46 protein-coding genes are annotated in these 57671 nt (G+C 37.8%); 27 read left to right on the forward strand and 19 right to left on the reverse strand.

Going from position 1 to position 57671, the window contains the following annotated elements; all coding sequences use genetic code 11:
• Positions 1–34: 34 nt before the first annotated feature.
• From ACT29I_RS18715 to ACT29I_RS18730, 4 genes are all read right to left on the reverse strand, one after another.
• The gene (locus tag ACT29I_RS18715; RefSeq protein WP_430931363.1) at positions 35–1318 is read right to left on the reverse strand and encodes an MFS transporter; all 1284 of its coding nucleotides are present in this window, start codon (positions 1316–1318) and stop codon (positions 35–37) included.
• Between the two features lie 199 nt (positions 1319–1517).
• Positions 1518–2540, reverse strand: coding sequence for an aldose epimerase family protein (locus ACT29I_RS18720; protein WP_444794133.1), 1023 nt, complete (start codon positions 2538–2540; stop codon positions 1518–1520).
• Between the two features lie 54 nt (positions 2541–2594).
• Positions 2595–3824, reverse strand: coding sequence for an MFS transporter (locus ACT29I_RS18725; protein WP_430931365.1), 1230 nt, complete (start codon positions 3822–3824; stop codon positions 2595–2597).
• 75 nt (positions 3825–3899) lie between these two features.
• Positions 3900–5177 carry a galactokinase gene (locus ACT29I_RS18730; RefSeq protein WP_430931366.1) on the reverse strand — a complete coding sequence of 426 codons (1278 nt, stop codon included), beginning with the start codon at positions 5175–5177 and terminating at the stop codon, positions 3900–3902.
• 395 nt (positions 5178–5572) lie between these two features.
• Here ACT29I_RS18730 and ACT29I_RS18735 point away from each other — a divergent pair, with 395 nt between their 5' ends.
• The 6 genes from ACT29I_RS18735 to ACT29I_RS18760 all read left to right on the forward strand — a co-directional run bounded on the left by ACT29I_RS18735 (position 5573) and on the right by ACT29I_RS18760 (position 10381).
• On the forward strand, positions 5573–5929 hold the full coding sequence (locus ACT29I_RS18735) for a response regulator (RefSeq protein WP_430931367.1): 357 nt from the start codon (positions 5573–5575) through the stop codon (positions 5927–5929).
• Between the two features lie 263 nt (positions 5930–6192).
• A complete protein-coding gene (locus tag ACT29I_RS18740; RefSeq protein WP_430931368.1) occupies positions 6193–6714 on the forward strand; it encodes a YfiR family protein in 522 nt (173 codons plus the stop codon).
• A gap of 124 nt (positions 6715–6838) precedes the next feature.
• A complete protein-coding gene (locus ACT29I_RS18745) occupies positions 6839–7531 on the forward strand; it encodes an SIMPL domain-containing protein (protein WP_430931369.1) in 693 nt (230 codons plus the stop codon).
• 127 nt (positions 7532–7658) lie between these two features.
• A complete protein-coding gene (locus tag ACT29I_RS18750) occupies positions 7659–8123 on the forward strand; it encodes a MaoC family dehydratase (protein WP_430931370.1) in 465 nt (154 codons plus the stop codon).
• A gap of 191 nt (positions 8124–8314) precedes the next feature.
• A complete protein-coding gene (locus tag ACT29I_RS18755; protein WP_444794134.1) occupies positions 8315–9712 on the forward strand; it encodes a S41 family peptidase in 1398 nt (465 codons plus the stop codon).
• Between the two features lie 186 nt (positions 9713–9898).
• The gene (locus ACT29I_RS18760) at positions 9899–10381 is read left to right on the forward strand and encodes a hypothetical protein (protein ID WP_430931372.1); all 483 of its coding nucleotides are present in this window, start codon (positions 9899–9901) and stop codon (positions 10379–10381) included.
• 51 nt (positions 10382–10432) lie between these two features.
• Here the strand turns inward: ACT29I_RS18760 and rplS are convergent, their stop codons facing one another.
• Entirely contained in the window at positions 10433–10783 is a 351-nt protein-coding gene (rplS, locus tag ACT29I_RS18765) for a 50S ribosomal protein L19 (RefSeq protein ID WP_430931373.1), read from the reverse strand.
• A 314-nt stretch (positions 10784–11097) separates the two neighbouring features.
• Between rplS and ACT29I_RS18770 the strand changes: the two genes are divergently transcribed.
• Positions 11098–11811, forward strand: coding sequence for an energy transducer TonB (locus tag ACT29I_RS18770; protein ID WP_430931374.1), 714 nt, complete (start codon positions 11098–11100; stop codon positions 11809–11811).
• Positions 11812–12091: 280 nt separating this feature from the next.
• On the opposite strand, the gene ACT29I_RS18775 is transcribed toward ACT29I_RS18770, so the two are convergent.
• Positions 12092–12895: a DUF1338 domain-containing protein gene (locus ACT29I_RS18775; protein ID WP_430931375.1), complete on the reverse strand. Its 804-nt coding sequence runs from the start codon at positions 12893–12895 to the stop codon at positions 12092–12094.
• A 191-nt stretch (positions 12896–13086) separates the two neighbouring features.
• On the opposite strand from ACT29I_RS18775, the gene pta reads away from it, so the two are divergent.
• From pta to ACT29I_RS18815, 8 genes are all read left to right on the forward strand, one after another.
• A complete protein-coding gene (pta, locus tag ACT29I_RS18780) occupies positions 13087–14091 on the forward strand; it encodes a phosphate acetyltransferase (protein ID WP_430931376.1) in 1005 nt (334 codons plus the stop codon).
• Between the two features lie 70 nt (positions 14092–14161).
• Positions 14162–15124: a 3-hydroxyacyl-CoA dehydrogenase family protein gene (locus ACT29I_RS18785; RefSeq protein WP_430931377.1), complete on the forward strand. Its 963-nt coding sequence runs from the start codon at positions 14162–14164 to the stop codon at positions 15122–15124.
• A 36-nt stretch (positions 15125–15160) separates the two neighbouring features.
• Complete coding sequence (locus ACT29I_RS18790) at positions 15161–16378, forward strand: acetate/propionate family kinase (RefSeq protein ID WP_430931378.1); 1218 nt, start codon at positions 15161–15163, stop codon at positions 16376–16378.
• A gap of 163 nt (positions 16379–16541) precedes the next feature.
• On the forward strand, positions 16542–17438 hold the full coding sequence (locus ACT29I_RS18795) for a bifunctional enoyl-CoA hydratase/phosphate acetyltransferase (RefSeq protein ID WP_430931379.1): 897 nt from the start codon (positions 16542–16544) through the stop codon (positions 17436–17438).
• A 6-nt stretch (positions 17439–17444) separates the two neighbouring features.
• The gene (locus tag ACT29I_RS18800; protein WP_430931380.1) at positions 17445–18371 is read left to right on the forward strand and encodes a phosphate acyltransferase; all 927 of its coding nucleotides are present in this window, start codon (positions 17445–17447) and stop codon (positions 18369–18371) included.
• A 17-nt stretch (positions 18372–18388) separates the two neighbouring features.
• Positions 18389–19465 (forward strand): butyrate kinase, encoded by a 1077-nt coding sequence (gene buk, locus ACT29I_RS18805; protein WP_430931381.1) that lies wholly within the window; start codon positions 18389–18391, stop codon positions 19463–19465.
• 104 nt (positions 19466–19569) lie between these two features.
• Positions 19570–20865, forward strand: a complete 1296-nt coding sequence (locus ACT29I_RS18810) for a cation:proton antiporter domain-containing protein (protein ID WP_430931382.1) — start codon at positions 19570–19572, stop codon at positions 20863–20865.
• A gap of 61 nt (positions 20866–20926) precedes the next feature.
• Positions 20927–23131, forward strand: coding sequence for a T9SS type A sorting domain-containing protein (locus ACT29I_RS18815; RefSeq protein ID WP_444794135.1), 2205 nt, complete (start codon positions 20927–20929; stop codon positions 23129–23131).
• Positions 23132–23320: 189 nt separating this feature from the next.
• Here ACT29I_RS18815 and ACT29I_RS18820 read toward each other — a convergent pair whose 3' ends face one another.
• The 7 genes from ACT29I_RS18820 to prmA all read right to left on the reverse strand — a co-directional run bounded on the left by ACT29I_RS18820 (position 23321) and on the right by prmA (position 35204).
• Positions 23321–24310 (reverse strand): DUF4465 domain-containing protein, encoded by a 990-nt coding sequence (locus ACT29I_RS18820; protein ID WP_444794136.1) that lies wholly within the window; start codon positions 24308–24310, stop codon positions 23321–23323.
• Positions 24311–24467: 157 nt separating this feature from the next.
• A complete protein-coding gene (locus tag ACT29I_RS18825; protein ID WP_444794137.1) occupies positions 24468–25916 on the reverse strand; it encodes a redoxin domain-containing protein in 1449 nt (482 codons plus the stop codon).
• A 43-nt stretch (positions 25917–25959) separates the two neighbouring features.
• Positions 25960–26850: a glycosyltransferase family 2 protein gene (locus ACT29I_RS18830; protein WP_444794138.1), complete on the reverse strand. Its 891-nt coding sequence runs from the start codon at positions 26848–26850 to the stop codon at positions 25960–25962.
• Between the two features lie 18 nt (positions 26851–26868).
• Entirely contained in the window at positions 26869–28653 is a 1785-nt protein-coding gene (locus tag ACT29I_RS18835) for an aminopeptidase P family protein (RefSeq protein WP_444794139.1), read from the reverse strand.
• Between the two features lie 17 nt (positions 28654–28670).
• On the reverse strand, positions 28671–29723 hold the full coding sequence (locus ACT29I_RS18840) for a hypothetical protein (protein ID WP_430931388.1): 1053 nt from the start codon (positions 29721–29723) through the stop codon (positions 28671–28673).
• Positions 29724–29809: 86 nt separating this feature from the next.
• A complete protein-coding gene (locus ACT29I_RS18845; RefSeq protein ID WP_444794140.1) occupies positions 29810–34300 on the reverse strand; it encodes a hypothetical protein in 4491 nt (1496 codons plus the stop codon).
• A gap of 61 nt (positions 34301–34361) precedes the next feature.
• A complete protein-coding gene (gene prmA, locus ACT29I_RS18850) occupies positions 34362–35204 on the reverse strand; it encodes a 50S ribosomal protein L11 methyltransferase (RefSeq protein WP_430931390.1) in 843 nt (280 codons plus the stop codon).
• Between the two features lie 194 nt (positions 35205–35398).
• Between prmA and ACT29I_RS18855 the strand changes: the two genes are divergently transcribed.
• Entirely contained in the window at positions 35399–36160 is a 762-nt protein-coding gene (locus ACT29I_RS18855) for an MBL fold metallo-hydrolase (protein ID WP_430931391.1), read from the forward strand.
• On the opposite strand, the gene ACT29I_RS18860 is transcribed toward ACT29I_RS18855, so the two are convergent.
• Positions 36150–37268: an MFS transporter gene (locus tag ACT29I_RS18860; RefSeq protein ID WP_444794141.1), complete on the reverse strand. Its 1119-nt coding sequence runs from the start codon at positions 37266–37268 to the stop codon at positions 36150–36152. The two genes, ACT29I_RS18855 and ACT29I_RS18860, sit on opposite strands and share 11 nt — an antisense overlap.
• Positions 37269–37377: 109 nt before the next feature.
• Positions 37378–38145, reverse strand: a complete 768-nt coding sequence (locus tag ACT29I_RS18865) for a hypothetical protein (protein WP_430931392.1) — start codon at positions 38143–38145, stop codon at positions 37378–37380.
• 336 nt (positions 38146–38481) lie between these two features.
• On the opposite strand from ACT29I_RS18865, the gene ACT29I_RS18870 reads away from it, so the two are divergent.
• From ACT29I_RS18870 to ACT29I_RS18900, 7 genes are all read left to right on the forward strand, one after another.
• Entirely contained in the window at positions 38482–39624 is a 1143-nt protein-coding gene (locus tag ACT29I_RS18870; RefSeq protein WP_430931393.1) for a carboxypeptidase-like regulatory domain-containing protein, read from the forward strand.
• Positions 39625–39730: 106 nt separating this feature from the next.
• Positions 39731–40846: a universal stress protein gene (locus ACT29I_RS18875; RefSeq protein WP_430931394.1), complete on the forward strand. Its 1116-nt coding sequence runs from the start codon at positions 39731–39733 to the stop codon at positions 40844–40846.
• 36 nt (positions 40847–40882) lie between these two features.
• Complete coding sequence (locus ACT29I_RS18880) at positions 40883–41773, forward strand: hypothetical protein (protein ID WP_430931395.1); 891 nt, start codon at positions 40883–40885, stop codon at positions 41771–41773.
• 546 nt (positions 41774–42319) lie between these two features.
• Positions 42320–44752 (forward strand): bifunctional aspartate kinase/homoserine dehydrogenase I, encoded by a 2433-nt coding sequence (gene thrA / locus ACT29I_RS18885; protein WP_430931396.1) that lies wholly within the window; start codon positions 42320–42322, stop codon positions 44750–44752.
• Between the two features lie 31 nt (positions 44753–44783).
• Positions 44784–45989, forward strand: coding sequence for a cofactor-independent phosphoglycerate mutase (locus tag ACT29I_RS18890; protein WP_430931397.1), 1206 nt, complete (start codon positions 44784–44786; stop codon positions 45987–45989).
• A gap of 75 nt (positions 45990–46064) precedes the next feature.
• Entirely contained in the window at positions 46065–47360 is a 1296-nt protein-coding gene (gene thrC, locus ACT29I_RS18895) for a threonine synthase (RefSeq protein WP_430931398.1), read from the forward strand.
• A gap of 122 nt (positions 47361–47482) precedes the next feature.
• Positions 47483–48130, forward strand: a complete 648-nt coding sequence (locus tag ACT29I_RS18900; protein WP_430931399.1) for a tetratricopeptide repeat protein — start codon at positions 47483–47485, stop codon at positions 48128–48130.
• Positions 48131–48386: 256 nt separating this feature from the next.
• On the opposite strand, the gene ACT29I_RS18905 is transcribed toward ACT29I_RS18900, so the two are convergent.
• The 3 genes from ACT29I_RS18905 to ACT29I_RS18915 form a co-directional block, all read right to left on the reverse strand.
• Positions 48387–49907 (reverse strand): alpha-L-fucosidase, encoded by a 1521-nt coding sequence (locus ACT29I_RS18905; protein ID WP_430931400.1) that lies wholly within the window; start codon positions 49905–49907, stop codon positions 48387–48389.
• A gap of 45 nt (positions 49908–49952) precedes the next feature.
• On the reverse strand, positions 49953–50978 hold the full coding sequence (locus tag ACT29I_RS18910; RefSeq protein ID WP_430931401.1) for an L-rhamnose/proton symporter RhaT: 1026 nt from the start codon (positions 50976–50978) through the stop codon (positions 49953–49955).
• A gap of 205 nt (positions 50979–51183) precedes the next feature.
• Positions 51184–52215: a uroporphyrinogen decarboxylase family protein gene (locus ACT29I_RS18915; protein ID WP_430931402.1), complete on the reverse strand. Its 1032-nt coding sequence runs from the start codon at positions 52213–52215 to the stop codon at positions 51184–51186.
• 139 nt (positions 52216–52354) lie between these two features.
• Here ACT29I_RS18915 and ACT29I_RS18920 point away from each other — a divergent pair, with 139 nt between their 5' ends.
• The 3 genes from ACT29I_RS18920 (at position 52355) to ACT29I_RS18930 (ending at position 55761) form a co-directional block, all read left to right on the forward strand.
• A complete protein-coding gene (locus tag ACT29I_RS18920; RefSeq protein WP_430931403.1) occupies positions 52355–53221 on the forward strand; it encodes an AraC family transcriptional regulator in 867 nt (288 codons plus the stop codon).
• A 336-nt stretch (positions 53222–53557) separates the two neighbouring features.
• The gene (locus ACT29I_RS18925; protein ID WP_430931404.1) at positions 53558–55204 is read left to right on the forward strand and encodes a diphosphate--fructose-6-phosphate 1-phosphotransferase; all 1647 of its coding nucleotides are present in this window, start codon (positions 53558–53560) and stop codon (positions 55202–55204) included.
• A gap of 158 nt (positions 55205–55362) precedes the next feature.
• Complete coding sequence (locus tag ACT29I_RS18930) at positions 55363–55761, forward strand: RrF2 family transcriptional regulator (protein ID WP_430931405.1); 399 nt, start codon at positions 55363–55365, stop codon at positions 55759–55761.
• Here ACT29I_RS18930 and ACT29I_RS18935 read toward each other — a convergent pair.
• Positions 55758–56462, reverse strand: a complete 705-nt coding sequence (locus ACT29I_RS18935) for a 16S rRNA (uracil(1498)-N(3))-methyltransferase (protein WP_430931406.1) — start codon at positions 56460–56462, stop codon at positions 55758–55760. The genes ACT29I_RS18930 and ACT29I_RS18935 overlap by 4 nt on opposite strands.
• Before the next feature lie 413 nt (positions 56463–56875).
• On the opposite strand from ACT29I_RS18935, the gene ACT29I_RS18940 reads away from it, so the two are divergent.
• Positions 56876–57532, forward strand: a complete 657-nt coding sequence (locus ACT29I_RS18940; RefSeq protein ID WP_430931407.1) for a hypothetical protein — start codon at positions 56876–56878, stop codon at positions 57530–57532.
• Positions 57533–57671 lie beyond the last annotated feature (139 nt).

A 57671-nucleotide genomic window follows, 5' to 3' on the forward strand; every position in this document is an offset into this window, starting at 1 on the left:
TGGGATGGCCTGTTAATTTTTTTATATTATGTACTTATTCCACAGGGATATCCTTATTCACATTTTTACTGCCAACTAATGCGTAAAAAAGCATATATCCTAAACCAATAAATGGCACCCAATACGACATCATATAACCCATTCCATCAGCTACAGCATTCTGAATTAATGGTAAGATTCCTCCACCAACTACCATGGTCATAAAAATTCCTGACGCGGCTGCGGTAAATCTACCCAACCCTTCAACGGCCAGGTTGAAAATTCCTCCCCACATAACAGATGTGCACAGTCCAATTAAAACAAGGAACATGGCATTGATGGGCACATTAGCATTTCCAAAGACAATACCGGTTGAAGTACTTTCAAATACAGGAATTGACACTGCAGTAGATGTCGGAAGTATAATGGCCATAAATGTCAATACCATTCCAACTGCAGCAGCGACAATTAACATGGTTTTACTGGATACCTTAGCCCCGATAGATGCTCCCACAAAACGACCAACCAGCATAAGTGCCCAGTAGGTGGCAGCCACAGAACCTGCAGTAGCAGCACTCACACCTCCTGCATTTGAATCAGAAAGAAAGAAGAACAATGTTCCCGGAACACCCACTTCAACGCCTACATACACACCAATAGCAATAGCGCCTAATACAAAGTGACGGAAAGACCATGGGCTGTATGTTGAATCCTTAACGACTTCGCCCTTAACGATGTGAGGTTCAGGAATATTCACAAAATAAAGTACCAGGCCAATTAGTGCGAATACGCCCATAGCTATAAACAATACCGGGTTTACATCTTTAATAGCTGTATCTTTACTAACAACACCAATTAACGCACCGACAAGGATAGGCACTGTCATTCCACTCAGTGAATTAAAAGTGGCACCAATTTGGATAAGTTGATTTCCTTTTTTTCCGGCTCCACCCAAAGTGTTCAACATTGGGTTTACTACAATATTTAGTAAGCACATAGAAAAACCGGCAACAAAAGCACCCAAAAGGTATACAAAGAAGCTTTCGGCAACACCCGATAGGAATTGAATACCAACTCCAACAAAACCGATGGCAATGGCTAACAAGGCTGTTTTTTTGTAGCCCGCTTTTTCCAGTAATTTCCCCCCGGGTATACCCATAAAGGCATAGGCCAGGAAATTAGCGAAGTTCCCCAGCATCCCCAGAAAGTTTGAAGCGCCGAATTGAGATTTTACAACAACTCCCATAGGTGCTGCCAGGTTTGTAACAAAGGAGATCATGCCAAACAGTAATATCATCATTACTATTGGCAGAAAATTGCTCGTTTTAGTAGTGTTCATTTTTTAATTTTAAAGTAGTTTTTAATAGTTTTTTGAGTATAAAAGTCTATTCTTAGAATAATGGTACCTTTTAAGGCAAGCAAAAAAGTAGAAAAATATTAAGATATACAAGTAATAGCAAGGTTTTCATTTTAATTCTAAATAAAAAAGGCCATCCTGAGTCTCAGGATGGCCTTTTAATTAAAATGATTCGAATATACTATGAGAACTTGTAAACACAAGTATGTTTGTAAACTTCACCCGGCCGAAGCACTGCATTAGGGAAATTTTCCTTATTGGGAGAATCGGGGAAAATTTGCGTTTCTAATGCTACACCAGCCCATTTTTCGATAGGGGCCCCTGATTTTCCCGTTTCAGACCCGTCGAAGTGGCTACCGGTATAAATTTGAACGCCCGGCTGGTCCGTAAATACTTGCATTTCACGTCCGCTTTCCGGGTCGGATAGTCTGGCTGCCAATTTTAAATTGCCGTCGTAACCGTTGATCACGAAATTATGATCGATACCATCCACTAACTTAACCTGAGGACAATCGCTATGGCAGGCATCGCCAATTTTTTTGGCATCCACAAAATCCATAGCCGTACCTTTAACTTCAGCGATTTCTCCGGTAACGGTACCGATTTCCGCCGAAATAGGAGTGTATTTGTCCGCATTTAGCTCCAGTATGTGATTTTCAACCGTTCCTGTTCCAGCTCCCTTTAAATTAAAATAAGCATGGCTTGTAAGGTTGATAATAGTAGGTTTTGTCGTTTCGGCTGTGTAATCAATTACAAGCTCATTATCGTCGGTTAACCCGTAAATAACACTTACGGTAAGCTCTCCGGGGTATTTCTGGTCGCCGTCGGGGCTTACCAATGATAATTTATAGGCCTGGGCATATTTGCTGTCGGCATATGGTTCAACATCCCAAACACGACTATTAAAACCATCATTACCACCATGCAAATGGTTAGGTCCGTTGTTAACGTCTAATTGATATTGTGTTCCGTCTAGTTCGAACTTGCCACCCACAATACGGTTTGCATAACGTCCGCATAACGCACCGAAATATCCGTCTCCGGCCAAAGCGGCATCCACGTTTTCGTAACCGATAACCACATCAGCTATTTCGCCCTTAGCATCTGGTACTTTAATTCCGATTAATTGTCCGCCTCTACCAATAAAGGTAACCTCAATATTATTTCCGTTTTTTAGCGTAAAAACATCTGAAGCTTTTGTCATATCTTTATATTATTAATTTGAAAACCTAATCAAAGATAGGCCCTCTAAAAAAAATTAAGCTAATTTTTTTCTGATTTTCGCTCCCCTTAAAGCAAAAAAGATAATGTATGCGTAAAAGAAGAAGAAAAACAAATAAGCAGAACCATTGTCTCCTTTAGGATACTCTGCAGTTACTGATGATTCAACAAATTTACCCATAATCCACATCCAGAAACCAACAAATACTACACCTGTACAAATAATGCCAGATCCTAATTTTGCAGCGCTGGCAGGGATGTCTTTCATGGAAAGGTCAAATAATACGGACCACATGATTGAAAGGAATAAACCCTGTGCGATAAGCGGCCAAATGGAGAATGCCGAACCTTTAGTTAAAAAGAAGGCTGCCAAAAGTGTAACACAGATTAACGAGTTAACCAACAATACTTTTGATGCCTCATATTTCTTTAGGATCCCGGCTCCCAACAATCTTCCAATAAAGAAACCTGCCGGGTAAAAACCAAGAATCATTGAAGCATAAGCTACATCTTTACCAGCAACGTTAAACTCTACATATTTTAGAAAATAATTGCCGACTCCTACTTCGAGCCCCATATACATACCTATGGCAACAAAACCTAAAATCAGATGGGGGAAACTCCAGGCACTTCTGCCTGCTCCTTCTGTGCCTTCTTCTGCTTCGTCTTCGATAGTTGGTAGGTGCATAAATACCAGTATCACCGCAGTCGCAATAGAAATAACGGCTAAGGCAATAAACATTGTTTTTGCCATGTTTTCATGAACGATCATGGTGCCATCATTTGATTCGATAATGAATTGACCTACAATTGGTGCCAGCACGGCTGCACATGAATTAATTGCCATGGCTAAAGTTAAACGTGACGCAGAAGTTTCCGGCGTACCTAAAGCTATTACGTACGGATTGGCTGCTACCTGAAGAACAACAACGCCAATGGCAGTAACAAATAAACCCGCTAACACCATGTTATAACCGACACTCAAGGCTGGAATAAAAATGGCGCACCCAATACCGGTGATGATAGACCCGATGATTACACTCATTTTGTAACCGATTTTTTTAACTACCCCGCCCACAGGAATAGAGATGATATACGCACTGAAAAATGCAGCACTGACCAGTTGAGACTGACTTGGCGTGATACTGAACTTGGTTTCCATAAACGGAACCAGGATGTTATTGATCCATGTCACAAATCCTAATAGGAAAAGTAAAAAGGACATTATCGCAAAAGGTACCGTGTAGTTTTGTTTTGAACTCCCCATAAGTTTCAAATAATTTAAATAATTAGTTAATAAAAAATGGGTATGAAATTGATACCCATTCCGATGATTTTATGTTTAAAGTTCTACTGCAACAGCACCCTTGGAGCGAATAAACAACTTGTGACAGTTACCTTCTCCAAATACTGACTCCAGCGTAGATATGTACGAATCTAATAAATCGTTAGGAACAAATGCCTGGATAGTGCCGGCAAAACCGCCCCCGTGGACACGCCATGCACCTTTTCCTTTAAGAACAAGATCACTCAATGCTAAGGCAAGTGCGACATTTTGATATTTAGTTTCTCCACCTACAAAAATATTTTGGTTGTAGGTGTATGAGCTAAGTCCTGACTCAATGACCAGTTCAAGGAATTTGTCAAAATGATTGCCTTCAAGTGCTTCAACCTGATCTACTACGCGGGCATTATCTGCCTGGAAGTGGATTGAACGTAATAATGCACGGTCACCCACTTTTTCACGAATGGTAGGAATTCCCTTCACCACATCTTCCATCGAAAGTGGGCGCAGTACTTCTTGCCCAAGCTCTTTAGCCACAGATTTCATTTCACCCGGAAGTGCATTGTACTCTTCGTCAAGCCCGCCGTGACTGCCACCTGTGTTCGTAATCACCAAGGAATATCCTGTTTTGGCGAAATCGAAATCTATAGCTTTTACAATAGGGTTTGCTTTGTCCTCAAAGTCAATAGTGATGAAACCACCCACTGCACAAGCTGTTTGATCCATCAAACCACAGAACTTCTTGCAAGCGTGTTCTGCCTTTTGTCCAATTTTGGCGTTGTCAACCGGATCAAGTTTTCCGTCGTTAAATAAGTTACTGAAAATAGCACCTATTAATACCTCGATAGAAGCGGATGAGCTTAAGCCGGAACCCTCTGGCACGCAACCATGAATAACCGCATCAAAACCTCCGATTTTTAAACCTAACTCTTTTATTCCGGCCGCAATAGCCTTTACCAAGTTTCCGGGAGTAATTTGAAATTCAGTTATTTCCAGATTATCTAAATCAACTTCGAAAGGATCAAAACCAACAGAAGTTATACGCACCTTGTTCGTTCCGTTAGGTGCAACAATGGCAATGTTGTCCAAGTTTACTGCACCGGCTAACACACGGCCTAACTGGTGATCGGTGTGGTTACCGCCAACCTCAGTACGTCCAGGAGAACTTAATAAAGTTACATCATCCGTTCCATAAATGTTTTTAAACTCATTCATGTATTTGATGTAGCGATCTACTTGTTCTTTAAGTACAACTGAATCTGTTCCATATAATTCTTTAAAAAAAGGATTGTCTCCCCCGTTCATTTTCTCGATTAACGAACTTATTTGTGCCATAGCTATAATGTTATATTAGAAAAAATTAATAGTTTATTCGTGTCCATCTCTAACCTTATTAAAGGGTAAAGAAATTGTTAATTTTTATTTGTTTCGTTGCAATTATAATAAAAAAAACCAATAAAATACCTACCAGTCCCTACTAGTTTAGTTTTTTAACATTTCCTGCCTGCCATATGTCTGTATTAAGGTGCGGGGAAAATGGCTAATAGCGATTTAGAATTAATTCACAAAGAATGTAGATAGGTTAAGGGAAAAATGTTTCAAGGTCAATAAATTTGGTCTAAAGAAAACTCATATTGGCATAAGTAAGCACTGATTTAATCAACATCTGAAATCCTTTCTATAAATAAATCGTTAACTTCCCATATATCAAATTAAAATAATTATTAGAAATGAAGAAAGTTTTAATTGTTGATGATGCACAGGATAGCAGAGCAGTGCTAAAAGGAATGCTGAAGAATTATAATATACATATTCTAGAAGCCAACGATGGTTTGGAAGGATGGAAGAAAATCATAAAGGAAAGACCCGATTTGGTATTGCTTGATATACATATGCCGCTAAAGGATGGTTTCGAAATACTTAGAGATCTGGAAGAGGAGTGGATGGGTATACCTGTTGTTGTGGTGTCTGGTGATACCGGGCAAAGTACCATTGATTCATGTTTAACTAATGGGGCTAGTGCTTTTTTAAAGAAACCTGTAGAACTTAATGAATTTAAAGATGCTATTCGGGTTATTTGTGCATAACTCTTCCATATGCATAGATAAAATAAAAAATATTTTTCATAATTCAACCATGTGTCAATAGCTCACTTGAATTTAATTGTGATTTACATATGTGTTAGTTGACTTTATAGATAGTACAGTTCAACTTTCAAGGCACCGGCGGGCTGGTTTGTTGTGATAGGCAGAAAAAAAAGTGAATGAATTTCAAATATTCATGGTCATTCAGTAACTATTTTTGACCAATGGCGTTAAAAGGCTTATAAAATGTTTGAAATTATAAGTCAATGGGAAGAACGAAGGTGATAAAAACGCTAGTAGTACTTGTTTTAGTGTTTGTAGCCAACTCTATGAGTGCTCAGGTACAATTGCAAAAAATCGAGGCTTCTTTTATAGCCAATTTTATGAGGTATATTCAATGGCCCGAACAAGAATCGTTAAAAAGTTTTACAATTGGGGTGTACGGTAAAAATCATGCGATTTTTAGTGCGTTAAATAACACCGTTAATGGCAAAAACGTTGGATTGGCAAGAATATCGGTTGTGGAAGTTGAAACAGCAGATGATATGAAAGGGTGCCAAATAGTATTTATTCCAAGCGGAAGATCGTTAAGGGCTAAAAAGCTGGTTGGAGCATTGGATACTCATTCGGTTATGACAATAACAGAAGAACAGGATTATATGCCAAAGTATGCCATGGTTAATTTTAAAGTTAGAAATAACAAGTTAACGTTTCAGCTAAACCAGGAAATAGCTAGCCAAAAGCAAATACAAGTTAGCTCTAAACTGGCTCAGATGGCTTCCAATTAAAGGATATGGTTTGCGAAATTTAAGTGATAAGTGTTATGTAATTAGCGGTACAATTAAATGTATCGCTTTTTTTGTGGAAAAACGATAACTTCAACATCCCATATGTAAAATAAAATACAGCGTTATGAGAAAAGCAATAATGATATTAATCGTTGGGTTTCACTTTGTGATGATAGGCGCTCAGGGAACCAAAAACTTTATCGATCAACCTTTTGTTGAAGTTACCGGAACCGCGGAAATAGAGGTTGTGCCGGATGAAATTTATATTTCAATTGTTATTAAGGAAGATGATAGTAAAGGAAAACAACAGGTGGAGGAACAGGAAAAGAAAATGTTAAAAACGCTTACCGACATTGGAATTGATGTTAATAAGGATTTGAGTATTCTGGATTTTTCCTCTGATTTTAAGGAATATTGGTATAAAAAGTCGGGCATACGAACCGCGAAAAAATACCAGCTTATTGTTAACAGTGGGGCCACCCTGGGTAAAGTGTTTTTGGAAATGGAAGAAATTGGTATTTCTAATTTGTCCATCATTAAAACAGATCATTCTAAAATAGAGGAGTTGAAACAAGAAGTAAAGGTGGATGCTATTAAAGCGGCAAAAGACAAGGCAACAAAATTGGTGGAGGCAATCCATCAAAAGGTTGGTAAAGCCATTTATATTCAAGAACGTAATGTTAGGCCTTATGGTAACCAGGTTGTTAATTATGCCTTTAGAGCCGAGACGGGCGCTGCACAGATGGAAACTCCTAATTTAGATTTCGGGAAGATAATGCTTGAGTATGAGATATTTGTCAGGTTTATATTAGAATGACTCAATTTAAGGATGAAAAACGGGTTCTTAAAATGAAATAGCGGCCGCGTGGTTATTTGGTGGAGATTGTATTATCTTAAAAAGATTATCTTTGGCACAAAATTGTAGAATAAACTAAAAAGCGTATATGGCTCAAAAGATTATTAAAAGCTTTGAAGAATTAGAAGCGTTAAAAGGACAGGAAATAGGAAAGTCGGAGTATCACACTATTACACAGGAGCAGATAAACCTGTTTGCTGAGGCGACTATTGATCATCAATGGATACATACCGATCCGGAAAAGGCAAAAGCGGAGTCTCCTTTCGGAAATACAATTGCGCATGGATATTTAACGGTTTCGTTATTGGCATATTTATGGGAGCAAATTGTAGAAGTGCAAAATATTAAAATGCAGGTGAACTATGGTATAGAGAGTCTTAAGTTTAATCAGGCCGTACTGGTTAATTCAAAAGTAAGGTTGGTGGCCAAAGTGGTGGATGTTAAAAATCTGAGAGGAACTACAAAAGCCAATATTGGAGTTGTAATGGAAATTGAAGGAAGCAGAAAGCCTGCCTTCGAAGGGGAGATTGTTTTCTTGTACCACTTTAATTAAATAATAAAAAATAAAGCAATTCGAGGCTGTCCTTTTATAACGGACGGCCTTTTTTATGATGTTTTGCACGATAATTGCTGAATAGACTTTATAAGCACTCGGGCCTTATATTAAATATGATTATTGTAATAGAGATTTTTCCGTTTATTTTTTAAATTGCAACATAATTATTAATCATTAAAAATAACCCTATGCGAATTTCTGGATATTCAGTAAAAAATATTCTCCTATTATTGGCTTTTTTATTCGTGATTGTAGCTTGTGAGGATGATGAAAATGAAATAGAAATAGAAATAGAAGAGGAGGAAACTATAGATCCTGGAGTTTTGAAGATAAACAGCTTTGTATATGAAAACATGTCATTGTATTATCTTTGGGAGGATAAAATGCCTACTTTAAACATTAGCGAGGAACCTGATACCTGGGAGTATTTTGACAAGCTATTGTACGATGAAATTGACAGATGGTCGTTTATTACCGACGATGTGGATGAATTGAACAATTATTTTGCAGGAGTACGTAAAGAAGTTGGATATTCATTGCGAGGATATTATTTTGAAGAGGGAAGTGATAGGGTAGTAGCCTTTATCGAATATGTAGAGCCCGGTGGCCCCGCAGACAAAGCCGGATTAAAACGCGGAGACTTAATTGTAGAAATGAATGGAGCCTGGATTACACCGGACAATTATTCAGATTTATTTTATTCTGACCAGTTGAATGTCGGGTTGGGAACGGTTTCGGATGGGGAAATTTATGATTTAACACCGTCTGTTGACGTTACCGCCGAAGAAATACAGATAGATCCGATTTTACGAAATGAGGTTTTTACAATAAGTGGTATAAAAATAGGGTATTTGGCTTATACCAGTTTTATTGATGAATATAATGATGATCTTGAGGCCGTATTTAGCAACTTTAAGGCTGAGGGTGTTTCGGAGTTAATATTAGACTTAAGATATAATGGAGGCGGTGCCGTATCTACAGCCAGGTTGATGGCAAGTATGATTTGTCCTGCCTCAAGTGCGGGTGAGCTTTTTTTAAGAAGTGCCTATAATGACGGTTTGGAAGAAGCAATCAGAAATGAAAACCCAGGTACATACACGGAATGGTTTGAAGATTATTTTGAAACAAATTCGAATAACCTCGATTTAAGTAATCTCTATGTATTAACTACCGGTGGCACAGCTTCTGCCAGTGAGATGGTTATTTATAGCCTCTCTCCGTATATGAATGTTTTTCAAATAGGTGAACAAACGCACGGTAAATATTATGGCTCTATAACAATTGAAGATGAAGATGGAACGCATAATTGGGCCATACAACCTATTATCATGAGGGCCGAAAATGTAGATAATTCTATAGATTATAGTATTGGGCTGATTCCCGATTATGAAATGTACGATGATTTTAGATATGAATTGGGAGATCCTGATGAAGTACTCACGGCTTTTGCGATTAGTAAAATTACAGGATCAAGCACGAAAGCTCAAGAATTATTGAAATCTGCGAAAACCATTGACTTTATACCTTCTAAGGAATTTTTAATGAAGGAAAATCCACTTCGATACGAAATGTATATTGATAAATAAAAAAAACAATAATATAATTAATTAATCCTATTATCGTGCTTTATATGGTAATAGGATTTTTTTTTACGTTAAAATTATAGTAACCTTTATTATGTAGTGTCGTATATTAATTGTAGACATCCTGGATATTAAATTTTTAAGCTTGGTAACCTTACTTTTTATTGTTTAACTTAAAAAAAAAAGAGAATGAAAAATTATGGGTATTTATTTTTGATTGTGATACTATTCGTGAATTGTTGTACGGCAGAGAACGAGGTCGATGATTATGTAGAAGAGGAGTTGATTGCTCCCGGCACCACTGAAATTAAACTAGCAATTGACTTAACAGAGAAGGAAAATTTAGTGCTTAGTGATAACAATGGTTTGAAATCTGCAGCTATTTCTTTTATTTCTTCTGTTAATTCCGGAGATACCGTAAAGTGGTATGTGGATGAAGAAAGTAACATTAATACAATCGAGGAAATTATTATCGTTGATAAAGAGTGCGATGAGCTCTTTGAAAATGGAGTAGTGTTCAATCCAGATAAAACAGAATGTTTTGCTGTGTTAGCCCAAGAAGCAAACGGTGAAGTTAAGTATGATATCAGATATGTTTGTGCTGATGGCACAGAAGTAATCGTTGATCCTTATTTGAAGGTCAAGAAAGTAACTCCTCCACCTAGAGAATAAAAAAAATCCCCGTACAATAGTTTGAACGGGGATTTTTTTATGAAGAGTTTCTTACATTCTTCTTTCTTTGATTCTGGCTTTCTTACCAGTAAGACCGCGCAAGTAGTAAATACGCTTTCTGCGAACTTTACCGTAACGGTTAACCGCAATCGATTCGATGAAAGGTGAATTTAGCGGAAAAATTCTTTCAACCCCCTGGTTTCCTGAAATTTTTCTAATGGTTACCATTTTGGCAGAACCTGCACCTTTGATCTGAATTACTACACCTTTGAAAATCTGGATACGTTCCTTGTTTCCCTCTTTAATCTTATAAGATACAGAGATGGTGTCACCTGCTCCAAAAGAAGGCATTTCTTTTGAATCAGTTTTAAATGCGTCTTCGGCAATTTTAATTAAATCCATTTTTTAAGATATGATTGCATTTAACAAATACATGCAATATTACGTGAACCACCTGTTCAATAAGAGATTACATGCAGATTATTATAATCGGGCGCAAATATAGAGTTTTTATTTTACTTATAAAACAAATTTACCCTTCTTTTTTGTAACCTCAAATCGATTTTTGACGTATAAATACTAAAACGTTACTGCTATGGAGCAAAGTGCTGAAACACCTGTCGGCATCGAAGCTTCTCCATCGTTGTTGCGATGAAATAACTCCGAGACCGCAGGTTTAAAAAAAATATTTTTTAACCGTTTTAAAATTTGGAGTTATGTTACCTCGAAAAACAACACATGCTGATTTAGAGCATAAACGATCCATCTTTTTTGAAATTGGTTTTGTGATTAGCCTGGCCATCGTGTTACTGATGATGGAGTTAAACTTTACGTCGAACAATACAAAGGAATTTCAAGAAGGTTCAGTTTTGGACCAGGAACAAGAAATGGTGCCCATCACGCGGCAGGAACAGAAATTGCCGCCGCCACCACCAAAGATTATAAAAGCAACAGACATTATTAATATTGTTGACAATGATGTAATTATTGAAGAGGAATTGGAATTCTTTGATAGTGAAACAAATGAAGATCAAGTGGTAGAGCTAATGCAGATGCCTGTGTTGGAGCAAGAAGAAGAGGAGGGGGATGCGCCCATATTTATGGTTGTTGAGGAGATGCCTATATTTCGTCCTGATATTTGCAAAACCACTAAGGAAGGTAATGCGGAATTAATGCGATACATCTCAAAAGCAATTCGATATCCCGTAATCGCTGCCGAAAACGGAATTATGGGCAGGGTATATGTGACTTTTGTGGTTTCGCCAGCAGGTGAAGTTACCAATGTTCAAGTGAGTAGGGGAGTACATCCCGAATTGGATAAAGAAGCCATAAGGGTTGTTCAGGATATGCCAGCCTTTTCACCAGGTAAACAAAGAGGAAAGCCGGTGCGGGTTCAGTATTCGGTGCCTATAAACTTTGTTCTACAGTAAAACGGTCAGCAATTAATGCTATGTAGTTGTTGGTTATTAGCTGTTTGCGGTTGTTAAATAATTCTGATATCAAAAAATAATAAACCAATGTCCGCTAAACTATTGACCAATGACTACTGTAGTAATACCTTTTTATCTAACCTATTGTATTTGGTGTGATTGTGATATTATAATTAGAACCTTCAGTAAGTTGAATATTTCATTGCTATTATGCAGTCTCTTATCTTTATATCTAATATCTATGCTACCACTGATCAATAACAGGTCTTTTTGTGACTGTTTATTTGCGAAAGTCTGTGCTTTCGAAAATTTTGTCGGCCGATCCTGTAATAAAACCTTGAAATAGTTTTCCGTCTGGCAGAGGGAATCGTTCGGCAAATTCGTAATAGCAAGCAGGTATTTCAAAGCTACCTTCAACAAAGTTAACCTGAACTTTATCAGCCAAAGTACTCGATTGTTTTAGGTATTGCTCTTTACTACCCTTAATTATCCCTCCCGCTCTGTTTAGCTCAAAGCCGTGGGATATCAGAAATTCGTTCAGTTTCTCTAATGTAGCAAAGTTCTTAAGTAAGTTCACAAATACAGTAAAGTGATTGGCCCTAAAACCGAATACATACATCCAGGCAGCATATTCCGATTCTTCCCTTAGTTTTTGAAAATTTCCGTAACTTAATTTTAACATTGGGTTTTTGGCAAATATTATATCCTCTTCACCGGGTAGGTTTTGTAATATGCACTGATAGTGTTCGTTAATTATTTTTTGACTTGAAAAACTAAGCTTCTCTACTTCCAGTTGACTGATAAAAATTTTAGGAGCATTTGGAATTTTATCATTTTCATAGTGTTTTGCTGTCAGTTTTTTTTCTTTAAATCGATAATTTCCCTTTTCTTTGTATCCTCTAACTTCAAAAGCTTTGGCAAGCACATCAATATTGATTTGTGGTAAATTGTATGTTCTAAATGCAATATGATCGTTTAGAATTTCTTCATCTTCATTTTTTAACAGCGAATGAATTTTACCAACAGAAGGGTTTAATGACGAATAGTCGGTAAACAACTTTGAAAATACGGCTTGCAGATCCATTTTTTTTAATTTTTATCATAAGTTACGGAATTTCTTTTTGGATTTCAAGCAAACATAACGAACACTTGTGTGATCACCTAGGTAAACAACGATTAAATATTTATCTTGCGTTGTGTGATAAAAAGCATAGTGATTCAGATGATTAATAGATAGTTTTGTATTAATAATTTATATATTATAACTTACCTGAAATGGAATTCATTAACAAACTTAAGGCTAAGGCCAAAGAAGACAAAAAGCGAATTGTGCTTCCTGAAGGGCTGGAAGAAAGAACCCTAAAAGCAGCCGACACTATTATTAGTGAAGGATTTGCGGATATTATTTTAATTGGTAATCCCGACGCTATTGCGAAGGAAGCTGCCAAATTTAATTTAAGTAATATTGAAAAGGCTAAAATAGTTGATCCTCAAAATCATGAAAAAAAGGAGGAGTACACCAATTTGTTGATAGAGTTACGCAAGAGCAAGGGGCTTACGCGCGAGCAAGCAGAGGAATTGGTGTTAAACCCACTTTATCTTTCAACGCTAATGATCAAAAGCGGTGATGCGGACGGTGAGGTTGCCGGAGCCGAAAACTCAACAGGAGATGTACTTCGTCCTGCATTTCAAATTGTAAAAACTTTACCGGGCATTAAAGTCGTTTCAGGTGCTTTTATTATGATTTTACCTGATGATGAATTCGGTGAAAAAGGCATGTTAGTGTTTGCTGATGGGGCTGTGCATCCGAATCCGACAGCCAGCGAATTGGCAGAGATTGCAGTAGTAACCGGAAAAACTACCAAGTCCATCGTTGGTATTGAGCCACGCGTGGCCATGTTAAGTTTCTCTACAAAAGGCAGTGCTAAACACGAGATGGTTGATAAAGTTGTTGAGGCTACTCGTTTGGCCAAAGAGATGGATCCTGATTTAAAGATTGATGGCGAATTACAGGCAGATGCAGCTATTGTTGAAGCTATTGGCGCTAAGAAAGCCCCGGGCAGCGAAATTGCAGGTAAAGCGAACGTATTGGTATTTCCTAATTTGGAAACCGGTAATATTTGTTATAAACTGGTGCAAAGAATGGCACATGCCGAGGCTATTGGTCCGGTATTGCAAGGTATGGCTGCCCCTATTAACGATTTGTCCAGAGGCTGTTCAGTTAGCGACATCGTAAACCTGGTGGCAATAACCGCAAATCAAGCTGCAGGAAAAGTTTAATATAGGGAGTGATATGTTATCGGAATTAATATCCGACAGTATTTTAACTGTAAAAACTAAAACAATATAAATGGCTGAAATTTTAGTAGAACCTATTGAAGGTTATGCATTAAGCAAAGACAAGAAAAAAGGCACTACCCTTTTCTCTAAAATTGGTGTTATTGGTTGTGGTAAGGAAGGGCAGAGTATTGCCCGTATTGCAAGCTGGCACGGTATGGAAGTGGTCTTTTTGGAGCTAACCGAAGACAAAATTGACCAAGCAATCTACAATATTGGTAAAGAACTGGACAACAGAATAGAAAACTGGGGACTGACCTCCAGCGAAAAGAAAGCTATTATGAGTCGCATTAAGGGAACGATGGATTATAAAGATCTGGCGGACTGCGATTTCGTGATTGAAGCAATACGTTCCGATTCAAATACCGGTTTTAGAAGCATAGACGAACGCAAAGAGGTGTTCCGAAAGGTAGAAGAAATTGTTCGGGAAGACACCATCATCGCAACAAATTCGACCACGATTATTATTACCGAACTGGCTTCGGAAATGAAAAAGCCGGATAGATGTATCAGTCTTCATTTTTTTGTAGCATCGCCAGAGGCTAAAATTATTGAGGTAGTGAAAGGTTTATATACCTCCGAAGAGGTGTACAATAGGGTATATACTTTTGTAAAGTTAATTAATCGCGACGTTATACCGGTAGAAGAGTCGGCTGGTTTAGTAAGTGTTCGTTTGTACATTACCTTATTAAACGAAGCCTGTCAGGTGTTGATGGAAGGGATTGCAACCAAGTCTGATATCGACAAAACCATGAATGTAGGCCTGGGCATGAGATTCGGACCTTTTAGAACTGCTGATATCATTGGTTTAAATAAAATTTCAAAGTGGATGGATAACTTATATGAAGAGTTTGGAAACTCAAAGTATAAGCCTAGCCCGTTGATTAAAAGGTTGGTGCGAGCCAAACACTTGGGAAAACAAACCGGAGAAGGTTTTTATAAGTACAATGAAAATGGTGATATTATTTTGGAATAAGTAAGCCAGTTTATCAAATCAGTAAGAAAATAACCAATGAAGATATTAGTTTTAAATTGTGGAAGTTCCTCCATTAAATACCAGTTATTCAACATGGATGATGAAGGTCATAATGTGCTGGCCAAAGGTGTTGTTGAAAAAATTGGACTTAAAGGTTCTTTTTTAAAGCACGAAAAAGAAAATGGAGAAAAAGTTCTGTTGGAAGGTGAAATTTTAGATCACCAAACAGGAATCGATTATATTTTAGGTGTATTATCCAGCAAAAAACATGGCTGTATCAAAAACCTCGAAGAGATTGATGCAGTTGGTCATCGTGTGGTTCATGGCGGTGAAACATTTAACTCCAGTGTGTTTATCACCAATGAGGTAATTGATAAAATGAAAGAGTGCATCGATTTGGCACCACTGCATAATCCGCCCAACTTAAGCGGTATATCGGCCATTGAGCAATTATTGCCAAGTGTTCCTCAGGTTGGGGTATTTGATACTGCATTCCATCAAACTATGCCAAAGCATGCATACATGTACGCTATCCCGTATTCTTTATATCAAAAATATGGGATTCGTCGTTATGGATTTCATGGTACCAGCCATAAATATGTGGCGGCAAGGGCTTGTGAAATCCTTGGTGTAGACTATTCTAAAACCAAAGTAATTTCCTGCCACCTTGGTAATGGGGCTTCTGTCGCGGCTGTAAAAAACGGGCAGTCGGTAGATACTTCAATGGGATTTACACCTATCGAAGGGCTTATCATGGGAACACGTGCAGGTGATCTGGATATAGGAGCAGCTACCTATATCATGGACAAGGAAATGATTGGAACCAAGTCGGCCAGCGTACTTTTCAACAAGCAAAGCGGTATGTTGGGAGTTACTGGCGTTTCATCTGATATGCGCGAGATTAGATCGGCAGCTATGGAAGGAAACAAAATGGCTCAGTTAGGACTGGAAATGTACGCATATAGGATTAAAAAATACATTGGCTCATACGCAGCGGCGATGGGTGGCGTTGATGTTATATTGTTTACTGGCGGTATTGGAGAAAACGCAACTTATATCCGTCAAGAAATATGTTCAGAACTTGAGTATATGGGTATTGAAATGGACAATAAGAAAAACGAGGCAATTTTCGGAGAAGAGGCGGTTTTAAGCAAAGAAAACGGTAAAGTTAAGGTAATGGTTGTGCCAACAGATGAAGAGTTGGTTATAGCAAAGGACACAAAACAGATCGTAGAGGACTTGGCTAACAGATAATGCTTTGTTTTTAAGATGGTAAAAAGGTGCGTTATGGTTTCCGTATGAAATTGTAGTTGCACCTTTTTTGCTTATAAAAGTCATATTTATAATGATGTTTCAGCCGTATTTTTAAATCTGAAAAAACGAGAAATTAAAAGGTAACAAAACTAAAAAGTAGGATATGTTTAAAAAGTTGTCGGATCTGGAACGTCTTATTAATAAGAACCATATAATAAAAACATTGGTATTGGCTGTTTCGCAAGATGCCCAATCGTTAAACGCAATTCATAAAGCTTTTCAGGCAGGAATAATTAAACCTGTTTTGATTGGTGACAAAGCTTTAACGAAGGAAATTATAAAAGAAAAAGGCTATGATTTTGAGGGTGCACAATTTATCGATGAACCGGATCATGAAAAATGTGTGGAAATAGCGGTCAGGATGGTTCACGACAACAAGGCTGATATTCTAATGAAAGGAAAAGTGGCCACACCCTACCTTTTAAAAGGTGTACTGAATAAAGAATGGGGTTTGCGAACAGGCAGCTTACTATCACATTTTGCGTTGTTCGAAGTAGATACCTATCATAAATTAATTGCAATTACCGATGTGGCGATGAATATTGCACCTAACCTGAAAGATAAAATAGCTATTTTAAACAACTCGGTAGGGTATTTAAACAAGATGGGTATCGCCAAACCGAAAGTGGCTGTGCTTGGCGCGATAGAAATGGTTAACGAAAGCATGCAGGCAACTCTCGACGCCGCTCTATTGTCGAAGATGAACCAGCGCGACCAAATCAAAAACTGTATTATTGACGGTCCTTTGGCCTTTGACAACGCGGTAAGTTTTGAAAGCGCTAAGGAAAAGAATATAAAAAGTGCAGTGGCCGGAGATACCGATTTGCTTTTGATGCCCGATATTGAGGTGGGTAATGTGCTCTATAAAACGTTGGTTTTTTTCGCCAAAGCCAAGGTCGCTTCTGTTATTTTAGGGGCAAAAACGCCTATCGTATTAACCTCCAGAAGCGACTCCGAAGAATCGAAATATCACAGCATATTATTAGCTGCATTAGCATAGTGCGTCATGGAGAAGAATATCAGTAAACTGGAACAAATTCCCGAATATGTGATTGGCCTTAAACGAAAGTTTAGGGTGGCGGTCGTAGTTGCTGAAGACAGCAATACATTGGATGCGGTTCTGAAAGCTGCCGAAGAAAAATTCGTATTTCCGATATTAATGGGGAACAGTCGCAAAATATCGCAACTTTTGCCCTATGATTTTCTGGAGGAGAAAGAAAAATATGATATCATCGAATGCGTTAACGAAGAAAAAACTTCGGAGCTGGCCGTGGCTATGGTAAAAAGGGGTGAGGCAGATATTTTGATGAAAGGACTGATCAATACCGATTTGTTTTTAAAGGCCGTATTGAACAAGGAAAATGGATTGTTAATGCCGGAAAGTGTTCTTAGCTATGTTTGTGCAATTGAGTTACCTGCCTATAATAAGTTATTGTTTCTAACAGATCCGGCTGTTTTGCCCTTCCCAAATCTTCAACAGAAAGTAACTATGGCCAATTATGCCATAGAAATGGCCCACAATATGGGTATCAAAAAACCAAGGGTAGCTTTAATAGGGGCAACTGAAAAAGTTTCTCCCCATTTCCCAAACTCATTAGAATACCAAACCATGTGCGAGATGGCGGAAAAAGGCCAAATAAAAGGGTGTATCATGGATGGACCATTGGATGTGTTTTTGGCCTGCGATCCGGGAAGTGTCAAAATTAAAGGTATAGATACACCGGTGGAAGGGAATGCGGATATACTGTTGTTCCCTTCACTTGAGGCTTGCAATCCTTTTTACAAGGGATTAATGCTGTTTGGTGGGGGAGAGCTTGCCGGACTTATACGGGGTACAACTCATCCAGTCGTAGTTATGTCGCGAAGTGAGAGTTTTAAATCTAAATACTATTGTTTAGCTTTAGCCTGCTTAATGGCTGAAAATAATTGTTAATCATTGAAAATTATTTTATGGAAATCTTTAGAGTTTTAGTAATCAATCCAGGATCTACCTCAACCAAAATTGCGGTTTACGACAACGAAAAATCTATTTTCTTAAAAAACATCAAGCACTCAACCGATGATTTGGCGCCTTTTAAAACAATAGCCGACCAATATGAGTTTAGGAAAGAGGTCATTCTGAATGAGCTGATTCAGGCCGATATTGACATAGAACGTATCGATGGTGTTGTGGGACGTGGAGGGTTGGTAAAACCGATTCAATCGGGGGTTTATGAAGTTAATGAAGCCCTTAAGCGCGATTTGAAAATTGGGGTATTAGGTGAGCACGCCAGTAACCTGGGAGGTCTGATTGCCGATGATATTGCCAAATCGCTGCCTGATGCAAAAGCGTATATTGCCGACCCTGTAGTAGTTGATGAGCTGGAAGATGTAGCGCGTATAACGGGTTGTCCGAGTATGCCTCGCCGTTCTATTTTTCATGCGTTAAATCAAAAGGCAGTTGGGCGCTTGTTTGCGCGTACCCGTGGATTTGTGTACGAAGAGCTTAACCTAATCGTGGCTCATATGGGGGGAGGGATTTCTATCGGTGCCCATAAGCAAGGGAAAGTTATTGATGTTAACAATGCTATTGATGGATATGGCCCTTTTTCTCCGGAAAGAGCAGGGACGTTACCAACCGGAGCTCTTATAAAAGCATGTTATAGTGGGGAGTACACTTTTGAGGATATGAAAAAGATTGTTAATGGTAAAGGTGGATTAGTGGCTCATTTAGGGACGAATCAAGCCTTTGAGGTTGAAAAAAGAGTTAAAGCCGGTGATAAACATGCCGAACTGGTATTAAGCGCGATGTGCTATCAAATTGCCAAGGCCATAGGTGGATGTGCTACTGTATTAAAAGGTAAGGTTAATGGAATTATTTTGACAGGTGGTATCGCTCACGATAAATTTGTGGTGAAATATATTAGGGATATGGTTGACTTTATTGCCCCCGTGGCGGTTTATCCGGGCGAAGATGAAATGACTGCTTTGATGCAGAACGGTTTAATGGCTTTGAGGAAACAGGTGGAGTGTAAAGTATACGAATAGACAAGAACAATATAATCTTAATAACGTTTAACAAGAGTTGTCGATGTATTTATCATTGGCAACTTTTTTTTTAAATTAATTTTCTAATACACGCAACAAAAAAAATGGAGATATTCTCATTACATAACTTAATTACCGCAAATAACGTTGCCTATTTGTCAATTATTGGTGCAACATTAATAATTGTTTTTTCTTATTTATTTTCGTTGATATCTGATAAAACGGCAGTTCCCAGTGTTATAATGTTAATTCTGTTAGGTTTTTTTAGTAAGAGTTTCTTTAATATAGGGGTAGACGATGTGGATTGGATATTCCCCCTTGAAATATTAGGGATAGTTGGACTTATGCTCATCGTGCTGGAAGGTGCCTTGGATTTAAAACTATCAAGAGAGCGATGGCCCATGATATGGAAATCGGGTCTTATTGCATTGGTTTCACTATTTGTTAATGTATTTATTTTTGCCTATGGAATTCAGATTTTAATAGCTAACCTCGACTTCCTTACGGCTTTTATTTATGCAATCCCATTGTCAATTATTAGCAGTGCCATTGTTATACCCAGTGTAAATCAGTTAGAGGAAGAGAAAAAAGAGTTTTTGATTTACGAAAGTACCTTGTCCGATATTTTTGGGCTTATTTTGTTTTATATGGTTATTAACAACGTACATACAAACGAGTTTTCCAGTATAGGTTTGAATGTGATAACTAACATTGGAGGTACTCTTGTATTATCTGTGGTACTTTCTTATGCTATGATTATCTTTTTTCAAAGAATAAACACACAAATAAAACTATTTCTGTTTATCTCCGTATTACTTTTACTGTATGCGGTAGGCAAGGTGTTTCATCTATCGTCGTTACTTATTATTTTGGTTTTTGGCCTGATTCTCGAAAATAGACATATCTTTTTTACGGGTATCATGAAAAAATTCCTTAAGGAAAACGAAGTGAAACAGGTATTATTGGATTTTAAGTTGTTAACGGCCGAAAGTGCCTTTGTGGTGCGTACATTTTTCTTTTTTGTTTTTGGGTTGAGCATTACCATTGCCGGAATATTTAAAACAAAGGTGGTTCTGGGTTCTTTAATATTTATGGCCATCATGTTTTTGGTAAGATGGTTGCTTTTTAAACTCATTGTTAAGAAAAACTTTTTACCGCAAGTGTTTATTGCGCCGCGCGGATTAATATCGGTATTGTTGTATTTTGCTATACCCGATGATTTTTTAATAAACGATTTTGAAACAGGTATACTTTTATTTATAATTTTGGGTACAAGTATATTAATGGCTTGGGCATTGGTACATTATAAGTTAGGTAAGACCGGGCGTTTAAGACGCGTTGCAAAAGTTAAATCTACAATTAAACTAAAAGATAAAAGCCATGATATCGATACTGATTAATAAGAGAATGTAAGCCAAAGCCGGGAAATATAGGCGAAGACCATATTGAAGAATGATTATTATGAATGCGAAAAGAAGTGAAATATTGGGGATATTAATGCTCTTGGTGGCTAGCTTCGCTCTAAACGTTGACGCACAGGTTAGTTATGGGGGGAGTCCAATATTTATGTATACTATCAGTGAAGAAGTTAAGCAAAATTTAAAAGCGCATCGCTTTGTGCCGAGTCAATTACAACTTAAATCGGTTGACAATTATGGCAAAGGGCAACCTTTGACCTTTGCCCACCAGTATACCGTTAATTATACACCTGATAATTCAGGTATATGGTCGATACTGGAGGATGGTACAAAAGTTTGGCGTTTATCGGTTAGCTCACCGGGTGCTTTTTCAATCAATTTAATCTTCGACAGGTATAAACTTCCGGTAGGAGGAAAGCTGTTTATTTATAATACCGATTTTTCGCATATTATCGGATCATTCACCCATAAAAATAATAAACCCACCGGTATATTGGCAACTGCTCCCGTTAGAGGTGACCAGGTAATTGTTGAATACCAGGAACCTAAAAATGCTGAATTTAACGCGGATTTATTGATTGGTGCGGTAAATCATGATTTTTTAGGATTTTATGACCTTATTACATTGAAAACCGGGTATTTCGGTGATGCGGGTTATTGTAATGAAGATATTGCCTGTTACGATATCGATAATCAATTGGATATACGTCGTTCTGTTGTGAAAATGATTGTTGGGGGAAGCGAACTGTGCACGGGAACCATGATTAACAATACCAGTAATGATGGAACACCATATATGATAACCGCTGCACACTGCATGCGCTTGGATAACGAGGGAAGCACTACTCTATTGTTTTTTAACTACGAATCGCCTCATTGCGCAACGATTGAAGGCTCAAAGTCGCAAACCTTGGGTACGGATTCCTGGAGTATTACCGGAGGAGAAACAAAAGTACTTGTGAATAGCCTTGATATAGCCTTATTGGAAATGGTGGAAAACCCACCTGCATATTATAGGCCTTATTATTCAGGCTGGAGCCTGAGTTCGGACCCGGCTTCACCATTTAAATCCATTCACCACCCCCAAGGTGATGTAAAGAAAATTGCGACTTATGATGGAAATCTTCAACCGTGGACATTTAACGAATCCGGAAATGATCCCTATGCCCAGGTCGATAACTTTCACTGGAGGGTTACGGAATGGACTACAGGCACAACAGAAGTTGGTTCCTCGGGCTGTCCTATATTTGATGGTAGCAATTTGCTGGTAGGAACACTTTCGGGTGGAGAAGCTTATTGCGGTAATCCGGTAAACGATTACTTTACACAGTTTTATAAAGCCTGGGACAGAAACACCGAACTAAACGAACATTTTAAACCGTGGCTTGACCCTGAAAATTCCGGTGTTCAAAGTTTAGAGGGTTTGGATCCATATGAGGAAAATCCTTTTGTAAGGTTAAGCAATGTTGAAACGGGCGATGATCCTTTGGCGACAAGGATTTCCGAAGGTGGTTATTTGGGCGGGCACAATGCCAAACAAACCACGGTATTTGCTGAAGAATTTGCAGGCATTAAGTCAGCCTCCATAAAAGGAGTATACATTATGCCTTGTGAATACAAATATGGTTCCGATCAAACCGTTGATATAATGGTTTGGGAAGGGAGTCAGATGCCTCAATCAATTATTCTTAAAAAAGAAGGTGTTGGCATTGATACTTTAAGGGAAAAAAGAGAAATATTTTTGGAATTTGATAGTCCGCTGGAGGTGAATGGTAGTTTTTTTGTTGGGTACGAAATTAATTATAACGGTTCGCCGGTGGACACCATGGCCGTTTATCACTCTGCAAACAGCACAAAAGTAAATAACACAATGTGGGTATACCATAGTTCCACAGGATGGGAAAAAGCTTCCGATGTATACGATTATGGTATTAACTATTCCCTTTGGTTGGATGTATTGGCCGAATCGGTTGTTTATGGAGATACACAGGTAGTTCCGGTTGATAATTCGGATGTGGTTTTATTTCCGATACCAAGTATTGGTGATTATGTTTATGTAAATAGTAACCAACAATTTGTTGATTACGTGGAGATAATAGATATGAGTGGCCGTATTGCTAATACCCAGCTTATAAATACTACCGGGGATAAAATTCCTGTGTCATTAAATAACCTACCAACAGGAGTTTATATATTAAAACTCTATCTTGGTAACAGGCAAATCAATAAGAAATTTATAGTGGAGTAGGGACGTACAGGACAGTTAAGTTTTTAGTCGATTCTTCTCCAAGGAAGCTGCGGATTGTTAAATAGAAACGATCATAAATTATCCAAAATCCGCAAAGGATTTTCCGGTATTTAGCTGTCTTGTTGGTGGATTCGATTCAATGGGGGAAAAGCGTCATGACAAAGATTCCATGGAACACAAGAGTTTTATTTACTCTATTATCTTTATTTCATCAAAGCACACAAAAGGCGGGGTGTTTAATTTGCCACTTTCGGTATCGGAAGAGGACAGTACAAATTCCAGTCGCGATACTTTGCCTATATCTTCCAGATCGTAATCGGTCCATGTACTTAAAATAGTATTGTTGCGGTTGCTACCAGTGGTGTAATCGGCAAGCATAATCTCAACGTTTCCCCGAGTGGTTCCACTTTTGTTGATTCCTGTAATTGTTAATTTTAACCAGTCGATTTCGGTGCCGGTTTCACCACCAAACTTCTTCGAACCATTGTTGCCGTTACTAATGGCATCGTAAACGTAATACGAATTGTTGATGGAGATGCTTTTGAACAGATGATCTTCCCCATCCTTAGTGGTTAATGCAATAGGCTGTTGATAGGCGTCTAGTAACATTATCCCAAACACATCCGAATCAAATTCAGTTGGCGTTTTATAGCAGCTGTATTTTTCATAGTCATCAACCGAGTTGCTCCCGCTTAGGTTGGAGTACGTAAAACCGGTCCAAGTATCAGAAGCATAGTTTCCTGATGATTCAAACTGAATCTGGTCAGATAAAAATGAGATGTAATTTTCATTGTTGGTCCAAAAGGTATCTTCTTCAAATTCTATTTCTTCAAAGTCGGTTTTGTACATGGATTGAACGGGAATATCAATAAGGGCAATTCCCCGGCTGTTGTTAACCGAAAAAGTATATTCGTACTTATTTAATTCAGTTGGAATCAGGCGCAAGTCTTTTTCCTGGCTCACGAGTTGTCCGTCAAGCACCCAGAAATACGCAGAATTAATATCATAGGTGATCTTTGGCGATATATCGATGGTGTCGTTTACTTTTACCTCGTAACCATCATCGGGCATATCTATATATATTTCCGAGTTGGGTATTTCCTTGGTGTGGTCCTCACATGCCATCAATCCAATTATAGAAACTATTGATATGACGAAATAGGTAAAAAAACTATTCATATTTTACGTGTATGTTACATTTATATTTTAACCGCCCTTGATTTTAATATAATCTGTGGGTTACTTTCTTGTATATGTGGCGTTTGTGTTTTTACGCATGTGCTCGTGTTTCAGTTCATCGCTAAAGGCTTACCGTATTGTGCGCTTTGCCACCGGGCTACTGTTGACGGCTTATGTTTGAATGCCCACTGAGTCCCAGGTGGTGATCTATGAATCCTGGAACTTGTTCCGCCCCAATTCTTTTGCCAATAATCTTTTTGTTTTCGTCTAAAATATAAATGGCAGGCGTACTATAAATATCGTACAGGTTACGGAAATTACTTTGATGGTATGGATCGTAAACATTGATCCATTCCTCCAGTTGGTGTTCAGCAATAAACTCGCTCCACTTTTCTGTTTCGTGCTGGGTAAAAACCGCAAATATCTTAACGCCTATGTCCTGGTATTTATCCCATACTACCTCTTTAAGTTTGGGTATTTCCTTTTTACAATGTCCACAGTCCGGTTCCCAAAAAACCAATACGGTTAGCGGGGCGTATACCTCACTTAAGCGAAAATATTGATTGTTGAGCGACACCATTTTCAAATCAGGAGCTTGATTTCCAATTAAGTTTGGTTTTAGCTTAGTTATCCTGTCTTCCAGTTTTTCAATAAATTCCTCGTCTACCCAATCAGCAATGCCCGAGAGGTAATATTTTTCGCCCAGTTGTACCATGGCGGCATCCATTCCCATCAGTTTGCTATCGTTGGCATAGTTAAAGGTAAATTGGATAAGATATTTTTCCATTTCCTTGTTACCTTCAGCCATTTCAATAATCCTTACCGACTCTTTTACCAAACTGTCGGGTATTTGCAACACGGTTTTGGAGAAGAAGTTTTCTAACTTACCGGTGAAAAACGGGGTACGCATCAAGCGGTCGTCCTTCATATCAAAGTTGTCGAAATAATGATGCTTGTAATATTGATACCTTTTTACCTGTATAATCGAATCAGGTTCGTTTAGTTCTTTAAAATCGGGCACTTCAATTTCGCGCATGGCTTTAATAAACGAGGCCAAGAATGTACCTTTATGTTTGTCCAGAATCTTGTCCCAATACGAGTTTACTTCAGTTGACAGCACCCCCAATTTCTTCTTCCATGCGTCAACCTGTTCTTTTGAATATTGATCTTTGTTCTTAAGCTTTTCCTGTATTTCGTTTGCTTTTTCTTGTTTGTTGAAAATGAACTTTTGGTAATCGTTAAATGCCCTTTCCTGTTTATTTCCGTTTACTTCCAACGACTGAACCGGGTTTTCTTTATCCGCTATGATAGAAAAGTGTTGCTCATCATCTACAATTATATCAAAGTACTTTTGATCGGGCATATAAATAATATAAACACCACCGGGTAATCTATCTTTGCCCGAAAATGTTCCGGATCCCTTGCTGTCAATATATATCGTATCGTTGACCAACATTTTTTTATTGAAATAATGCCCCAATATCAATGTGGTATCTTGCCATCCTTTTACCGAAACATCGATTTTGTATCCCTGTGCCATGCTGTTGACGGTAAAGCACAGTATAATAAAGGTGAAAAAAGTGTGTAATATTGATCTGGTATTCATGAATATGTTGTTTAATTTACTAATCTTAAATAAGCACTTTGTTTTAATAAACTGAAACCAAGTAACCTATCTTATAAAAATCAAATAGCTTTAAATTAGGCTTTGTACTTAATAAGTTTTTGATGATAAGTGGTCGAAATAGCTTAAAGATAAACTTAACAAATACATTCATTCTTGTTTTGCTGATCCAATTAAAATACTTTAAAAGTGTTATCCTTTTTGATAAAGCCATCCGATATTCGGATTCTTTCAATAGTTGTACCAAGTTTTCAATAGCATGTTCTGTTTTTTTTATGTAATCTTCACTTAAATCAATGCCAATGTGTACTGCTGGATTATCGATATGTTCTATTTTAATTTTCTTTTGCTCTAGTTCTATTCCAAACAAGGTATCCTCATGACCATATTTTCTAATCTTTTCATTAAAAGAAACTTTATTAAGAACATTCTTTTGAACAATGAAATTATTTGAAGTAAAACTTTTATATTGACTTTTTCTTCTAGTATCTACTGAATGATCTTCCCTGAATTTTCCGGATTTCCATCGAAGCGTCCGACTGGGGGCCGGGCACTCTTTGGGGTGTAATGTACCTCCGCAAATTACCTGAGTATTATTGTCAATCGCTTTCAGGTAAGTTTCAAGAAAATCAGGTTTTAAATTTGAGTCACAATCTAAAAAAAGAATATAGTTGTATTTCGCTTTACTTGCCAATAAATTTCTAATTGATGATCTGCCAATATTTTTAGCTAATTTTATAAAAGTAACATTGTTATGTTTTTCAATTCTGTTATTAATATTAATATATTCTGTTTTGGAGGCATCATCTACAACAACAATCTCAATTGCTTTACTACATTTCCTCGATTGTTTTACCAAATTGTCAACTAACTCTGATACATCGTAATTATAAACAGGAATACAAACTGATAACATAAGTAATAGAAGCGTAAATTATTTAATTTCTTTTGTTTGTTCCTTTAACCAAACCTGCAACTCTTCGTCCAGGTACGGCGAAATCTTATCGTAAACATTTTTGTGATAACTGTTTATCCATAGTTTTTCTTCGTGTGTTAGGAGCGATGACGCAATCGATTTTAAATCGATGGGGCAGAGGGTCAAAGTTTCGAACTTTAAAAACTCGCCAAACTCGGAATGGTCCGATTCTAGTGTTAACAACAGGTTTTCGATACGGATGCCATATTGGCCCGTACGGTACAAACCAGGTTCATTAGAAGTAATCATTCCCTTTTCGAATGCTACCCCATTGTCATTTGGACGAATGCTTTGCGGTCCCTCATGCACGTTTAAAAAGCAGCCAACACCATGCCCGGTTCCGTGACCGTAATTCAATCCTTTTGACCATAGTGGTTTGCGGGCAAGTATATCCAGATGGACACCTCTGGTTCCTGCCGGGAAACAAGTAGTACCTAGCGCAATATTGCCTTTTAAAACCATCGTGAAATCCGATTTTTGTTGTTCGTTAGGCGCACCAAGATGAACTGTTCTGGTGATATCCGTAGTTCCTTCCTGATACTGGCCACCGGAATCAATCAGGTAAAAATTGTCGGGGGTCAATTTAATATCCGTCTCCTCGGAAACACTATAATGAACAATGGCACCATGTGCGCCAAAACCTGAGATTGCCCCAAACGATTCACCCACGAAATTCTCGTTTTCCGCCCTGAACTTTTTTAGTTGTTTTGAGGCCGAAAGCTCAGTGACTGATCCGTTAGGTACATTTTTTTCGAGCCAGTATAAGAATTTAACCATGGCCACACCATCTTTTACCATTGCATTTCTAAATCCGTCCTGTTCCGTCTTGTTTTTAAGTCCTTTAAGATCTTTTACGATACTTGGTTTCTCAATTTTTATAACCTCCTTTGGAATCAGCGAGAATATCCTGGCATTTGTTGTTGCGGGGTCGAACAATAGGCCAGATTCCAACGGCATTTCTTTTACCCATTCAAAAATGTCGGAGTACAGTTGCACAGAAATGTCATCTTCCGCCAACTCCTTGCCAATGGGAGCCGTAATTTTATGTGTGTCAATAAACAAGTAAACTGCATCCAGCGAAATAATTAAGTAGGCATGAAACACAGGATTAAAAGGTACATCGTTTCCCCGAAGGTTTAAAGTCCAGGCTATCTCGTCCAAGGCCGTGATTAAATAATGGGATCCATCTTGTTGGCGCATCTTTTTACGTATGTTCTCGATTTTTTCCCTTCTACTCAGTCCGGCATACTTTGTTTCGTGCACAAAGATGGTGTTTTCCGAGATGGGAGGCCTACCCTCCCAAATATCATCCAGTAAGGTTTGGTGTGGATCCAGCGTTATTCCATAGTGCTTATATTTCTTCGAGAGCTTTCTGGCATCATCAATCGAGAATACCTCTCCTTCAAAAGCAATTTTGCTGCCCGGGTTAAGTCTTTCTGCAATCCAATCCACATAATCCGGTGTATCGGCTTCGCCTGCTTTAAATAAATCTATTCCACTATCTGTTAATTCCTTCTCAGCTTGTAAATAATACCTGCTGTCCGTCCATAATCCTGCTTCATCAATCAATACTACCACAGTACCTGCTGATCCCGTAAAACCAGATATAAACTCTCTTTTTTTCCAATGGGCAGCTGTGTATTCGCTCATATGCGGATCGCTACTCGGAACAATAAAGGCATCTATACCTAGGTTGAGCATTTTAGTGCGTAGAAGAAAAATTTTTTCAGCGGTAGTTGACATATAAACAGTTTTTGGGATTAATTAAACTTAACTTTTTGGTTTTTGTTAAAAATAATGATTTTGGTGTTCGGATTAGGATTATTGCCTACAACACCGTTAAATGAAATTTTGTCCTGATCTTTTATAATTTTTAGTTGGTCCCTATGTTTGTGTATAAATTTTCCATTGGACACATCTCCATTTATAATGTAGTTTGCATCACTATTTAAAACCACAGTTGTAGGTGTCCCATCGTTGTTAATGGTTAACTCCCGAAAGTTGAGTTCTGGATTGGATATATTCAATATACCTTTCGAACATTCAAACAATGCTTTGTGCTTAAATTTATTAATTTGAATAACACTGTTTTCGCTAAACATAGAAACATTATCGCAAGCTCCAATTTTTATATTATCTACGGTGGAATTCGCCTGGTAATTTTTTACATGATCAATGTTTAGCAAACAATATGATGTTGACGCATGAATTTCCGTTGCATCCTGGATATTGACGGTGGAATTTTTAAATTCTATATTGGCTGAACCCAGATGATTCATTTTGCCTTTGCAATGCAGTAAATTGATATGGTTAATTATGGCTCCCGTATCCTGTGAAAAATTTTTAAAGTTGATATCACAGTAAGAAATGTCTGCCAACACACCGCCTTCCACATGATCAATATCTACCCTGCCATGATTGTTTTCGATCCTAAGTTCCAGCTTTTTGGGATAAAAGATGGTGTACTCGATTTGATAGGGAATGGTGCGGTTGAAATCATCAACTAAGCTGGTTTTTATAAGCAGAACATTGCTGTATTCAACCGTTTCGATTTTTATTTCTTCCAGCATTTCCTTTGAAATATTTGGTTTGTTGGAAAGGATTTCGATGCTTGTTTCAACGCTAATGGAATCTTTATCCCAGTTAAGCAGGTTAACTTGCGCATGTTTTGCCCTTACATCCAGCTTTTTAATATCGTGTAATGGGAACACTTCCAAGGAGTATGATTTAAAATCGCTTTCCAGTTTGGTTTGCGATGATATTGATATCCATGAGGTAAGTATGGCTATTGATATGGTTTTTATTTTTAGCATTTTCTTCATGTTATAAGAGCTGTAAAAGTAGCTAAAAAGAAAGGTTTGGGAAAATATAATCTTTTATTAGCTCGTAAATTACATAATTACTCGTCGGACGTTTGCTTCACGGCTTTTTCTTCAACATTTATTGACTGACCTGCCGCATCCGAGCTTGTTTTAATCGGACTTAGACCAAATTTGCTGATAAAATGATTTAACCTGCTGGCAGGTGACTTGATAAAAGTAAAACCTCCCGATTTGGCTTTTCGTTCATCTGGTTTTAATGTGCTTACTATATTGTTAAACGCTTCGTTGGACGAAAGCGTATACATCATTTTAGCTTTGTATGCAAAATAAAACCAGGTGTCTTTATCGAAACTTAAGAAAAGGTCGATGGAATTTCCGCTTCGTTTCTTCACTATTTCCGCTTTAATGTCTACCTTTTTATTAATGATATTATTTTTTATCATTGCTAAATCAGCTTTGCCATCAGCGATGTAGGCATGTGTCTTGCCATCAAATTTAAAGTCGATGTTGCCCAAAAGAAACATGTTGTTAATTGACTCGTGCAACTCTTCAATTGGTTTTCCTGCCTTTTTGAGTCGTGTTATTTTGTCAGCCTCTTTTACACCAACCAGTTCGGCCAAGCGCTTTTTAAAACCTTGATCCGACTGTTTACTGTCGGGGGCAGTTGAACCCATGATTTCGATCACCATTTGTTGTGTGGCTGTTTCATTAAAGAAGAAATCAATACCCAACATGGTTGATATTAGCACTTTGTCTTTATTAGGGTCATCGATAATGGTACCAGAACTGTTCAGCGTAATGTGACCCAGATCAATTCCCATGTCCATTTTACCCTCTGCCAGCAGTTGACAGTTCGAGTTTGAGTACCGAAACAAAACGCCTGTGGTATCAGGATTTTGAATTTTACTAAGGTTAGCAATTTCAAAAGCATTTTGATTATCGTTAAAATAAAGATAGTCCCCAGCCGTAATAATAGGAATATCGCTATAGTCATTCCTGCTGGCAAGGAAAGTAGAATAAATATGTGCGGAATCCTTTGTTAGATAAAAGTCGCGGTATATCTTCTTTCTATCAAAATTAACGGGTTGCTCTCCAATGGGAATCAGTATATTATGTGGGTCTATGGCAGCATCGAAGTAGATATAGGTTTGCGGCCCGCTTGAGCATTGGTGCAACATCTGAACCCCACCATCAAAACTAAGGTGCTGTGCGGTAGAAGTCAGTCTTGTCTTCCCTTTAAAAGTGAAATTTTTGTCGAAGGTAAATAATTCGTCTTCTTGTATTGTTCCTTCGGCGATAGTTTTTAAATCCTCGTTCAATTCAATAGTATTAAACTGAAAAGTGAATTTTTTACCTTCACCATTATAATAATCGTATTCTCCATAGCCAGAATAATCGAATTTACCATCTATTTTAAGATGTGAGTTGTAAATGGTGTGCGTAAAGGCTGAATCATTGGTTAAAATGATTGAAACACTGTCGATTGGGGCTATATCCGCATTTTCGCGAATGGTTATTAAACCATCGTTAAGTATAATATTCGCATCAGCTACGTTAATGTTTTTTACCTCCTCGGCATAAATAATTTTGTTCTCCACATCGTAACGTGCAAGTGGCACCCGGAAATCAAGTGAATCTTGTTTCTTGTGTGTGGAAACGAAGCGGTTTCCTTCAGAGCCACTCGCTCCCATATAAATATGGTTGTTTTGCATATCCCATGAAAATTCGCTGATATAGGATACATATCGGTTGTCGGTAAAATTAACCGGGTTAGCACCCGATCTAGACGTAAACTTACCTTGTCTTTCTTTAAAATCGATATTGGAAACAAGGTTGGTTGTGTTAAACGAAACACCTTCGTCAATTTCGGAGCTATTTGCCAGGTTAAAGTCGGATGAGTCAGCCATCATGGTATACCCGCCAAATGTCATGTCCCTGGATGCAATATTGGCTTTGTCCATATAAAATGTACCCTTACCACTTGCGCCTTCAGGGGCAACTACTATTTCACCATCAAGCGAAGCCTCATTGTTATACATAGTAAAGGCTTCTTCCTGCGATTTTGAAATTAATTGCTCCTGATAAGGTAGGTAATTGATATGGTTATATCTTCCTTGTGCATCCGGGTATTGTACACCTTCTTCACTTTTTTCCAGCGTAAATTCGTAGGCCTGGCCGGTGGCTCTGTCAGGAAGGAATATTAAGTTTTCAGATTTGGAGGTAGAGGTTAGGTATTTTAACGTACCTTTTCCTTTTAAACCTTTATTACTCAGGTCGATGTCAGCAATGTATTTGGCCCTGTCTCCATACACACTATATCCTTCTTTTGGTGTTTTTCTTGTAAACCCAAGGGAGTAATCTTCTCTAACGGTTAAACGTTCATCAAAAGTCGGAAAAATATTAGAAACGAAGGTTCCGGAAAAGTCAAAATTGATGGCACTCAATTTACTAATACTATCCATTGTAAACGTATCCAGCTTAAAGTAAAATTTATCCCGGGAATATTGTCCGTTCTGAATTTCAGGTTTGTCGTAATAAACGTAGGACTCTTTGTTGCTATTTAACATTGGGTATTCACTGTGAAAATCTTTGCCTGACTTATTGCTGGCTTCATCAATCTTCAAGCTTCCCGACAGATTTTCGATAGCGTTTTTTACGTAGGTCATTTGCGGTTGGCCAAAATAATCCAGCTCCCCGGTTTGAACTTTCATTCTTACGGAGTCTATGTTTTTCATGTCGATCTGAAAATTATCATAGTCAAATTTAAATCCATCTCCATACAAGTTTAACATCCCCGCGTTAATTGCTCCGTCAAAAACAAAGTTTCGGTTTCTTTTTAACAGGATATGTTCGTTTTTAGGGAAGAAAACCACGTTTTGATTGTCGGATATGGAAATGGATTTTACGCCGTTTACATTGATATCGTAGTTTAGCAGGTCAATTTGCGCGTTGGCTATTTTTCCTGGCGTAAGGGAGATAAACCTAATAACATCATAGTCCTTTTTGCCCAAACGAAACTGCAAATAATCGTGTAGCCGTTGACGCAGCTCTATCATATCGGTGTTTACATTGTATCCAATAAATCCGAAGAATGAAAGCTGTATTACCTGCTGACGGATCTGGCTCTCCGGTAAGTGTACCATTCGTGCATATTCCGAAGCCGTGAATGATTTTCCCTGATGCATTTCTGAGCAGTTTTTTAAGCCTTGCAGCGGGTGTATGGCATCCATGCCTTGCAAACTGTTATAAAAACTCTCCCTAAAATAACTTAGCGACTCAAACTCCCCATGGTTTTCGGCTGCTCCCGAAACCATTTTTAAATCCATCATATCGCTGTCCAGTTTCCAGGTTAGTAACTCGATGTCCATACTCACATTGTGGAAGGTGTTGAAGTAAGGGCTAAGTGCAAGTCCTTCTCCATTCCTGATCAGGTGCAACTCGTTTTCCTTTACCATCAGTTTAAAAATTAATCCCGGATGGTAGATGTAATTTGAATCTATTCTGAACTTAACTTCGGTATCGTTACTCAATATCTGATCTTTACGCAAAGCAAAGTAGAGTGACTTGGCGGTCAGGAAAACAGTATCATTGCGGAAAATAGTAATTGTGGCAGGATTGTCGTGAGTCCCGGATCCCAGAAACTTAGATCCGTTTTGAGAGAATCCGCCTTCGTAATTAATGTCGGGGTGAATATTGTCGAGTTTAAACCGTTGCTCAACCGATGTAAATTGCGGGTATGAAGAATTGGCTGCCGATTTAATATCCATTACTTTATGGCGCAACCTGCCGGTTAAAGGATGGTCGAAATAAATGGTGTTGTAAAATTGTGCCGAATCTATTTGGAAATAAGATTGTTTTAACGGGAAAGAATATGCTCCGAACGAAGCGTTCACCTGAGTGGCATCAAAACCGGAACGTTCCCAGGTAACCTTTCCTTTATCGCCTTTCCATATTTTAGTCGAAAAGTTAAACGTTCCTTTCGTGTCGAATATTTTTATACTGTCGTTTTTAGAATAACAGGTGAGATTCAGGCGGGGGAAAGTGGCAATCAACTCGTTGTTTTGATATGAAAATGTCCAGTTGTTATTGTTGGTTTTCCATTGGTTGGAAGGCGTAGAATAGATGATGCTGTCCGTTAATAACTGTGATGTGGTTTGTAAATAATTATTAACGGTTCGTAGATGTAAACGTGGTTTTTTTATTAAATCGGAAACCGCATTGTTCCATGCCCAAAATGTACTTTGCGGAATATCCGCTTGAAGATAAACCCGTACCGTCTTTAGGTAGTTTTCGTAGTCGGGGATGGGCTTTGCCCTCTTTTTTGCAAGGGCATTACAGTTGTCAATAATTAGTTTTTTTTGTTCCTCATCGGTTTCAGGGGAGAACCAGAAAACCGACAGTTCTTCGATGTATGCTTTTGCGTATTTTTTGTCGGCTATGGTTTTAAAGAGTTCTTCCATTTTGGGAACGAACTCTTCGGTGTTACTACTAAAAGTTTGTGGTTTGCTTTGAGAAAAAGCTAAGTTGCAGATTAAAAGGATAATAAATAAGGTAAATATAGTTCTCATTGCTTATGTCTTATATTTTGAAACATGGAAATTCCATGTTTCAAAATTTTTCTCAAAAAGATTAATCAGACAACGTATACGCAACGGCTACCCATTGGTTATCTTCCTTTACCGATTTTTTTATCAACTTATTAACATTACATTCTTTTTCTATAGTTTCCAGATCGCTCAAGTAAAATCCGCTTAACAATAAAGTACCACCATTTCTCAGAACTTTGGTGTACTTGTTGATGTCCTCCAACAATATGTTTCTGTTGATGTTAGCCAAAACAATATCGAAAGTTTCGCTTCCCAATATTGAAGCATCACCACATTGTACTTCCATATTGTGGATGTTGTTCATATTAATATTATCGTTGGCATTGTTAAAAGCCCATTCTTCAATGTCGATACCTAATACCTTTTCGGCACCTTTTTTAGCGGCTAGAATACCCAGAATCCCTGTACCGCAGCCCATGTCTAAAACCGATTTTCCCTCAAAATCCATTTCCAGGATATGTTTCATCATTAATCCTGTAGTTTCGTGATGTCCTGTGCCAAAAGCCATTTTCGGCTCAATTAATACCTCATATTCCGCTTTGGGTACATTCGTATGGAAAGGACTTTTAACCACGCATCTGTCATCAATAATAATGGGGTTAAAAAAGTGTTGCTCCCAAGTTTCGTTCCAATTTTGGTCGGGGATGTTCTCTGTTTCAAAGGTGATTTTATATTCATCGCTGCTTAATAACTGAATACCTTTAACGTCTTCTGTTTGGTATTCCTGAGTTGGGATATAGGCATTTAGGCCGTCTTCCGTTTCTTCAAAGCTATCAAAGGCAAACTGCGCCAATTCGGCCATTAGTATTTCTTGAGCAACCTCCGAGTTGGGCGATATTCTAAAACTTACTTTGGTATATTCCATGTTGGATATTTATTTTTTGCAAAAGTATGGAAAATTGATGGGGATGAAATGGAATGAAGGAAATTATAATTTAAATAAAAGCAAACGATACTTATTTAAAATGATATTATATTTGAGCGATTAAAATAATTGTAACAGATAATAATCAAGTCTTTTCACTTTTATTTGTCAGTCAAAAATCTAACTTAATTGTTTTGAAAATAACATTTCTCGGAACGGGAACTTCACAAGGCATACCTGTAATAGCCTGCCAATGCAAAGTCTGTCAATCAAATGACGTACATGACAAGCGGCTACGCTCTTCTGTTTTGGTTGAAGTTGACGGACATAACATTGTTATTGATTCGGGTCCCGATTTCCGTCAGCAAATGCTGACACATGATGTCCGTTCACTGGATGGTATACTTTTTACACACGAACATAAAGATCACATTGCAGGGTTAGATGATGTAAGGGCCTTTAACTGGGTCACAAAAAAACATGTTGACGTGTTTGCCGAGCATCGTGTTTTAAAGGCCATTAAAAACGAGTTTTCCTATGCCTTTGTCCCAGAACCTTATCCAGGTGTTCCAAAAATAAATTTAAATGTCATTAACGAACAACCGTTTAAAATAGGTGAGATAGATGTTGTTCCGATAAGGGGCATGCATATGCACCTGCCTGTGCTGGGATATCGGATCGGGGATTTTTCATACTTGACTGATTTTAATTATATCTCGGAAGAATCGATGGAGAAGGTGCGAGGTTCGAGAATCGTAGCCCTAAATGCGGTCAGGAAAGAACCCCATATTTCACATTATAGTTTGAGCGAAGCAGTAGAGGTGTTGCAACTTGCCAACCCCAATACGGGTTTTGTCACTCACATTTCGCATCAAATGGGATTGTATGAGGAAGTAAATCAGGAGTTACCTGCCAATATTCAACTTGCCTATGATAATTTGGTGATCAATCTTTAGGGGTGTTGTGTTCTATCGATCTTAGAAACAGGAAAATAGAGGAACCCACTAACAAGGTAAACACGATTCCTATCATCTTCAGGGAGAATGAGCGGGTGTAACTATCCGATAAAAAACCGATTAAAGGTGCTATCAGTGCAAAAAAGCCCCTGATAATTAAGCTGCGGATAGATAACACGGTGGCACGCATATCGTCGGAAGTAATTCGATTGATATAATCCTTAAGGACTGGTGTTGCAATTCCCCTGCTAAAATAAAATACCCCCAGTACAATCAAAATCCACGCCGATTCTATAAATCCGGAGATTATATAACTACCCGTAATGATAATCGAAGTGAGCCAAATGGTCATTTTAGGCTTAAGCCTGGCTTCGATTTTATAGGCAAAAAGGGTGGTGGTGCCCACAATCAGGTTTAAAACCGTATGTGTGCTTCCAATGGCGTATTCCGAAAAACCAATATCGTTTAAATATAACTGATAAATCCAGGCCATGGTCAACGTAGCAGTGCCCAGTATACTTGAGAAAAGCAGGTTATACCTTAATTTCGAATTTTTAACCGTGGCAAACCACACCACACTTAAAATATCCCTAAAACCAGGCTTTTTGCGTTTTCCACTTCTGGTGGGCTCCACCAACATAATGGAAGCTGGAACTGCCATAAATGCAATAGCGGTCTGAAAAATAAAGGGGTAACGCATATTGATAGCCGCCAAGGCACCACCGATGATTCCCGCTAAAGCTTCGGAATAATTACCCACAGTAAAATTTCGTCCTTCGAATTTCACGTACTCCCTTTCTCGCCCTGCGGATTTTAGGGAATCGTACATAATGGCCGAATCAGCTCCGGAAACGAAGCTTTGCCCGATACCCAGAATAATTTCGGCGATCAGGAACCAATAATAACCCGAAGTAGTGGCATAAACCAAAAAACCCAATGTTCCCAGAATGGAACCGAATATCAGCGTTTTTCTGCGGCCAATTACATCTGCCAAATATCCCGATGGAATCTCGAATATGACAATAGCAATAGAATAAAAGGCTTTAAGCTGAAAGGATTCCCGGTCGGAGAATCCCATGTCCTTATAAAAAAGCATTAAAATAGGCATGGTTAACATAAACCATTTAGCTATTTTAATAATGTAAAGTTTGCCGATGTTCGACTCAATCCCCGTTCTCACCAATCCTTATCGTATTGTATTTGAAGCTTTTTATATTTTAATAGTGACCCAACTCTTTGGCCATTTTATCAATATGTTTGTTTTTGTTAGGATCAATGACTTTATTACTTGATTTAGCCGAAAGCATTTCCTTTCTTAATTCAATCAAAGAGGTAGAAATCGTTTCCATCTTTTGCTTGTTTCTCACCAATTGCTGCTCAAAAGAAATTAGTTTCTGTTTGTTAACTTCCATTTCCTTGGTCAATTGTCGATTGGAATTGCTCACGCTGTTATACTTGTTTTTATGTGCGGTAAGATCACTTTCAAGTTTGGCAAATCTTTCTTTCGAGAGTTTTAAAGCATATCTAATACTTGCAGTATCTCTTTTGAGCTTCATGTTGTCTTTTCGCAGCTTTTTAAGCTCATCGGCAACAGACATGGAAGTTTGTTGTTGTGACTTGTATAATGTTACAGTTTGCGACAGTTTATTTTCCAGTTCGTTGTTGGCATCCGTAAGCTGGGTCACTTTAACCAATAAATCACTTATTTCGTCCGATTTGACCGCATTACTTAAGTGCATCTCGTTTTTCATCGATTCAAAATCTGAGATGTTGGTTTTAATCCGGGTTTGCAACGATTTGTTTTCTTTTTGGGTTGTGCTTAACTCTTTGCTCAATCTTGATTTTGCGGCCATGCAAGCTTCATATTTCTTTTTGGAAACTACACAACTATTTAATATTATGGCACTTAAAGTGAGTAACAAAACGATTCTCATAAGTATCTTGTTTTTATAATTAAATTCAAAAGTAACAAAGTTTTTATTCATTATGCGAATAATTAATTCTAAACATCTTTCAATATCAGTTTTGCTCATGTATGCAAAAAATTCAATATGTAAAAAAGCACTTCGGAATACTTTATTTATAAAAAAAACGGAACTTATACTACAATTTACTTCGGAATTAGCACTTGGGATCCTCGCAAAGCCAAATGTAAACAAATGCCTGCCAGAAGCTGTGGCGTCATGATTTATGTTGATTCTTGTTGTCCCGATCTTTACGCCGGCAGATTGATGATAGCGCTACATGATGGAATAAATTTAACGTTAACATCATGAACAAATCGGTATTATTCTTACTTTTAACCGATAAAACTGTTCGAAATGAAACGAAGTATAGCTATATCATTTATTTTATTTTTTGTATTGAATTCCTTATTAATGGCTCAAAACTTTACGGCTACCGGTACCGTTATAAACGCGGAAACGGGAGTTGCGGTTGAGTTTGCAAATATTGGGGTTGAGAGTACCTATTTGGGTACGGCATCGGATAGTGATGGAAATTTTGAAATAATACTATCGCAAGCATTAATTGACAAACAAATTAGCGTTTCTGCAGTGGGGTATAAGGCTAAAACTTACAAAGTGGGCGAATGGTCGGGAAAGGATGGGTTAATGATTCAATTAACTCCTGTAAAATATGGTATATCAGAGGTTAATGTATCTGCTAAATCTAAAATTGGGTATGGTATCATAAGAGCGGCATCTAATTTAATAGTAGAGAATTATCTGACAGAACCTTATTCGTACAATTGCTACTTGCGTACCGTGTCCATCAATGAAGGGAGAAAAACAGAGGACGAAGCCATATTTGTATTGACGGATAGCAAGGGCTACGGAACACGTTCGTTTACTGAAGCATTTCAAAATATTCATTACCGTATTACAGAAAGCAATCCGCACAAAGAAATAGGTTTGTTAAAAGAAGGGTTAACGTTTATCGATAATTTGATCAGTCAGGATATTGTGAGGAACCCGGGTAATATTTTGTCGGTAGAGTCTATCAACGACTTTGATGTGTATGTGGAAGGAGAGGAAGTGCTGGAAGAGGATTCCGTTTGGGTAATTTCGTATGAATGTAAAAATCCGACCATCCAAAACACAGGCGATCCTCAATTAGTGCAGTATAAAGGAAAAATCTGGATATCGCATCAAAATAATCAAGTGTTAAAAAATAGTTTTGAAGCAGTTAGAACAGCTAAGTTCCGACATGGAAACAGTTTTTATGCCAATAAAGAAAACAGCAAATTAAAATACAAGGTAGAAACGGCTTATAAAGCTCATGGAAATAAAATGGTCTTGAACTCCGTTAACTATATACAGAATGAAGCAAACGGAACAAAGACATCTGTTTACCTAAAAGTGGTTAAGGTGGACGAATATACCGATAAGATAACCAATCGCCAATATTTTAACGGAAGCGCTAAAGAAGAAAAATTCTGGGATAACTTTAAACTTCCTGAATAAAACTACATAAAAATATTTTTATGGATCTTACAACGATAATTGTTAGACATTCTCCGAATATTTTATTAAATTAAAACGCAGGGAACAGTCTAAACAATTTTTGGTCATGGAAGATAAAATAATCACCTTAGCAACATTGTCATTCGAGAAAGCACAAGTAGTAAAAACTTTGCTGGCAAATGAGGGAGTAGAGTGCTTTCTGGAGCATATAAACCTTATTCAGGGAGCTGTATCGGCTGGAGTTAAAGTAAATATAAAAGAAGTTGATTTTGAGCAAGCCCTTATCGTGTTTGATTCCATCCGGGAATCGGATTATGATTCATCTCCTTCTAAGGCGAAAAAGAAAGATAGAATAAAATTCCTGGTTCCGGTCGATTTTTCGCAATACTCTCAGAAAGCTGTTGATATTGCTTTTGACTGGGTTTCGCGAAGCAAGGGCGAACTGACTTTGTTCAATGCGTACTACTCACCAATGAATGCAGGCCTGCCGTTCAGTGATTCTTTCGTATACGATATTAATTCAGACGAGGTTAGTTTTGAGTTGAAAGAGGAGAGTGAAAAAAAATTGCAAGAATTAAAGGAAGGACTGGAAAAACGAGTTGTTGAAAATAGGATTGAAGGTGTAAAGATCCATACCGAACTAAGCCGAGGGATTGCAGAACATGAAATTCTTACCTACAGTGAGATTTACAAACCCTCTTTGATAGTAATGGGAACACGGGGCGCCGATAAGAAAGCAGTGGATTTGATCGGAAGTGTTACCGCGGAGATAATCGAAGGTGCCAAAGTGCCTGTTTTGGCTGTGCCAGAGGGTTTTAAATACGAAGGGATGGATAAAATAATTAACATTGGCTATTTGTCCGTGTTTGGGGACAGTGACTTTGTATCTATCGAAAAATTGTCTGGAATTATCAAAGCCCTTGATGTGAGTGTTAAATGTGCGCATATTACCGCCGGTAATAATATCGAAAAAGATAGAGTTAGAATGGACGGGCTGATAGAACATTTTAGACGCAACGACATTGGTAAGGAGCTTGATTTTAAATTATTAGAAAACGAGGATTTTTGGGTGGGGGTGGAGCGTTTTGTCCTGTCTGATAACATCAATATTCTGGCATTTACCACCTTTAAGCGCAGCCTTATTTCCAGGTTATTGAATCCATCTATAGCGAAGAAAATGTTATTCCATTCAACAACCCCGTTATTGGTATTTCATTCTTAATTGTCTATTTTAGCCCCATATAAAGTCATTACCTATATGGGGAAAATACTCTTATTTGGTTTTATCATTCTCGAACTTGGATGCCTCACTATCCAGGCACAGGGATTGTACCCTGTAAGGGGGACAGTTTATATCAGGGATGGTAAAGCGTCAAAAGTTAGCTTGTCGGTGATTAATGGATACCATGAAAAAAGGGTGCCCGTGGATGTTAACGGGGATTTTATTACGTATCTTTCATGGAACACTAATTTTCACTTCTGTTTTTCTAAACCTGGCTACATAGGTAAAAAAGTCAGTTTCTCAACACAAGTACCAGGTTTTGTGGATAAAAAAAATATCTACCCGTATGAGATTTTGGTGGAACTTTTTCCCACGTTTCCAAATGTGGATACTGCTTTTTTTAAAAAACCTGTGGCTAAAATCCAATATTCTAATGTTAAACATGATTTTGATTACGATTTAGATTATCAGTTGGTGGTTAACAAAAGACTGGAAAAAATTAAAAGAGATTATCAATCATGGCAAAGGAGTGTCGCTACAAAAGCTGAGCCCCCAAAAAATGTCTTGCTAAAAGAACAGGAAAAAACGGCTATACAATATCAAAAGCATGTTGAGATTAAGCAACAAGAAACTGTATCGACTGGATCCTCCCCTGTACCGTCAAAATCCAAAAAAACGATAGTGAAAGAAAAAAGCCCTTTCGGGTTACCACCATTAAGGGAATCTTATCCCGAAGGAAAATCGATTGAAATACATGATCTCAAGGGGAAGGTGATAACCCGCGTAATCATTAAGAATGGGGAGTATCAAAAAGTATTTTATCAAGTGAAGCACAATTGGGGAGGGTTGTATTATTTTGTGCAAGAATCCCCATCGAATTATAGAAGTATATCAAAATATAATTTCAAAAAAGCGACAAATATTTAAGTAAAATATATACAACGCCTGGTTAAGTAAATGATTAAATCCCGAATCATAAAAGATTGCATGGTTGAAATTTATGAATGGACTTGCACAAGCCAAGGAGAATCATAATGCGTTTAATGATTGATTGAGGTGTTCTGGTTTGGGTTCGAACAAGTTGGATAATTTCTCCCAATGTTATCAAACCTTAAAATCATGGCAAAAGTCATGTTTTAATTTTGGGGATTGAATTAAATGTCTATTTTTGCAGTATAATAGAAAAGCAAAACGCATTTACAGCTATGGTTTATAATTTTTCCCATATTATCACCACTATTTCTACGTCAACCATTACCCCTTGGGGGGTCTAGCTGTTATTCTCCTGCCGTCAGGTAGTTTATTTAATATAAACATCCACCTGAGATTGTTTTCAAAAGCATTATTTTTAGTATTTTACTTTTGATTAACATTGAAATAGTTCATTGAGCAATTGCAATATTCTCTTAATAGCTTGTGTTAAACATAATACCATATATTATTTTCTATATGGCTCATCATTAATAAATTTGTATGAAGGTCTTAAAATTTGGAGGAACGTCCGTAGGTTCTTCGGATAGCATATTAAAAGTTAAAAACATTGTTGAATCCCAACAGGAGCAAATTATTGTGGTGGTTTCCGCGGTAGGTGGGGTCACCGATCAGTTGATTAAAGCTGCCCACCTGGCGGAAGAAGGAAACCAGGAATGTTTTGACGTATCCAGTGAAGTTAAAGAAAAGCATTATAAAATAATTAGTGAGCTATTTCCTCTGGATAAGGCTCAAACTATTAAATTTAGAGTAGATCAGCTTTTTGAAGAGGTCAGTACCATTATCAAAGGAGTGTTCCTGTTAAAAGAGGTTACTTCAAAAAGTAAGGCTATTATTTCAAGTTTCGGAGAAAGAATTTCTTCTTTTATAATTTCCGAACTGATAGAAGGGGCTGCTTTATTTGAATCCCACAAATATATCATTACAGACAATGTGTTCGGTAAAGATTCTGTAGATTTTAAATCGACAGAATCTCAGTTGATGAAGGTGAAAGATGAGATTGGTAAGGTGGCTGTTTTTCCTGGCTTTATTGCAACCAATAAAAAAAACGAAATAACCACTTTAGGCAGGGGAGGATCCGATTATACTGCCGCTATTTTGGCAGCGACATTTGATGCTTCCATCCTGGAAATTTGGACAGATGTAAACGGCTTTATGACTGCCGATCCAAGAATTATTAGCCGCGCCTATTGTATCGACAAATTAAGTTATTCCGAAGCGATGGAGCTATCGCATTTTGGTGCCAAAGTGATTTTTCCGCCTACTATTTTGCCTGTATACAAAAAGAACATACCTATACTGATTAAAAACACCTTTAATCCTGAAGCTAAAGGGACTTTGATCAACGATCAAAAAGAACCTATGCAGGGGAAAAAGATCAAGGGAATTTCTTCTATCAAAAATGTTTCATTACTTACGGTGCAAGGCCTAGGGATGATTGGCGTTACAGGTATTGCCATGCGCCTATTTAAATCATTGGCACTAAAAAACATCAACGTAATACTTATTTCCCAGGCTTCCTCGGAGAATTCTATTAGTGTAGTTATTGACTCCCAAACTGCCGATACCGCGGTAAAATTGGTGCAGGAGGAATTTAATGTGGAAATTGCGTTAAATCAAATCAACAATATCTCCGTTGAGATGAACATGGCAATTATTGCAATTGTAGGGGAGAATATGAAACATACTACCGGGGTATCCGGCACTTTGTTTGAAAGCATGGGTAAAAACGGAATAAATATTTTTGCTATTGCACAGGGGGCTTCGGAGTTAAATATTTCTTTTGTGGTAAAAGAGAAAGATCTGAAGAAAGGGTTAAATACTGCACACGAAGCTTTCTTCCTTTCCCAGTTTTCCAGGATTAACTTGTTTTTGGTGGGTACCGGTACGGTTGGTAAAATGTTAATCGAAAAAATTAACGCTCAAACAGAAAAGCTGTTTGCTGATAACAAGCTTAAAATCAGGATAGCAGGAATTACCAATAGCCGAAAAATGTTGTTGAACCCGCAAGGACTTGATAGCAGGAATATTTTGGGCGACCTGATGGAGCAGGGAGAAATTGCCAACCTACAGGTATTTAAAGAGCGCATTGTTGAGTATAACCTGGGCAACAGTGTTTTGGTGGATTGTACCGCCAACGAAACGATTGCCTCCATATATCAAGAAGTTTTAGATTCCAACGTTTCGGTGGTAACAGCTAATAAAATTGCGAGTTCGTCGAAATATGAACTGTATCAAAAATTAAAATCAACAGCCTTAAACAAAGGAGTTAAATTCTTGTTTGAAACCAATGTGGGAGCCGGGTTGCCAATTATTGGACCTTTGAATGATTTGGTGATGAGCGGCGATAAAATCCTTAAATTGGAGGCGGTTTTATCGGGAACATTAAATTATATTGTGAATACGGTAGATGAAAACAAGCCCTTGTCGGAAGTAATTCAAGATGCCAAGGATTTGGGATATAGCGAACCGGATCCAAGGATCGACCTGAGTGGAACCGATGTGGTGCGTAAGATTCTTATCTTAGCCAGGGAAGCAGGTTACCCATTGGAGCAGTCTGATATTGATGTTGTTCCGTTTGTGCCGCAGAAATACATGGACTGCGAATCGCTGGATGCATTTATGGAGGAAATTAAAAACCATGATTCCATATTTGAAGATCAAAGAAAGCAGCTCGTGGCACAAGGAAAAAAGCTGAGATATGGTGCCAAACTTGAAAATGGAAAAGCTGTGGTTGGCTTTATCGAAATAGACAACAAACATCCTTTTTATGAGTTGGAAGGAAGTAACAACATTATTTTGATTAACTCGGAACATTATAAAGAACATCCAATGCAAATTAAAGGCTATGGTGCAGGGGCAGAAGTCACCGCAGCCGGAGTGTTTGCTGATATTATAAAAGTTGCGAATAAATAAATGTCTTGGTAACTGATTAAAAAAGATTAAAATGAAATATTTAGTAATATTAGCAGATGGGGCTTCTGATGAACCGTTAAAGGAATTGGGAAATAAAACGCCTTTGATGGCGGCAAAAACGCCTCATATCGATAACTTATGTGCCAAAGGTGTTTCTGGTCTTTTGGATACGGTGCCACCGTCATTGCACCCGGGTAGCGAAGTGGCCAATATGATGGTGATGGGGTATGATGCAGCCAAGTATTACAGGGGAAGAGGTGTACTCGAAGCGGCTTCTATGGGAGTGAAAACTTCTTTGGATGATTTGGTTTTCCGCTGCAACCTGATTTCAATTGAGGATGAAAAAATTTTAAATCATTCCGCAGGACATATTTCTACAGAGGAGGCCAAGGAAATAATGGAATTCCTTCAGGAAAAATTAGGATCGGATATCGTAAGTTTTTACCCGGGCGTGAGTTATCGTCATTTGATGGTGGTGAAAGGCGGAAGTGATAAAATTAACTGTGTGCCTCCTCACGACGTGACAGGCACTCCATTTAAGGAAGTATTGCCAACTGCAAAGGGAGATGGCGCTCAGGCTACCATAGATATCGTGGTTGATTTAATGTTAAAGTCAAAAGAACTGTTGAAAGATCATCCTGTGAATATGAAGAGGAGAGATGCTGGCAAACCGGCGGCTGATATGATCTGGCCATGGTCCGCAGGTAACACTCCCGACATGCCAACTATGAAAGAACTATATGGAATAGAATCAGGTGTAGTTATTTCGGCGGTGGATTTAATATACGGATTGGGAGCTTATGCCGGACTAAAAGGTGTTCATGTGGAAGGTTCTACAGGTTTGTACGATACAAATTACGAAGGCAAGGCCGAAGCCGCCATAAAAGCTTTAAAAGAAAACCAATATGTGTTTTTACATATTGAGGCCAGTGACGAAGCAGGACACGAAGGCGACCACGTATTAAAAACAAAGACCATAGAATATCTCGACGAAAGAGTGGTGAAATATGTAATAGAGGAAGTTGAAAAGATGGACGAACCGGTAACGATTGCTCTATTGCCCGATCATCCAACACCATGTGCGATAAAAACACATACCAGAGATGCGGTACCGTTTTTTATAGTAAAACCCGGACAGGCACCAGATTCCGTTAAGGAATATAATGAGGATGCAGCTAAAGAGGGAGCTTACGGCACTCTCTACGGCCCCGAGTTTATGCAAGAGCTTTTAAAATAAAATGAACGATTGAGAGTAAACTTATAAAGGTGGCCTGTAACCTTTACAGCCCACCTTAACCTAGATAGTATAAAGATGCGATTTTATAGTACTAATTCACCAGGTGTTAAAGTAAGCCTGAAAGAAGCTGTTCTAAGGGGATTGGCTGCCGACAAAGGACTTTTTATGCCCGAAGTTATTCCTCAGTTGGAAGCTTCGTTTTTTGATAATATTCAGAATAAAACTTTACAGGAAATTGGTTTTGAAGTGTTGAAACCATTCTTCTGTCCTGATATACCGGAAGAAAAGTTTAAAACCATTGTAATCGATGCGTTAAATTTTGATATTCCGGTGGTAGCTGTGGATGAAGATATTTATTCACTGGAATTGTTTCATGGGCCAACCTTGGCTTTTAAAGATGTTGGGGCCCGTTTTATGGCTCGTATACTTTCTTACTTTGTAGGGGATCAGGAAAAGGAAGTAAATATTTTGGTGGCCACATCCGGGGATACAGGAAGTGCCGTAGCCAATGGTTTTTATAAAGTTCCCGGAATAAATGTATTTGTGCTATATCCCAAAGGTTTGGTCAGTGAGGTGCAAGAAAAGCAGTTCACCACTCTTGGTGAGAACATAACATCTATTGAAGTGGATGGTACGTTTGATGATTGTCAGCGCATGGTAAAGGAGGCTTTTATGGATAAAGAGCTGAACGAGAAACTGGTCCTTACCTCGGCCAATTCAATCAATCTAGCTCGTCTTTTACCGCAATCGGTGTACTACCATCATGGATATGCCCAATTAAGAAAAGCAGGAATTAAGGATGACATCGTATTTTGTGTTCCCAGTGGTAACTTTGGAAACATTACAGCCGGATTGGTTGCTCAGGTGATGGGACTCCCGGTAAAAAACTTTATAGCCGCAACAAATATAAACGATATTGTTCCTAAATATTTAGAGACCGGTGAATATGTGCCGGCACCATCTAAATCGACTGTAGCCAATGCCATGGATGTTGGTGATCCAAGTAACTTTGTACGCATAATGGATTTGTTTGACTCTAGTCATGAGGTGGTTAGGGCAAAGGTTGAAGGTCTTTCGTATACCGATGATGAAATTAGGGCCGGGATAAAAAGGGTAGATGAAACGTGCAACTATATATTAGATCCTCATGGAGCCACCGGGTTTATGGCCCTGGAAAGTAAATTAAAAAAAGGTGAAAAAGGAATTTTTCTGGAAACAGCCCATCCCGCCAAGTTTCCGGAAGTGGTGGAGAATGTAATTGGAAGAAAAGTGGAGGTTCCGGAACGCTTGCAAGCTTTTATGGCCGGAGAGCCCAGAAATATTCAACTGAAAGCTACTTTGAATGAGTTGAAAGATTTTCTTTTGAAATAGGCACAGTTATTGTAATTTTTTTAACGAAATGTTTCACAATTGTTAAGATTTTTAAAAAAAAAGTTATTTTTACGAATCTAAAATTGTAAACTCATAACATAAAATAATAAAAGACAAAGATTATGAAGAACATTCTATCGGTAACATTATTGTTATTCACAATGTTAGGGGCTGCTTATGCGCAAGAGGAGAAAAGTGCAGCCGAATTCAAAAACGAAGGAAATGCCGCTTTAAAAGCGAAGGATTACAAAACAGCATTGGCTTCTTTTGAGGCTGCCATAGAAGCTTGGGACGAATCTGAGGATATGGATGCTGCGATGGTTTATAATACGGCTACATGTGCAAGGAAACTTAAAAACAATGAAAAGGCACTTAAGTATTATGCACAGTCGAAGGAGTTAGGTTACAAAGAAGATGTAGCTACTTTCTACTCGGGTATGGCGTACAAATCTATGGATAAAATGGACGATATGGAAAAAGTACTCTTGGCCGGTGTTGAAGAGTTCCCAAATAGCAAGTATATTGGTTATATGAAAAAAGAGCTTGGAAAACACTATGTTAAACAAGCCAATGAATTCTTTACCAATGGAATATCTATTTTAAATACCAGAACGGATGCCAACCGCGATCAATGGGATGCTATCAAAGGAAAAGCCAAAGCTGAATTTGATCAGGCAGACAGCCTAGCAGATAAAGCTTTAGGTTTTGATGCTAAAAATAAAGCAGCTAAAACCATTAAAATTAAAATAGTTGAGCTTTTGAAAAGCTAACCGAAATTTATTAGGAAATAAAAAAAGGATTGTTCTGTAGAGCAATCCTTTTTTCTTGGAAAAAATTATCGTGAGTTAAGGTATTTTATAACTCGTAAAAATACGATGCCTTAAACTAAAAAAAACAAAAGTATCCGGATACTTGTAATTACCAGTGCTGATATATGATAGAGCTATTTCTTTTAGGGGAATCATATTCAATACTAAGGGATTAATAAAACAAAGGTTGCACGATAGTACAACCTTTTACATTATTCTATTGTTTAGTTTTGAAGATATCACCTGGGGCATTTTCAAGTTCAATTTTGATCCCTAAAGCATTTTTTAGGTTGGTACCCCGTGGTAATTCAATTACCAATTCATCGTTTTGTTGAATCCATTTGATGTCTTTTTCATATCCCAGGATAGTAACCGCTTTAATCGCATCATTAACAATCCGGTTATTTGCACCAAATGCATTTATACTAATGGATTTTCTTTGGTCGGGCTTTAGCCAAAAGGCATATATGGTTTGACCCTTTTGGGTGAACCTAATATCTTCCGAAGAAAACCCTTTATCCTTCATATTGCCATGTAAAACCATTTTGGCATTGGTAGGCCCTTCTCCGAATATAGTAAATGGTGTGGTTTCGTAAATACCTTCACCATTCACTTTTAACCAGGCACCAATCTCTAATAAAATAGATTTTTGGTCATTGGGTATAACTCCATGTTTGTTAGGTGCTACATTTAATAGTAAAACACCATTTTTGCTTACAATATCAATTAAGTCGTTGATATATCCTGAAGCTGGTCGCATGGTATAACCGTTGGAGTATCCCCATCGCCAACCACCTAGCGACATATCTGTTTGCCAGGTTTCTTCTCTGATCCTGTCTAATTTACCACTTTCTATATCCAAAACAGCAGCTCCGTCGGGGATTGGTTTCCATTTGATGTTTTTGTAGTTAAGAACCACCTCCTGATTGTTCTTTAAACCTTGGTTATAATAATTGGCAAGCAGTTTTTTCCTGGCTTCTTCGTATTCCGGTTCGCAAAGCCCAAGGTCGAACCATAATAAATCTGGTTTGTACTGCGTCATCATATCCAAGGTTCTGTTGTACCAATGTTTTACAAAAGCTTCGGAAGCAGGAGCCCATCTTTCGTGTGGTTCCCAGTAAAAATCCTGTAATTCAGGATTGGTGGTTTCAAATTTATCTTTATAAGTCCACCAATGCCAACCATAGGCATAATGCGAAGAAACACCGACTTTTAAATCTTGCTTACGCGCTTCTTTAAACAAGCTACCCACAATATCTTTTTTCGGACCCATTTTTACCGAGTTCCAACGAGTAATTTTAGAATTGTACATAGCAAAACCATCACAGTGTTCTCCAACAGGAACCACATACTTTGCACCGGCTGCTTTAAATAAATCAACCCATTCTTTGGCATTAAAATCTTCAGCTTTGAATTCCGGAATAAATTTGGTGTAGCCGTAATCTTCCGGTTTCCCATAGTTCTCGGTATGGTATTTATAAGCCCTGGACGCTTTCTGAGATGGATTCCCTAAGGCATCTACAGTTTCTTCTTTCCACATGTGATACCCATACCATTCCGAATCGTAGGCAGGTACCGTTGTTGGACCCCAATGAATAAATATTCCAAATTTGGCGTCTTTATACCATTGCGGAATCTCGTATTGTTTTAGCGATTCCCATTCGGCTTTATATTTTTTTTGGGCAATAAGCCCTGAAACTACTACCGTTAATAGTAGAAATAATATTTTCTTTTTCATTTTTTAATTTTAAATCTTACTTCTCATCGTTGTTGTCTGCTCTTTCTATCCTGCTAAAGTGTCCGCATAGCCAAATAATACCAGCGAAACAATCAGCACAAAAACACCTAACAGCATTTGCCAGAACGGTTTCATAGCGCCCTTCCACTCACCTGTGAAATAGGCTAAAATATTTGATGCTATTACGGCAAGTGCGCAATATATTGGCCACCCTATTACTTTTCCTAAGTCGCCAAGTACAGCTGTTGACATACCAAACAAAGCCAATGGTGCAAACCAAAGTACAGCGGTAATAGATGCAGTAAGATATGCTTTCCATACCCCGGGTGTGGTGAACGAATTAAATGTTTTATTTTTCAACATCATAACAAATGCATAACCAGCCTGTATTGCCAGTCCACCGATAAATACATACACCCAATTTAACAACGACGCATTATAAGGTTCCGCTCCCTGTAAGATTGCAGTATCTGCGGCAACTTGAACTCGGTCAAACCCCAATGGTAGGCCTGAGCTGAATATTCCATTTGCAAAGGCAAAAACAAACATAAGCACTAGCATCCCTTTCGATAACGATGATACATCGGGCAGGTCGCCTTTTATTTTCTCTCGTTTAGCACCGGCCAATGTAATAATAAGAATCCCCAATATTAACACGGCAATACCGGTCAGAATCCAGTATGTCGACGTTTTAACCCAGATGTTTTCACCACGAAAAAGTACCCCAAGAGAACCTATCATCGCACTCATGCTCATACCAATGCCATAAGTAATCGACAAGCCAAGGAATACCAGCGCTTTTGCCCACATTAAAGCACCAATTCCCCATAATGCGCCCATTGTTGCGGCGATAAGCATATTTTTAGTAGCAACCGCTTGTAGTGCTGCAACGGGATCGGGAATAACTATGTTTATCCAAATTAAAGGTACAGCTATCATCGAAAGAATACAGAAAAGAAACCAGTACGCTTCCCAGCTCATGGGTTGAAATCTTTTTTGACCATACCCCATTGTACCCTGGCTGATACTAGCCGAAAATAGAAGGATAAAACCTGTGAGTAATGCACTCATATTATTTTTATTTAGAAATTGTTAATGTTTTGTTTTTAACGGTTTATGAACCTGAGTTAGATTGAAATTGTAGGTCTAAAAGAGGTTGCTAAAAACAAATTTCAACTTTGTTATTGTTAATTGGTGTTGACTAATATTGTTTCTGTAAATATCTAATTAATTGAAGATATTATCACCCCTCAACCAGCAAAAAAGACACAAATAATTATGATTTAACCGCGTCAAAAATAGCTTGGATATTCTCCGGGGCAATATCAGGTAAAATGGCCTCGTGACTAGGGGAAATAATTAAACCGGTCGGAAACAATTTTTTAAGTTGAGTAACACGTTTTTTTATTTCCTCAGGAGTACCATTCACCAATAACTCTTGCGCATCCACACCTCCACAGAAAACTCCATTCTCAATTTTCTCACTAAGATTTTCAGCGCTCATATCAGCAGCCAGAGCTTGTATAGGGTGTACAATATCTACCCCCATATCATATAGGTCGTTGATGATTGGGAAGATGGAACCACAAGAGTGGTGGAGGACTTTTAGGCCATAACTCTTAGCTTGATCTACTAGTTTTTTAGTTCCCGGGAAAACATAAGTGCGTAACATATCCGGATCAACCATTAAAGCAGTTTGACTTCCGAAATCATTACCAATTAATACACCATCCAATTTTCCTTTGGTAGCTTCATAAAACATTTTGTTTAATTCAAGGTAAAAACCTGTAATTTTATCAATTACCGCCTGAAACATATCCGGGTACATCATCATGGTAATCAGTGCATCTTCCATTCCAAAAGCGGCACAAGTATCCTGAAAATGAGCGCTCCACATGATACCCATCTTAAAATAATCATCGGATACTTCAGTCACTAGTTTTTTAGATTCTTCAATATCCAGGTAATCTGCTGGGTTGGGCCAGTCAAAGGAGTCAATCTCGGCAGGGTCTGTTTTTCCCTGGAAAAAGCCCGGTGCAGTCAAAGTACGTTCGTCCTGGGTTCCTATACTTGTGGGCTTCGCAAATTGCAGGGCACAGCCAACATCATTAAAAGGAGCGTTGTGGTAGGGCACTTCTATGGGCCATACATCATCCTTTATAGATTTTTTTAATCCTTCAATACTGCTTACATTGAAGTGTTTATATAAATTCGGTAGGGCCGGGGGAACCGGTAGCCCTAACCAGGAGGCAGGGTAGTCAACTTTTTCCCGGTTTATGGTTGCATATACTCTTTCTTTTGATGTCATAATATAGATTTTTAAGTTCTTTGATCAGCTTACAAAGCTAGTCCGTTTATTATCGGGAACGGTTCAAATATCCGATGGTGTTTTGTACAAATCCGATATAATGAGTTATATTTGAAGACTTGACGTAAATAATTTTATTATGCTTGCACCGGGTTTAATTGATGACATAAAGGTTCATATTTATAACGCTTCCAAAATTAAGGTAGGTACGGAATGGAATTATTCCAATATTGTTAGTCCTTTTTCTCGCATATATTTGATTACCGGGGGTGAGGGAGTTATTATGCCTAAAAATAAGATGCATCAGTTAAAAGCAGGATACCTCTATCTGATTCCCAGCTATACATTGTGTAGTTATCACTGTGTGGAACCAATTTCGCAGTATTATTTGCATTTTTCACATAAGTTGTCGGATGGCGTAAAGATTTTTGATCGTATTTCTATAAAAAATGAGGTGAGAGCTACCGATTTAGACTATGCTTTATTTCAAAGATTACTCGAAATTAATCCGAATATCGCTTTGAAATATTCAGATCCTAATATCTATGAACATCGAAACTGGTCGGTCAATGATTTTACCTCTACTTCCAATAGTGCGCAGTTAGAGACCATTGGTATTTTAAAACAGTTGTTTTCGCGTTTTATTGAAACCGATCTTAAAAAAGAAGTAAGCTTAAAAACGCAGTATAAGCTTACCAATGTATTCAGACACATATCGACCAACTTGCACAGGGATATCAAATTGGAAGAATTAGCAGAAATAGCATGTTGCTCAAAAGATCACTTTTCACGCCAGTTTAAAAAGATCACACATATGTTGCCTAATGATTATATCAACATTAAAAGGATTGAAAAGGCACAGGAACTTTTAATAACAACAGCAAAAAACCAAAAACAAATCAGCGAAGAGGCCGGCTTTAATAGTCAACAGTATTATACTCGAATTTTTAAGAGAATTGTAGGAACCACGCCTGTTGAATATAGGAAAATGGGTGGGCTTATATAATGGTGTCTGGCTATATGAGGTATTAAGATTATCTATTTAAATCATAAACGATATGCCGTGTATACTTCGGTATTTGGTTTTTTATGCAAAATCTATTTTGCCATCAATAAGTCCCCTAGCTTATCTTCTGCTAAGCATAAACTATTATATCCGAAAGAGATCGAGTTTAAATAAGTGTTAAATTGTAAATATAAGCCTGTATTTTTTTTTAAATTGAAAAAATATAAACATTTTTGCAGCATCTGAAAAAGTGAGTTTGATCATGTTTCTAACTTGGTGCTTTTCAGAAGAATTGAAAAAGATTATTTTCTAAAAACTATATTTAATTTGGATAAGATGATTAAAAGTCCACTTCAAATCGCACGTGAGAGCTACGCTCCAAAATTGCCTGCGGCACTTAAAGGATCTGTAAAAATTGTAGAAGGAAAAAATACTGAGTCTGTTGCAGACCAGGATGATATCAAAAAACTTTTCCCTAATACGTATGGAATGCCTGTATTAAGCTTCGAAGCAGGAGAATCTTCTGCAGTAACAAAAGCAATTAGCGTTGGTTTAATTTTATCGGGAGGTCAGGCTCCTGGTGGCCATAACGTAATTTCAGGTATTTACGACGGGTTGAAAAAACTGAACCCAGCTAATAAAGTATATGGTTTCCTGGGCGGTCCTGGTGGATTGGTGAACAATGATTACGCTGAATTAACAGACGACATCATTGACCATTACAGAAACACGGGTGGTTTTGATATCATTGGTTCCGGACGTACCAAGTTAGAAGAAGAAGCTCAATTCGATAAAGGTCTTGAAAACTGTAAGGCATTAGGCATTAATGCGCTCGTGATTATAGGTGGAGATGATTCAAACACCAATGCATGTGTGCTTGCCGAATATTACAAACAAAAAAATGCGGGAGTACAAGTAATTGGTTGCCCTAAAACGATCGATGGTGACCTTAAAAACGAAATGATTGAAACCTCGTTTGGTTTCGATACCGCATGTAAGGTATATAGCGAGTTGATTGGTAACATACAACGCGATGCGAACTCAGCTAAAAAATACTGGCACTTCATTAAATTAATGGGACGTTCTGCTTCTCATATTGGTTTAGAGTGTGCGCTTCAAACTCAGCCTAACGTAACAATTATCTCTGAAGAGGTAGAGGCTAAAAATATGAGTCTTGATCAGGTAGTTGAGTATATTGCCAATATTGTTGCAAAACGTGCTGCAAAAGGTGAGAATTTCGGTACTGTTTTAATTCCTGAAGGATTAGTTGAGTTTATTCCTGCTATGAAAAAACTAATTGCCGAGCTTAACGACTTATTAGCACATAACGAGGAAGAAGTAAATGTTCTTGAAACGAACAGTGAGAAGAGAGGTTACTTATCGGCAAAATTATCTGCAGATATGGCTGAGGTATTCAGAAGCCTGCCAAACAGTATCGCTAACCAGTTAATGTTAGACCGTGACCCACATGGAAACGTTCAAGTATCGTTAATTGAAACCGAGAAGTTATTAATTGATATGGTTAAGGCTAAGTTGAAGAAAATGAAGAAAGCTGGCCAATATACGGGTAAATTCTCTGCTCAAGGGCACTTCTTTGGTTACGAAGGACGATGTGCCGCACCATCTAACTTCGATGCTGATTATTGTTATTCATTGGGTTATACTGCTTCTATTCTTATTGCAGAAGGAAAAACGGGTTATATGGCATCTGTTCGTAACTTAACGGCTCCTGCAGATAAGTGGATAGCAGGTGGTGTACCTGTAACTATGATGATGAACATGGAGCGTCGTCATGGTCAAATGAAGCCTGTTATTCAAAAAGCGCTTGTAAAACTAGATGGTGCCCCATTTAAAGCGTTAACAGCTAATCGTGACGATTGGGCGGAAAATACCAAGTATGTATATCCTGGTCCTATCCAATATTTCGGCCCCAGTGAAGTTTGTGATTTACCAACTAAAACATTGGTTGAAGAAAGCAAATAAGTTGCTTGTCAATCATATAACACAGACCCGCACCTGTTGGTGCGGGTTTTTTTATGTTCTATTTTAGTATTTAAGACTTTTATTTACCGATTCAAATCGTTTTATTTGTAGGAACAAATAGCTATTAGGTATTTTAGTATTAAATAAAGCAATCGCAAATGTCCAAAATTATAACTCTATCCGAAGCTGCTTCCATAGCACTGCATGGTATGGTCTTAATCGCAAAAACAGATCATAAACTAAACGTGAATCAGATTTCAGAAATGATTGATAGTTCCAGACATCATGTGGCAAAAGTATTTCAACGTTTAGCAAAAGAAAATTTTGTGTCCTCCAATAGGGGACCAAGTGGTGGATTTGTCATAAAAAAAGATCCCAAGGATATAACCTTGTTGGAACTGTACGAGGTAATTGAAGGGCCTGTTGAAGTCCAGGGTTGTCCGGGAAACAAAGAGCGATGCCCATTCAATAAATGTATCATGGGCGATTTGGCTTCTGCCTTGGCTTGCGAGTTTAAGGATTTTTTGGGCCGTCAAACTTTGGCCGATTACGTTTAGTCTTTTTGATTGATTAAATTAATTGTTGCACACCCCATTATGGCAGCTGTCTCAGTTCTTAAACGTTCTTTGCCCAAACTAATGGCCTTAAATTGATGATCCGTTGCCATTTGAATCTCACCTGGCGAAAAATCACCTTCCGGACCAATTAATATAACGGCGTCTGAATTTGGCTCGTAAACAGTTCTCAACAATTGCTTGGGCATGTTTTCGCAATGTGCAATAAAACAGTTGGCAGTTGATTTGTTGTTGACGAATTCCTTAAACGTAACAAGCCGATTCAACTTTGGTATATAGGCTTTAAGCGATTGTTTGGAAGCTGAAACAATTACTTTCTCCAATCTTTCCGGTTTAATTACTTTTCTTTCGGAATGATCACATATAATAGGTGTTATTTCTTCAATACCCATTTCCGTTGCTTTTTCTAAAAACCATTCAAAACGGTCAATGTTTTTTGTGGGGGCCACAGCCATATGGAGCGAAAATGGTCTTCGTTCTTCAGTATTTGTTTCAACAATTTTTAATGTACATTTTTTCGGATTAGCATCAATAATTTCCGCTGAATACCTGCAACCTATGCCATCCATCACTGAAATTATATCTCCGACTTGATGACGTAGGACACGAATACAATGTTTTGATTCGTCCTGAGATAGAATATTTCCATTATTCGAAAAATCCGGCTCGTAAAAAAGGTACATATAATGCTGCTTAGTGTGCTATTTCTGCAACGTCAAATATAATTGTTTTGAATAAGAAGAGTATATTTTTCTTAAGAATTGTAGAAAAATTTTATATTCATTATTATTATTAAGTATCAGATCGTTCTTATTTATCTTATAATCAGATATAATATTAACTACATCGGTCTTATATTGGTTATTGATAGTCTATTATATATTTTAACTATTCTAAATAATATTTTAACATGTCTGAATAATAAATAAACAATTCTAATTTTGTAAATGATATTACATTAATAAAAAAGATACCTACATATCAAAATAAGATATAAATAATTTGTATATTCAATAAATTTAATTTTAGTTTGTTAAATGATTCCAATAATGATTAAACTATTAATAATAAATAGTTAAATTAAGAATTATATTTTATGCATTATACTAAACATACTAAAAAAGAATATCTATATAAACTTAAGGATATTACATCAAAGAGTGCTGATGTGGATGATATTCGTAAGGTGGTAGGCGGATATGGGTATGACAGCAGGAAACTTGCAGAGGGAAAAAGACTGGCTGAAGGTCTTGAACGCTTAAATATTGAGGTGGCTAAACAAAGTTTGATAAAAAAACGAATGTTTGCGAAGAAAAAGAAAGTTCAAACTGAAGTGCATAAAAAATATATGAAGTTTTTGAAGTTATCCAGAATAGCTTTTTTAGACGATGTTGAAGCACAGGAAGCCCTACTATTAACGGGAGCGAGAGCAAGAACCTACGAAAAATGGATGTCGCAAGTAGTGGTGTTTATTGATAATTTATTGGTTAATAAAAACTATATCGCCACTCTGGAAGGCTTTGGGGTGACCTTAAAAGAAATAGAAGACGTCAAAACCAGGTTGAAGGAGTTAAACGCACTTTCTTCGGAATGTGTTAAAATTACCGGGGTGGTTCGTATGCTAAATCATAAAACAAAGAAAGAAACTGTAGTGATGCAACACTGGTTAAGCAGTTACATCAAGGTAGCGCGTATAGCCATGGAAGAAAATCCCAAGTACGGAAAGCTTATTAAACGGGCCATTGGGGAATAGTTGTGTTTATTTGAGTGTTTTGTTGTATTACCTGTTGGCATGGCCTTGAGTTCGTATTTGCCCAATTGTGGTTTCTGATAAATAGGAGAAAGGCATAATATATAGTTAAGATTTATCAAATGGTTTTAAACATGGACTT

This window comes from Saccharicrinis sp. GN24d3, assembly GCF_052400645.1.
Lineage (GTDB): Bacteria > Bacteroidota > Bacteroidia > Bacteroidales > Marinilabiliaceae > Saccharicrinis.

Bases quoted from the DNA above. Each gene is read 5' to 3' on its own strand.
- ACT29I_RS18715 (WP_430931363.1), bottom strand. From the start codon at position 1,318: ATGAACACTACTAAAACGAGCAATTTTCTGCCAATAGTAATGATGATA.
- ACT29I_RS18720 (WP_444794133.1), bottom strand. From the start codon at position 2,540: ATGACAAAAGCTTCAGATGTTTTTACGCTAAAAAACGGAAATAATATT.
- ACT29I_RS18725 (WP_430931365.1), bottom strand. From the start codon at position 3,824: ATGGGGAGTTCAAAACAAAACTACACGGTACCTTTTGCGATAATGTCC.
- ACT29I_RS18730 (WP_430931366.1), bottom strand. From the start codon at position 5,177: ATGGCACAAATAAGTTCGTTAATCGAGAAAATGAACGGGGGAGACAAT.
- ACT29I_RS18735 (WP_430931367.1), top strand. From the start codon at position 5,573: ATGAAGAAAGTTTTAATTGTTGATGATGCACAGGATAGCAGAGCAGTG.
- ACT29I_RS18740 (WP_430931368.1), top strand. From the start codon at position 6,193: ATGGGAAGAACGAAGGTGATAAAAACGCTAGTAGTACTTGTTTTAGTG.
- ACT29I_RS18745 (WP_430931369.1), top strand. From the start codon at position 6,839: ATGAGAAAAGCAATAATGATATTAATCGTTGGGTTTCACTTTGTGATG.
- ACT29I_RS18750 (WP_430931370.1), top strand. From the start codon at position 7,659: ATGGCTCAAAAGATTATTAAAAGCTTTGAAGAATTAGAAGCGTTAAAA.
- ACT29I_RS18755 (WP_444794134.1), top strand. From the start codon at position 8,315: ATGCGAATTTCTGGATATTCAGTAAAAAATATTCTCCTATTATTGGCT.
- ACT29I_RS18760 (WP_430931372.1), top strand. From the start codon at position 9,899: ATGAAAAATTATGGGTATTTATTTTTGATTGTGATACTATTCGTGAAT.
- rplS (WP_430931373.1), bottom strand. From the start codon at position 10,783: ATGGATTTAATTAAAATTGCCGAAGACGCATTTAAAACTGATTCAAAA.
- ACT29I_RS18770 (WP_430931374.1), top strand. From the start codon at position 11,098: ATGTTACCTCGAAAAACAACACATGCTGATTTAGAGCATAAACGATCC.
- ACT29I_RS18775 (WP_430931375.1), bottom strand. From the start codon at position 12,895: ATGGATCTGCAAGCCGTATTTTCAAAGTTGTTTACCGACTATTCGTCA.
- pta (WP_430931376.1), top strand. From the start codon at position 13,087: ATGGAATTCATTAACAAACTTAAGGCTAAGGCCAAAGAAGACAAAAAG.
- ACT29I_RS18785 (WP_430931377.1), top strand. From the start codon at position 14,162: ATGGCTGAAATTTTAGTAGAACCTATTGAAGGTTATGCATTAAGCAAA.
- ACT29I_RS18790 (WP_430931378.1), top strand. From the start codon at position 15,161: ATGAAGATATTAGTTTTAAATTGTGGAAGTTCCTCCATTAAATACCAG.
- ACT29I_RS18795 (WP_430931379.1), top strand. From the start codon at position 16,542: ATGTTTAAAAAGTTGTCGGATCTGGAACGTCTTATTAATAAGAACCAT.
- ACT29I_RS18800 (WP_430931380.1), top strand. From the start codon at position 17,445: ATGGAGAAGAATATCAGTAAACTGGAACAAATTCCCGAATATGTGATT.
- buk (WP_430931381.1), top strand. From the start codon at position 18,389: ATGGAAATCTTTAGAGTTTTAGTAATCAATCCAGGATCTACCTCAACC.
- ACT29I_RS18810 (WP_430931382.1), top strand. From the start codon at position 19,570: ATGGAGATATTCTCATTACATAACTTAATTACCGCAAATAACGTTGCC.
- ACT29I_RS18815 (WP_444794135.1), top strand. From the start codon at position 20,927: ATGAATGCGAAAAGAAGTGAAATATTGGGGATATTAATGCTCTTGGTG.
- ACT29I_RS18820 (WP_444794136.1), bottom strand. From the start codon at position 24,310: ATGAATAGTTTTTTTACCTATTTCGTCATATCAATAGTTTCTATAATT.
- ACT29I_RS18825 (WP_444794137.1), bottom strand. From the start codon at position 25,916: ATGAATACCAGATCAATATTACACACTTTTTTCACCTTTATTATACTG.
- ACT29I_RS18830 (WP_444794138.1), bottom strand. From the start codon at position 26,850: ATGTTATCAGTTTGTATTCCTGTTTATAATTACGATGTATCAGAGTTA.
- ACT29I_RS18835 (WP_444794139.1), bottom strand. From the start codon at position 28,653: ATGTCAACTACCGCTGAAAAAATTTTTCTTCTACGCACTAAAATGCTC.
- ACT29I_RS18840 (WP_430931388.1), bottom strand. From the start codon at position 29,723: ATGCTAAAAATAAAAACCATATCAATAGCCATACTTACCTCATGGATA.
- ACT29I_RS18845 (WP_444794140.1), bottom strand. From the start codon at position 34,300: ATGAGAACTATATTTACCTTATTTATTATCCTTTTAATCTGCAACTTA.
- prmA (WP_430931390.1), bottom strand. From the start codon at position 35,204: ATGGAATATACCAAAGTAAGTTTTAGAATATCGCCCAACTCGGAGGTT.
- ACT29I_RS18860 (WP_444794141.1), bottom strand. From the start codon at position 37,268: ATGCCTATTTTAATGCTTTTTTATAAGGACATGGGATTCTCCGACCGG.
- ACT29I_RS18865 (WP_430931392.1), bottom strand. From the start codon at position 38,145: ATGAATAAAAACTTTGTTACTTTTGAATTTAATTATAAAAACAAGATA.
- ACT29I_RS18870 (WP_430931393.1), top strand. From the start codon at position 38,482: ATGAAACGAAGTATAGCTATATCATTTATTTTATTTTTTGTATTGAAT.
- ACT29I_RS18875 (WP_430931394.1), top strand. From the start codon at position 39,731: ATGGAAGATAAAATAATCACCTTAGCAACATTGTCATTCGAGAAAGCA.
- ACT29I_RS18880 (WP_430931395.1), top strand. From the start codon at position 40,883: ATGGGGAAAATACTCTTATTTGGTTTTATCATTCTCGAACTTGGATGC.
- thrA (WP_430931396.1), top strand. From the start codon at position 42,320: ATGAAGGTCTTAAAATTTGGAGGAACGTCCGTAGGTTCTTCGGATAGC.
- ACT29I_RS18890 (WP_430931397.1), top strand. From the start codon at position 44,784: ATGAAATATTTAGTAATATTAGCAGATGGGGCTTCTGATGAACCGTTA.
- thrC (WP_430931398.1), top strand. From the start codon at position 46,065: ATGCGATTTTATAGTACTAATTCACCAGGTGTTAAAGTAAGCCTGAAA.
- ACT29I_RS18900 (WP_430931399.1), top strand. From the start codon at position 47,483: ATGAAGAACATTCTATCGGTAACATTATTGTTATTCACAATGTTAGGG.
- ACT29I_RS18905 (WP_430931400.1), bottom strand. From the start codon at position 49,907: ATGAAAAAGAAAATATTATTTCTACTATTAACGGTAGTAGTTTCAGGG.
- ACT29I_RS18910 (WP_430931401.1), bottom strand. From the start codon at position 50,978: ATGAGTGCATTACTCACAGGTTTTATCCTTCTATTTTCGGCTAGTATC.
- ACT29I_RS18915 (WP_430931402.1), bottom strand. From the start codon at position 52,215: ATGACATCAAAAGAAAGAGTATATGCAACCATAAACCGGGAAAAAGTT.
- ACT29I_RS18920 (WP_430931403.1), top strand. From the start codon at position 52,355: ATGCTTGCACCGGGTTTAATTGATGACATAAAGGTTCATATTTATAAC.
- ACT29I_RS18925 (WP_430931404.1), top strand. From the start codon at position 53,558: ATGATTAAAAGTCCACTTCAAATCGCACGTGAGAGCTACGCTCCAAAA.
- ACT29I_RS18930 (WP_430931405.1), top strand. From the start codon at position 55,363: ATGTCCAAAATTATAACTCTATCCGAAGCTGCTTCCATAGCACTGCAT.
- ACT29I_RS18935 (WP_430931406.1), bottom strand. From the start codon at position 56,462: ATGTACCTTTTTTACGAGCCGGATTTTTCGAATAATGGAAATATTCTA.
- ACT29I_RS18940 (WP_430931407.1), top strand. From the start codon at position 56,876: ATGCATTATACTAAACATACTAAAAAAGAATATCTATATAAACTTAAG.